The sequence below is a fragment of the Pseudonocardia wallangbongensis genome (assembly GCF_054486945.1).
The window spans coordinates 731,802-775,813 of sequence record NZ_JBRERS010000004.1; the positions used below are offsets into that span (position 1 = coordinate 731,802).

The 44,012-nt window shown below is 73.9% G+C and carries 41 protein-coding genes and 1 pseudogene (1 of these 42 only partly in view); 23 read left to right on the forward strand and 19 right to left on the reverse strand.

Going from position 1 to position 44,012, the window contains the following annotated elements; all coding sequences use genetic code 11:
* Positions 1-986, forward strand: the 3' portion of a protein-coding gene (locus ACU436_RS18745) for a trypsin-like peptidase domain-containing protein (protein ID WP_459026929.1). It extends 196 nt beyond the left edge of the window; only the last 986 of its 1,182 coding nucleotides appear in the window; its start codon lies beyond the left edge, outside the window; its stop codon occupies positions 984-986.
* Positions 987-1,119: 133 nt separating this feature from the next.
* Here ACU436_RS18745 and ACU436_RS18750 read toward each other — a convergent pair whose 3' ends face one another.
* On the reverse strand, positions 1,120-2,505 hold the full coding sequence (locus tag ACU436_RS18750; RefSeq protein ID WP_459026931.1) for an MFS transporter: 1,386 nt from the start codon (positions 2,503-2,505) through the stop codon (positions 1,120-1,122).
* An 89-nt stretch (positions 2,506-2,594) separates the two neighbouring features.
* Here ACU436_RS18750 and ACU436_RS18755 point away from each other — a divergent pair, with 89 nt between their 5' ends.
* Entirely contained in the window at positions 2,595-3,074 is a 480-nt protein-coding gene (locus ACU436_RS18755; RefSeq protein WP_459026933.1) for a MarR family winged helix-turn-helix transcriptional regulator, read from the forward strand.
* A gap of 386 nt (positions 3,075-3,460) precedes the next feature.
* On the opposite strand, the gene ACU436_RS18760 is transcribed toward ACU436_RS18755, so the two are convergent.
* Genes ACU436_RS18760 through ACU436_RS18780 form a run of 5 tightly spaced genes read right to left on the reverse strand, consistent with a single transcriptional unit; the run spans position 3,461 to position 8,706 of the window.
* Entirely contained in the window at positions 3,461-5,212 is a 1,752-nt protein-coding gene (locus tag ACU436_RS18760; protein WP_459026935.1) for a TIM barrel protein, read from the reverse strand.
* A complete protein-coding gene (locus ACU436_RS18765; protein ID WP_459026937.1) occupies positions 5,209-5,853 on the reverse strand; it encodes a nitroreductase family protein in 645 nt (214 codons plus the stop codon). The genes ACU436_RS18760 and ACU436_RS18765 overlap by 4 nt, the downstream gene beginning before the upstream one ends.
* The gene (locus ACU436_RS18770; protein WP_459026939.1) at positions 5,850-7,121 is read right to left on the reverse strand and encodes an MFS transporter; all 1,272 of its coding nucleotides are present in this window, start codon (positions 7,119-7,121) and stop codon (positions 5,850-5,852) included. Before ACU436_RS18770 ends, ACU436_RS18765 begins: the two co-directional genes overlap by 4 nt.
* Positions 7,118-7,930: an alpha/beta fold hydrolase gene (locus ACU436_RS18775; protein WP_459026941.1), complete on the reverse strand. Its 813-nt coding sequence runs from the start codon at positions 7,928-7,930 to the stop codon at positions 7,118-7,120. Before ACU436_RS18775 ends, ACU436_RS18770 begins: the two co-directional genes overlap by 4 nt.
* 11 nt (positions 7,931-7,941) lie before the next feature.
* On the reverse strand, positions 7,942-8,706 hold the full coding sequence (locus ACU436_RS18780) for an SDR family NAD(P)-dependent oxidoreductase (protein ID WP_459026943.1): 765 nt from the start codon (positions 8,704-8,706) through the stop codon (positions 7,942-7,944).
* 84 nt (positions 8,707-8,790) lie between these two features.
* Here ACU436_RS18780 and ACU436_RS18785 point away from each other — a divergent pair, with 84 nt between their 5' ends.
* Positions 8,791-9,723, forward strand: coding sequence for a LysR family transcriptional regulator (locus ACU436_RS18785; RefSeq protein WP_459026945.1), 933 nt, complete (start codon positions 8,791-8,793; stop codon positions 9,721-9,723).
* Positions 9,724-9,750: 27 nt separating this feature from the next.
* On the opposite strand, the gene ACU436_RS18790 is transcribed toward ACU436_RS18785, so the two are convergent.
* Genes ACU436_RS18790 through ACU436_RS18800 form a run of 3 tightly spaced genes read right to left on the reverse strand, consistent with a single transcriptional unit; the run spans position 9,751 to position 11,960 of the window.
* Positions 9,751-9,951, reverse strand: a complete 201-nt coding sequence (locus ACU436_RS18790) for a DUF397 domain-containing protein (protein WP_459026946.1) — start codon at positions 9,949-9,951, stop codon at positions 9,751-9,753.
* 22 nt (positions 9,952-9,973) lie between these two features.
* Positions 9,974-10,795 carry a helix-turn-helix domain-containing protein gene (locus ACU436_RS18795; RefSeq protein ID WP_459026948.1) on the reverse strand — a complete coding sequence of 274 codons (822 nt, stop codon included), beginning with the start codon at positions 10,793-10,795 and terminating at the stop codon, positions 9,974-9,976.
* 43 nt (positions 10,796-10,838) lie between these two features.
* Positions 10,839-11,960 carry a PTS fructose transporter subunit IIC gene (locus tag ACU436_RS18800; protein WP_459026950.1) on the reverse strand — a complete coding sequence of 374 codons (1,122 nt, stop codon included), beginning with the start codon at positions 11,958-11,960 and terminating at the stop codon, positions 10,839-10,841.
* A 255-nt stretch (positions 11,961-12,215) separates the two neighbouring features.
* Between ACU436_RS18800 and ACU436_RS18805 the strand changes: the two genes are divergently transcribed.
* Entirely contained in the window at positions 12,216-13,967 is a 1,752-nt protein-coding gene (locus ACU436_RS18805; RefSeq protein ID WP_459026952.1) for a transposase, read from the forward strand.
* Between the two features lie 149 nt (positions 13,968-14,116).
* Here the strand turns inward: ACU436_RS18805 and ACU436_RS18810 are convergent, their stop codons facing one another.
* The gene (locus tag ACU436_RS18810) at positions 14,117-15,463 is read right to left on the reverse strand and encodes an MFS transporter (protein WP_459026953.1); all 1,347 of its coding nucleotides are present in this window, start codon (positions 15,461-15,463) and stop codon (positions 14,117-14,119) included.
* Between the two features lie 156 nt (positions 15,464-15,619).
* On the opposite strand from ACU436_RS18810, the gene ACU436_RS18815 reads away from it, so the two are divergent.
* Positions 15,620-15,961, forward strand: a complete 342-nt coding sequence (locus ACU436_RS18815) for an MmcQ/YjbR family DNA-binding protein (RefSeq protein WP_459026955.1) — start codon at positions 15,620-15,622, stop codon at positions 15,959-15,961.
* On the opposite strand, the pseudogene ACU436_RS18820 reads toward ACU436_RS18815, so the two are convergent.
* A pseudogene (locus tag ACU436_RS18820) lies at positions 15,946-16,695 on the reverse strand (HAD-IC family P-type ATPase); the annotation flags it as partial. The gene ACU436_RS18815 and the pseudogene ACU436_RS18820 overlap by 16 nt on opposite strands.
* A 172-nt stretch (positions 16,696-16,867) precedes the next feature.
* Between ACU436_RS18820 and ACU436_RS18825 the strand changes: the two are divergent.
* From ACU436_RS18825 to ACU436_RS18860, 8 genes are all read left to right on the forward strand, one after another.
* A complete protein-coding gene (locus tag ACU436_RS18825) occupies positions 16,868-17,734 on the forward strand; it encodes a DUF559 domain-containing protein (RefSeq protein ID WP_459026957.1) in 867 nt (288 codons plus the stop codon).
* Positions 17,735-18,088: 354 nt separating this feature from the next.
* Entirely contained in the window at positions 18,089-18,667 is a 579-nt protein-coding gene (locus ACU436_RS18830) for a PspC domain-containing protein (RefSeq protein WP_459026959.1), read from the forward strand.
* An 81-nt stretch (positions 18,668-18,748) separates the two neighbouring features.
* On the forward strand, positions 18,749-19,303 hold the full coding sequence (locus tag ACU436_RS18835) for an Rv1733c family protein (RefSeq protein ID WP_459026961.1): 555 nt from the start codon (positions 18,749-18,751) through the stop codon (positions 19,301-19,303).
* A 66-nt stretch (positions 19,304-19,369) separates the two neighbouring features.
* Positions 19,370-21,079 carry a sensor histidine kinase gene (locus tag ACU436_RS18840; RefSeq protein WP_459026963.1) on the forward strand — a complete coding sequence of 570 codons (1,710 nt, stop codon included), beginning with the start codon at positions 19,370-19,372 and terminating at the stop codon, positions 21,077-21,079.
* A gap of 107 nt (positions 21,080-21,186) precedes the next feature.
* Entirely contained in the window at positions 21,187-21,939 is a 753-nt protein-coding gene (locus tag ACU436_RS18845; protein WP_459026965.1) for a hypothetical protein, read from the forward strand.
* A gap of 100 nt (positions 21,940-22,039) precedes the next feature.
* Entirely contained in the window at positions 22,040-22,531 is a 492-nt protein-coding gene (locus ACU436_RS18850; protein WP_459026967.1) for a CBS domain-containing protein, read from the forward strand.
* A 46-nt stretch (positions 22,532-22,577) separates the two neighbouring features.
* The gene (locus ACU436_RS18855; protein WP_459026968.1) at positions 22,578-24,290 is read left to right on the forward strand and encodes an MFS transporter; all 1,713 of its coding nucleotides are present in this window, start codon (positions 22,578-22,580) and stop codon (positions 24,288-24,290) included.
* A 78-nt stretch (positions 24,291-24,368) separates the two neighbouring features.
* Positions 24,369-25,424: a methyltransferase gene (locus ACU436_RS18860; RefSeq protein WP_459026969.1), complete on the forward strand. Its 1,056-nt coding sequence runs from the start codon at positions 24,369-24,371 to the stop codon at positions 25,422-25,424.
* A gap of 9 nt (positions 25,425-25,433) precedes the next feature.
* Here the strand turns inward: ACU436_RS18860 and ACU436_RS18865 are convergent, their stop codons facing one another.
* Positions 25,434-25,745, reverse strand: coding sequence for a hypothetical protein (locus ACU436_RS18865; protein ID WP_459026971.1), 312 nt, complete (start codon positions 25,743-25,745; stop codon positions 25,434-25,436).
* Positions 25,746-26,235: 490 nt separating this feature from the next.
* On the opposite strand from ACU436_RS18865, the gene ACU436_RS18870 reads away from it, so the two are divergent.
* Positions 26,236-26,850 (forward strand): MSMEG_1061 family FMN-dependent PPOX-type flavoprotein, encoded by a 615-nt coding sequence (locus ACU436_RS18870; protein WP_459026973.1) that lies wholly within the window; start codon positions 26,236-26,238, stop codon positions 26,848-26,850.
* An 83-nt stretch (positions 26,851-26,933) separates the two neighbouring features.
* Here ACU436_RS18870 and ACU436_RS18875 read toward each other — a convergent pair whose 3' ends face one another.
* Positions 26,934-28,319: an RNA polymerase sigma factor gene (locus ACU436_RS18875; protein ID WP_459026975.1), complete on the reverse strand. Its 1,386-nt coding sequence runs from the start codon at positions 28,317-28,319 to the stop codon at positions 26,934-26,936.
* Positions 28,320-28,556: 237 nt separating this feature from the next.
* Between ACU436_RS18875 and ACU436_RS18880 the strand changes: the two genes are divergently transcribed.
* On the forward strand, positions 28,557-29,456 hold the full coding sequence (locus tag ACU436_RS18880; protein WP_459026976.1) for an inositol monophosphatase family protein: 900 nt from the start codon (positions 28,557-28,559) through the stop codon (positions 29,454-29,456).
* A gap of 381 nt (positions 29,457-29,837) precedes the next feature.
* On the opposite strand, the gene cei is transcribed toward ACU436_RS18880, so the two are convergent.
* A complete protein-coding gene (gene cei / locus ACU436_RS18885; RefSeq protein WP_459026978.1) occupies positions 29,838-30,497 on the reverse strand; it encodes an envelope integrity protein Cei in 660 nt (219 codons plus the stop codon).
* The gene (locus ACU436_RS18890; RefSeq protein WP_459026980.1) at positions 30,494-31,597 is read right to left on the reverse strand and encodes a phosphotransferase family protein; all 1,104 of its coding nucleotides are present in this window, start codon (positions 31,595-31,597) and stop codon (positions 30,494-30,496) included. Before ACU436_RS18890 ends, cei begins: the two co-directional genes overlap by 4 nt.
* Before the next feature lie 246 nt (positions 31,598-31,843).
* Here ACU436_RS18890 and ACU436_RS18895 point away from each other — a divergent pair, with 246 nt between their 5' ends.
* Positions 31,844-32,146 (forward strand): DUF4193 domain-containing protein, encoded by a 303-nt coding sequence (locus ACU436_RS18895; protein WP_075949968.1) that lies wholly within the window; start codon positions 31,844-31,846, stop codon positions 32,144-32,146.
* 68 nt (positions 32,147-32,214) lie between these two features.
* Here the strand turns inward: ACU436_RS18895 and ACU436_RS18900 are convergent, their stop codons facing one another.
* Positions 32,215-32,694, reverse strand: coding sequence for a DUF3093 domain-containing protein (locus tag ACU436_RS18900; protein WP_459026982.1), 480 nt, complete (start codon positions 32,692-32,694; stop codon positions 32,215-32,217).
* Positions 32,695-32,807: 113 nt separating this feature from the next.
* Between ACU436_RS18900 and dut the strand changes: the two genes are divergently transcribed.
* Both dut and ACU436_RS18910 read left to right on the forward strand, forming a co-directional pair.
* A complete protein-coding gene (gene dut, locus ACU436_RS18905; RefSeq protein ID WP_459027041.1) occupies positions 32,808-33,263 on the forward strand; it encodes a dUTP diphosphatase in 456 nt (151 codons plus the stop codon).
* On the forward strand, positions 33,263-35,959 hold the full coding sequence (locus ACU436_RS18910; protein ID WP_459026984.1) for a DUF3710 domain-containing protein: 2,697 nt from the start codon (positions 33,263-33,265) through the stop codon (positions 35,957-35,959). Before dut ends, ACU436_RS18910 begins: the two co-directional genes overlap by 1 nt.
* On the opposite strand, the gene ACU436_RS18915 is transcribed toward ACU436_RS18910, so the two are convergent.
* Positions 35,937-36,644: an alpha/beta hydrolase gene (locus tag ACU436_RS18915; protein WP_459026986.1), complete on the reverse strand. Its 708-nt coding sequence runs from the start codon at positions 36,642-36,644 to the stop codon at positions 35,937-35,939. The genes ACU436_RS18910 and ACU436_RS18915 overlap by 23 nt on opposite strands.
* A 142-nt stretch (positions 36,645-36,786) precedes the next feature.
* On the opposite strand from ACU436_RS18915, the gene ACU436_RS18920 reads away from it, so the two are divergent.
* Together ACU436_RS18920 and ACU436_RS18925 are read left to right on the forward strand one after the other, a co-directional pair.
* Complete coding sequence (locus ACU436_RS18920) at positions 36,787-37,170, forward strand: OB-fold nucleic acid binding domain-containing protein (RefSeq protein WP_459026988.1); 384 nt, start codon at positions 36,787-36,789, stop codon at positions 37,168-37,170.
* 157 nt (positions 37,171-37,327) lie between these two features.
* On the forward strand, positions 37,328-37,951 hold the full coding sequence (locus tag ACU436_RS18925) for a DUF3159 domain-containing protein (RefSeq protein ID WP_459026990.1): 624 nt from the start codon (positions 37,328-37,330) through the stop codon (positions 37,949-37,951).
* Positions 37,952-38,601: 650 nt separating this feature from the next.
* Here ACU436_RS18925 and ACU436_RS18930 read toward each other — a convergent pair.
* Together ACU436_RS18930 and ACU436_RS18935 are read right to left on the reverse strand one after the other, a co-directional pair.
* Positions 38,602-39,258, reverse strand: coding sequence for a potassium channel family protein (locus ACU436_RS18930; protein ID WP_459026992.1), 657 nt, complete (start codon positions 39,256-39,258; stop codon positions 38,602-38,604).
* Between the two features lie 5 nt (positions 39,259-39,263).
* Positions 39,264-39,926, reverse strand: coding sequence for a potassium channel family protein (locus ACU436_RS18935; RefSeq protein WP_459026994.1), 663 nt, complete (start codon positions 39,924-39,926; stop codon positions 39,264-39,266).
* Between the two features lie 111 nt (positions 39,927-40,037).
* Between ACU436_RS18935 and ACU436_RS18940 the strand changes: the two genes are divergently transcribed.
* From ACU436_RS18940 to ACU436_RS18950, 3 genes are all read left to right on the forward strand, one after another.
* Positions 40,038-42,086, forward strand: coding sequence for an APC family permease (locus ACU436_RS18940; RefSeq protein ID WP_459026996.1), 2,049 nt, complete (start codon positions 40,038-40,040; stop codon positions 42,084-42,086).
* Complete coding sequence (locus ACU436_RS18945) at positions 42,083-43,261, forward strand: class I SAM-dependent RNA methyltransferase (protein ID WP_459026998.1); 1,179 nt, start codon at positions 42,083-42,085, stop codon at positions 43,259-43,261. The genes ACU436_RS18940 and ACU436_RS18945 overlap by 4 nt, the downstream gene beginning before the upstream one ends.
* 416 nt (positions 43,262-43,677) lie before the next feature.
* Positions 43,678-43,893 (forward strand): MerR family DNA-binding transcriptional regulator, encoded by a 216-nt coding sequence (locus ACU436_RS18950; protein ID WP_459027000.1) that lies wholly within the window; start codon positions 43,678-43,680, stop codon positions 43,891-43,893.
* Positions 43,894-44,012: the final 119 nt, after the last annotated feature.

The window sequence follows — 44,012 nt, forward strand, 5'->3', positions numbered from 1 at the left end:
GCCTGGTCATCACCTGGGAGGAGCCGCAGGACCCGTTCGCGCTCGCCCCCGCGCCCGCACCGGCGGCGCCCGGTGACGACCTGCCGGTCATGACGATCTGCACCGGCTGGTTCGACTCCCCGACCACGATCGTCACCGCGGGTCACTGCGTCGACCCGGAGGAGGGGCGGCGCGCGCTCGACAACCGCGCCGGGCCGGCGATCGACCCGACCACGGGCCTGCCCCAGCCCAGCCAGCCCTCGTCCCAGGAGCCGAAGCGCACGGTGTGGGCCTTCCAGCCGCGAGAGCTGGAGGGCGCCGTCATCACGGCGCCGGTCATCGTCCGGGTCGACAGCTTCCGCAAGGCGGACGAGGGCGACACCGCCAAGCTCGAGATGTACGGCATGCCGTCGGCGAAGCCGCTGCCGGTCGCCCCGGCGGAGCCGCAGCTCGGGGAGACCGTGACGTCGATCGGCTTCCCGGGGATCAACATCGACGAGACCGACGGCGTCGACATCAACGGGCTGACGAGCGGTGGCAAGACACCCGCCGAGGTGCTGCAGGACTCCCGGCTCCAGCCGGTGAACACCAGCGGCACGATCACGGCCCGGCAGTTCCGCCAGGGCGTCGCCGTCTACCAGATCAACGCCGACCTCGCGGAGGGCATCTCCGGCGGGCCCACGATCAACGCCCGCGGCGAGGTCCTCGGCATCAACAGCCAGATGACCGTGCCGTTCATCGGGCAGAACTTCAACGTCATCACCGACACCGGGATGCTGCGGGACTTCCTGGGGCAGGGCGGTGCCCAACCGGTTGCCGCCCCGCAGGGTGAGCCCAGCCAGGTCGCGATCGAGAACACCGCGGGCGGGAGCGGGCAGGCCGCGCCGTGGACGGTCGCCGTGGCGCTGATCGGCGGGGCGATCGTGGGCGCGATCCTGATGTGGCTCTTCGTCCGCCCGAGGAGCGCGTCGGCGCGATCCGGTCCGGCGGGAGAGCCCGAGGAGTAGTTCCGACCTCGGCGCGCGGCATTTCCCCTTGCAGCAAAGCCACTTTCACGCAACCACGTTGCATGAGAGTGGCTTTGCGGCAATCGGCGCCTTCGTCTTCCCGGCGGCTCCGCGTACCGCGGGGCAGGCTCTGCTACCAGCGGCCGCGCTGGTTCGGTATCCGTGCTGCCAGGGCGCCGGCGCCTCCCATCACCACCGCGAGGGCGAAGAAGGCGACGGTGTTGGCCGCCGCCGGGTCGGCGGCCGCGGAGCTCGCCGCGGTGACCACCGAGACCGCGATGATCGCGCCGGCCTGCCGGAACAGCACCCGCAGGCCCGAGACGGCCGCCGCCTGCTCCGGCACGAGGTGCATGCCGGCGTTGGCGGAGGACGGGGAGGCGAAGCCCATGCCGAGCCCCATCACCCCGGCGCCGAGGGAGAGCCAGAGCGCGGGGCCGCTGTGCAGGGGCGGCAGCGCGATGAGCACCAGCGCGACGGTGATCGCGGCCATCCCGGCGAGCAGGAGCGGCCGGTGCCCGAGCCTGCGGAGCAGGCTGACCGCCACGGCGGACACCACGATCATGAAGACGGCGCGGACCGTCAGCAGGCCGCCGGAGGCGATGGGGGACATGTCGTAGCGGATCTGCGCGTAGTGCGGCAGCAGCGCCGAGAACCCGATCACGGCGGCACCGAACAGGACGTTCATCAGGTTCATGACGCCCAGGGAGTGACCGGTCAGCAGCCGCGGCGGGATGATCGGGTCGGGGTGGCGGTGCAGGTGGCGCAGCAGGAACCGGCCGGCCACGAGCGCGATGGCGCCGGCGACGACGACCGAGGCCGGTCCGGTCCAGCCCTCGCCGAACGACCCGACCCGGGTGATCGCGACCATCCCGGACAGCAGGAGCGCGGTGAGCCATCCGACGCCGACGAGGTCGACGCCGCTCATGGACGTGCGCGGGGTCTCCCGGATCAGGGCGCGCCCGAGGCAGACCAGCAGGATCCCGACCGGCACGTTGAGGAAGAAGATCTCCCGCCAGGACGCGAACGTGAGGATGAGCCCGCCGGCGAGCGGGCCGAGGACCGCGCCGATGGGGAAGGCGGTGCTGAAGAGCGCGATGGCGCGGTCGCGGTCCTTGCCGAACTCGGCCGAGACGATCGAGGTGGCCACCGGGAGCAGGACGCCGCCGGCGAGGCCTTGCAGGAACCGGCCGATGATCAGTTCCACCGTGCCGGACGAGAGCCCGCACAGCACGGACATCACCGTGAAGGCGGCGACGGCCACGAGGTACACGCGCCGGGCGCCGAACCGGTCGCCCAGCGGCCCCGCGAAGGGCAGGATCAGGATCTGGCCGACCGAGTAGATCGTGATCGTCCAGCCCATCCAGGCCAGGCTCGCCCCGAGGTCGCTCTGCATCGCCGAGAGCGCCGTGGCCACCGAGGTCTGGTCGATGGCGTGCATCAGCATGGCGAGCACGACGGTGCCGAACACCAGCCAGCGGACGAGGGGTCTGCGCGGCGCGGCATCGACGGTGGTGGACACCGGGCCCCTTCCCCCTAGTTGCCTATCGGCAAGCAATTTAACCACGGGTGGTGACCACATGGCATCGCCCGTCCTGGTTTCATGGGCGGATGCAGGGCGCAGATGCTGCCGCGGGCTTCGACACCGACGCCGCCACGCGGCTGCGTCGCGTGATCAGCAAGCTGGCCCGTTCGATGAACGAGTCCGCGTCGAGCGAGGAGCTCACCCCCACCCAGGCGTCGGTGCTCGGCGTGGTCGTCGCGCGCGGCCCCATCCGGATCTCCGCGGTGGCCGAGCTGGAGGGCGTCAACCCGACGATGCTCTCCCGCGTGATGGGCGTGCTCGAGCAGAAGGGCCTGATCGAGCGCTCCTCGGCCACGTCGGACCAGCGCGGTGTGGTGGCCGAGGCCACCGTCGAGGGACGCGACAAGAGCAAACGGATCCTCGAACGCCGCACCGCGATCCTGCTCGCGGTCGTCGAGCGGCTCCCCGAGGAGACCGCGGCCGCGCTGCTGGGCGCCCTGCCGGCGCTGGAGGAGCTGACGGCTGCCTTCTCGGAGCTCAGGCCCACCCTCGCCCGGGGCGGCTGACCGGCCGCGTGGTGATCGGTCGGATCAGAACACATGAGCTGCACCCGTGCAGCTCATGTCCCTCATCCGCTGATCAGGGCATGTGGGCGACGGCCGCGTGGCGGCGCTGTCTTGAGGGCCTCCGGTGGCGCCGCGCATCGTGCGGGGCCGCCCCTCGTCCGTCAAGGGCGCTGCGCGTCGCTGCGCGATCGCTTCGCGACCCTTGACAGACGAGCCTCTGCGGCCCCTCCGGGCGGCTTCGCGGGCAGGCCGGGGCCTGCCCGGTGGGCGCGCGGCGCCACCGGAGGCTGGTCTGGCGAGCATGATCGAGGCGCACGCGCGCCGGGGTCGCCGATCAAGGGGAAATGGTGGTCGAAAGATCTTTGGGAGCAACCATGTGCCCTTGATCACCGCTGCGCGGCCGCCGTTCGACCAGGTTCGGTGTCCAGGTCGACCCGGAAGATCTCGAACGTCGCCACCGGGTGCGGGCCGCCCATCTCCGAGAAGTGGGCGTTCAGGGCGTACACGGCGCCGTCGCGCAGCGCCGCCGTCGTCGTGGTCGCCTCCGGCGTGGTGGGGTGGCGCCGGGTCACCCGGGCCGACGCCCAGCCGTCGTCGCTGCGCAGCTCCAGCACGGCGGGGTGGAACGGCGCGGGGGTCACGACGGCGCCGTCGGGGAGGAGCAGGAGCCCATCGGCCGCCAGGGGTTCGGACAGGCGCACCTCCGTCGGCCGCTGCGGCGCGTCGAGCGGCACGCGGTAGAGCGTGCGGGCGCTCGCCATCGAGACGAGCAGGTGGTTGCTCGGCAGGTACTCGATCCCGTTCAGCCCGATCCCCTCGCCGACCAGGCGCGGGTCCTCGACGAAGACGCTCGCCCGCCCCTCCGGCGTGACCTTGTAGATCACCGGGGAGAGGCTGTCGGTGACGTAGGCGTTCCCGGCCGGGTCGACGGCGACGTCGTTCGCGAGGTGCCGGCCCCGCGGGTGCACCGCCGCCAGGTCGACGAGGTGGAGCCGGCGTCCGCCGGCGAGGTCGTGGATCGCCAGCTTCGCCTCGCCCGTCGCCTCCGGGTCCCCGACGGCGGCGAAGTCCGCGCCCGCCACGAGGAGCCGGTCGCGGGCGGTGTCGATGTGGAGGCCGAGGGAGCTGGTGATCCCGTCCGCCGCGGCGAACGGCTCGAGGGAACCGTCGTCGTGCACGGCCGTGACCGTTCCGCGGGTGGCCGAGCTCACGAGGAACCGGCCGCGTGCCGCGTCCCACTCGATGCCCTCCGGGTGGAGGCCGGGATCGTGGACGAGCACCTCCTCGGGCAGGCACTCCGGTGGCTCCCACCCGGGAGCCCCGCAGGCGGCCAGGACGTGCGCGTTGTGGCGCAGGGTCGCCAGCGGGTCCCGTTCGGTGCTGAGGTCCTCCAGCGACACCCAGCCCGCGTAGCCGATCTCCTCCAGGTGCCCGAGGACCCCCGCGACGTCGACCGCGCCGTCGTCGAGCGGGCTCCACCGGGGCCCGCCGCCGGGGGAGACCCGCGCGTTCTTGAGGTGGACGTGGTGCAGGTACGGCCCGAGGAGCTCGGTGGCGATCCGCCGGTCCTCGTAGCCCTCGACGACCAGGTTCCCCACGTCGTAGATCACGCCGACGTGCGCGGGGTCGAAGTGCACGACCGCACGGTGGGCGAGCGACGCGCTGGGGAAGATCGTGTTCTGGTGGAGCTCGACGACGATGCGCACGCCGCGGCGGGCGGCCCGGGCCTGCGCCTCGTCGAGGAAGCCGAGGGCCTGCGCGAACAGCGAGCGATAGCCCGGCCCGCCCGGGCGGAGGCGCGGGCCCTGCAACCGGACCTGCGGTGCCCCGGCGGCCACGGCGACGTCCAGCACCCGGTCGAGCGTCGTGACGTCGCCGGTCTGCACGTAGGGCGTGAGCCCGACGACCGCGAGCCCGGCGTCGGCGCACAGCCGGGCGGCGCGGGCGCCGTCGGCGGGGTCGAGCGCCAGCGTGCAGCGGTTGCCGAGCAGGAACGTCTCGGCCGTGCTTCCCCGGGCGTGCGGCGCCTCACCGACCTTCCATTCCAGCCCCCGGTAGCCGGCGGTCGCGGCGTGCGCGACGGCCTCCTCGGGGGTGAGGGTGGGCAGGGCGACCGTCGCGTACGAGTAGCGGATCACCAGCGCTCCCAGTGCAGGACGTCGGCGACGGGCACGCGGGGGCCGGGCCGGAACCCGGTGCCGACGGTGTGCGCGACGGGGGTGAGCGCCACCTGCATCACGCGCTCGTGGTCGATGCCGAGGAGCTCCGCGGCCTCGCGTTCGTGGTGCAGGTGTGAGGTGGTCCAGCAGGTGCCCAGGCCGTGCAGGCGGGCCGCGAGCATGAAGCTCCACGTCGCCGGGAGGATCGACCCCCACGTCCCAGCCTGCTCGACGACCGGCGTGCCCTCGGTCCGGCCGGAGACGCACGGGACGACGAGCGCCGGCATGCGGTGCAGGTTGCGGTAGAGGTGGTCGACGCCGTCGAAGACCTTGTCCATGGTGCCGGGTTTCGCGTACGCGCGGCGGGCGTCCTCCTCGGGGATCGGGGTGCTGCCGACCCGCGTGCCCCGCCGCCAGATGTCCGCGAGCGCGGCCTTGCGGTCGGGCTCGGTCACCACGACGAAGCTCCAGCGTTGCCGGTTGCGCCCGGTCGGGGCCTGCACGGCGATCTCGACGCAGGCCTCGATGAGAGCGGGGTCGACGGGCCGGTCGAGGTCGAGGCGCCTGCGCACGGCGCGGGTCGTGGTGAGGAGCTCGGGCGCGGTGAGGTCGAGCGTCATCGGGCCACCACCGCGTCGCGCTCGGGGTCGGCGACGGTGCTGAACAGCAGCCCGGCGACGACGAGCAGCCCGCCGCACATGAGGAAGGCGGTCGTGTAGCCGGCGCCGGGCGACGAGGTCGAGTCGAGGATCATGCCGGTGACCAGCGGGCTCACGATGCCGGCGCAGCTGCCGGCCGCGATCAGCGCGGCGAGCGCCCCGGCCCGCTTCGCGGCGGGCGCGATCTCGGCGATCATCGGCAGCGTCACGGTGTTGACGGTGACGGAGAACCCGTAGCCGAGCACCAGCACCGCTATGGCGACCACGGTGGACGATACCCACGGCAGCACGCAGAGCAGCGCGCCGGACGCGGCCAGCACGAGCCCGCCGACCACGCCCCGGACCGTGCGGGAACCGACCCCGCGGCGCAGCATCCGGTCCCCGATCGCCCCCATCCCGAGCAGCGCGACGATCCCCATGGCGCTCGGCAGCGCGTACAGCAGCCCCGACTCGGTGGCCGTGAAGCCGAGGCCGTTCTCGAAGTACGACGGCAGCCAGGTGAACACGACGGCGGCCAGCGCTCCCTGGGCGAAGTAGGCGAACGCGGCGACGAGGAACGTGCGGCTGCGCAGCAGGCGGGTCCAGCGCGTGGGCGCCGGCGCGTCGACGGGCGTGGACCCGGCGGCGAACGGCCCCATCCGGCCCACGGCGTACCAGATCACCGTCCACACCAGCGCGAGCACGCCGACCGTCAGGAACCCGCTGCGCCAGCCGTGGGCGACGACGACCACGGTCAGCACCGGCAGTAGCGCGACCTTCGCGACCGAGGACCCGGCCGTGATCAGCGATGCCGGGAGCCCGCGCCGCTCGTTCGGGAACCACGAGTACGCGACCGTGTGCAGCAGCGGCACGACCGGGCCCTCGGCCGCGCCGACGACGAGCCTGCTCGCGACGAGCGCCACGGCGGTGGTGGCGAGAACGGCGGGCGCCTGGCCTGCGGCCCAGAGCACGCCCGAGACCAGCAGGAGCAGGCGGGGCGAGACGCGGTTGGCGAGCGTCCCGAGCCCGAGGCAGGCGATGAGCTGCAGGACATTCGACGCGCTGCCGAGCGCCCCGAACGCGGTGGACGACAGGCCGAGCTCGTCCCGGACCGGGTTGGCCACGATGCCGATCAGCGCCTTGTCGAGGAAGACCACCACGACGGCGCCGACGACGGCGGCCGTGACCGTCCACGCCCGCGCGCTGCTGTGGACCGGTGGTGCGAGGGTGCGATCACCGTTGACCGTCATTCGGGTCCTCCTTCGAGGTCGGCGAGCCACTGGCCGGCCTCGTCGCCGACCAGCTGCGGGTGTTCCTGGTGGATCCAGTGGCCGGCGCCGGGGACGTCGACCACGCGGGACGCGGGGTGCCGCAGGAGCGACCGTTCGAGCGCGGCGCGCGCCGGGTCGCGGTGGAACGCGAGCACCGGCCGGCGCCTGCGGGCGAGCAGCTCGTCGGCGGCGGGGCGGAACCGGATGGAGCTCGGTGCGGAGAGGTTCGCGCGCATGCTGCGGGCCACGACGAACGGCGGCACCCGCGCGAGCGTCCGCTGGTGCCATTCGCGCAGGTGCGGGGCGGCCGTGCGCGCGTCCGGGCCGGTGGCGACGAGCCGGGCGACGTCGCGGACGACGGCCTCCGGGTCGTCCTGCTCGGCGATCGGGCGCAGCCGTTCCCGTTCCTGCGGGTCGCCGCCGTAGTCGGGGTCGACGAGGACGAGGGCGTGCACGAGGTCCGGGTGCTCGACGGCCAGCCGGGACGCGAGCGACGCGCCCATCGAGTGGGCGACGACGACAGCGGGCCCCAGGTCGAGTGCGGTGATCACCGAGGCGAGGTCGGCGGCGAGCTCCGCCGCGTCGTACCGGGAGTCCGGGGCGGAGCTGTTCCCGTGGCCGCGCAGGTCGGGCGCCACCACGCGGCGGGCCCGGCGCAGGGCGGGGAGCAGGTGGATCCACGTGTCGGAGCTGTCGAGCCAGCCGTGCACGAGCAGCGCCGGCCGGCCGGGTCCGCCCGGTTCGTCGGTGTGGTGGAGCCGCGCGTCGGGCAGCTGCAGGAAGGCCATCGCCGGTTCCCTCAGGGCCTCGGCGCGAGCTGCGCGCCGCCGGACACGTGCAGCACCTCGCCGGTGATGAACCGGGCCTGGTCGGACGCGAGGAACGCCACCGCGTTCGCGACGTCCTCGGGGGTCGCCAGGCGCGGGATCGCGGCCATCGCCCGGTGGCGTTCCACGATCGCGTCGAACTCGGCGTCGCTGCGGCCGCTGCGCGTGAACGGGGTGACGACCATGCTGGGTGCGACCGCGTTCACCGTGATGTCGTGGGGGCCGAGCTCGACGGCGAGCGCCCGGGTGAGCCCCACCAGGCCCGCCTTCGACGCCGCGTACGCCGCGGGGCCGCCGGAGAGCCAGGTCCGGGAGCCGATGTTGACGATCGCGCCGCCGCCCACGGCCAGCAGGTCCGCGCTCGCGTGGCACAGCAGCGCGGGCGCCCAGAGGTTGACGGCGACGACCTGGTCCCAGTCGGCGCGCATCCCGGCGAAACCGCCGCGGGCGTTGCGCCCCGCCGCGTTGACGAGCTGGTCGAGGCGGCCGAACCGGGAGCCGATCTCGTCGACCAGCTGCTCGACGTCGTTCTCGTCGGTGACGTCCACCTCGCGGCCGACGGCGGGACGGCCGGTCCCGGTCCGGATCCGCTCGGCCTGCCGCTCGGCCTCGTCGCCGTCGGTGTCGACCAGGACGACGGTCGCGCCGTCGCGGGCGAGCCGCAGGCCGCACGCGGCGCCGAGCGCACCGGCGCCGCCCGTGACCACGGCGACCCGCTCGTTAGAACAACCAGGCATAGACGAAGTACAGGTCGTGCCGACTGTGCTGTCCAGGTCCTGCTCGCTACCGCAAGTTCTGCCTCAAAGGCATAAGGTGGGCGGGTGGAGCTGCGGCACCTGCGCTACTTCCTCGCGGTCGCGGAGTTCGGCTCGCTCAACCGGGCCGCGACCCACCTGCTGGTGGCCCAGCCGTCGCTGAGCCGCCAGATCAGGTCGCTCGAGCACGAGCTCGGACGGCCGTTGCTGGAACGCAGCGCGCGCGGCGTCGCCCTGACGCCGGCCGGCACCGCGCTCGCCGGCCACGCCCGCCAACTGCTGGCACTCGAAGCGGCGACGGCCGACGTCGTCGCCGGCAGCGACCGGGCGCGGGAGACCGTGTCGGTCGGGGTACCGCCCGGCATCCCGCCGGACTGGCTGGTGGAGACCGTGCGGGCCATCGGCGCGGGCGTGCCGGACTGCACGCTCGCGCTCGTGGAGGCCAACACGTCCGAGCAGCTCCGGTCGCTGCAGAAGGGTGAGCTCGACGTCGGGCTCGTCCACCAGGCGCCGCCGTCGGGGCACATCGGCAAGCTGCTGTGGACCGAGCCCTTCGGCATCGCGCTGCGCCCCGGTCACGAGCTTGCCACCGCCCGGCTGGCCGACCTCGACGGGCTGCGCATCCTGATCCACTCGCGGGGACAGGTGCCCGACCAGCAGGACCGCCTCCTGGCCGCCACCACCACCGCGGGCGTGCACCCGACCTGGCTCTTCGCCCGGTTCGTCGAGCACGCCCTCGCGGCGGCCGAGGCCCACCGGGCCGACGCCGTGGTCGTCGGGGCGCGCACGGCGCGCAGGCAGCTGCCCGGCTGGCGCTGGACGCCGCTGCGCGACCTGCCGCTCTCGTTGACGACGTGGGTGGTGCGCCGCAGCGAGACGAGGCGGGTGGTCAAGTCGGTGGCCGACGAACTGGGCGATCGCCCCGAGCCGGCGGACCACGGCCACTTCACAGACCCAGCCCGGGCTGCACACAGGGCGGACAGGGCGGGCCTTGTGTGAAGGGCCTACTCGGTCTGTGAAGTCGGGTCAGGGACGGTCGAACTCGCCCGATCGCACGGCCGCCAGGAACTCCGTCCAGCTCGACGCCGGGTGGCGGTGTGCGGCCAGCGCCCGGTCCTTCGTGTCCCGCACGGCCACCTCGCGGGGGAGGAACGCCACCTCGACGCAGGAGTCACCATTGCCGCCGCTGAAGGTGCTCGTGAACCAGCGGAGCTCGTCGTCGTGCACGGCCTTTCCCCTTCGGACGGGCTCACCCACCGCCCAGCCGGCGGATCAGCGCCAGCGACTCGGGCGGGTCGAGCGCATCGGACACCACATGCTCGAACGCCAGCCTAGCCCGCGCGACGTCGCCGTCCTTGTCGAGCATCAGCGCACCGACGGTGTGCTCGATGTAGGTCATGTCCGGCTCTTCGAGGTCGCCGAAATGGAGGATGCTGAACCCGGAGGCCAGTGCTGCGTGGGCGCCGACCGCGGTCGGCAGCACCTGCAGGGTGACGGCGTCGAGCCCGGCGAGGGCGACCAGGTGGTCGAGCTGCTCACGAAGCCCGTCCGGCCCGCCCACCGGACGGTGGAGCGCGGCCTCGTCGATCACCGCCACCAGCTCCAGCGGACTCTCCGTGGAGGACAAGCGCTGCTGGCGATGCACGCGAGCGGCGACCTCGTTGTCGAGCTGCTCCTCCGAGCGCCGCACCGGCACCGCGCGCATCAGGGCCCGGGCGTAGTCCGCCGTCTGGAGCAGGCCGGGCACGTACCCGAGGGTGAAGACCTGGACCCGGCTCGCCTCGGTCTCGAAGGCGATGTAGCTGTTGTTGCCCAGCCCGTAGGCCCGCCACCAGCCGGGCTGCTGGGCTTCCCTGGCCAGGTCCAGCAGCTCGTTCCACCGGGCGCCGCCCACGTCGTAGACGTCGAGCATGCTCTTCACCCAGTGCACGTCGATGCCGACCTGGGCGTTCTCGATGCGGCTGAGCTTGCTCACCGAGAAGTCCAGCTTCGGGGCCGCGTGCTCCAGGGTGAGGCCGGACTGCTCGCGCAGGAGCTTCAGCTGTCGGGCCAGCACCCGCCGCCGGATCATCGATCCCTCGTGCCGCGTCACGTGACCCCCCGTTCTGTCCTGCTCACGGATCGTGGCACAGAGGATCCCGGGCGCGGGATTCCCGAATCCGCTGTTCCCGCGCCTTCAGGCCGAGAACGGCGGCGGCCGACACGAGGGTGCCGGCGGTGATCGCGAGGAGGTAGCCGAACGGGTTGCCGACCAGCAGGAGCACGAAGATCCCGCCGTGCGGGGTGGCCGCCGCGGCGCCGAAGGCGGCCGACAACCCGCCGGTCACGGCGGATCCGGCCAGGAGTGACGGCAGCACCCGCAGCGGGTCCGCGGCGGCGAACGGGATGGCGCCCTCCGTGACGTAGACGGCGCCGAGCAGCCAGGCCGCGCGCCCGTTCTCCCGCTCGGCGGGGGTGAACCAGTGGCCGCGCAGCGTGGTGGCGAGCGCCATCGCGAGCGGCGGCGTCATGCCCGCGGCCATGACGGCGGCCATCGTCGTCAGCGCCGCAGGCGCGCCCGTGGCCAGCCCGGCGACGGCGAACGTGTAAGCCGTCTTGTTGATCGGCCCGCCCAGGTCGGCGGCCACCATCAGCCCGAGCAGCGCGCCGGCCAGCGCGAGGCTGCCGGTGGACAGGTCGGCGAGGCCGCTCGTCAGCGCGGCGGTCAGGGCGGCCAGCGGTGCGCCGACGACGAGCCACATCACGGCGCCGGTGACCAGCGTGCCGGCCAGCGGCAGGACCAGCACGGGACGCAGGCCCGCGACGGCGCGGGGTGGGTGCCAGCGCGCGAGCCGGTCGACGAGCACCCCGGCGAGCACCCCGGCGACGAGCCCGCCGAGGAAACCGGCTCCGGTCTGGGCGGCGACGGTGCCGCCGACGAAACCGGGCACGAGCGCCGGGCGGTCGGCGATGGCGTGCGCGATGTACCCGCCGACCACGGGCACGAGCAGCCCGAAGGTGAGGGTGCCGAGCTGGTGCAGCAGCGCGGCCCAGCTCGTGCCGGCGAGCCAGTCGAAGCCGTCGGTCACCGGGGGTGCAGTGCCGATCGCCGCGCCGCCGAGCGCGTAGCCGAGCGCGAGCAGCACGCCACCGGTGACGACGAACGGGATCGCGTAGCTCACGCCCTGCATGAGCTTGCCCTGGACCGCGGCGACGGTCGGGATGGAGGTGGGGTGGGTCAGGGTGGGAGCGTCCATCTCGGGCCTCCTGTCGTCAGGTGGCTAGGAGCGTGCTGAAGGGCTTCGGCCGTAGCGAGCGGCGGCCAGGTGGCCGCATCGCAAGGCGGAGGAGGAAGGCCGATACCGGGTTGTATCTGCGACGACGACAACGCAGCGAGGTGGCCGCCTGGGCGTCGCGCAGTAGGTCGGGGTCCTTCAGCACGCTCCTAGGTGGCTGGTGTCTTTCGCGTGGCGGTCGCCCGGTTGGGTGACCGGCTGGGAGAGGATCTCGGGGTGACGCTGGGGCGTGCCGATCGCCAGGTCGACCTGTTCGACGACGCTGCCGGGTTCTGTGAGCAGTCGTTGCCGGAGAACTCGATTTACCGGTTCCTCGCGCGTGAGCGGGACCGGTTGTTCCCGGACGAGCTGTTCGCGGACCTGTTCACTGATCGGGGTCGGCGGTCGGTGCCGCCGTCGGTGGTGGCCACGGTGATGGTGTTGCAGCGCCTGGATGGGCTGTCGGATCGGGAGGCGGTCGACCGGTACGCCTTCGACGTGCGGTGGCGTTACGCGGCCGGGGCCGGCGGCTACGGCGCCGGTGGGTGGGCTCGGTTCGCGCACACGGTGCTGGTCGACATGCGCGAGCGGCTGCGCGGCTCGCAGCGCCCGAACCGGATCTTCGAGGTGGGTCTGGAAGCGGCGCACGAGGCCGGTTTGGTCGGCCGACGCCGGGTGCTGGACTCCACGCCGCTGTATGACGCGGTGGCCACGATGGACACCGTCACGTTGATCCGCTCGGCGCTGCGTGGGCTGCTCGCAGCCACCGACACCGCGGCCAACACCGACCTGAACGCGGAGCTGCGGGCGGTGCTGAGCAGTGGGGATGACTACGCGTCGGCCGGTAAACCACAGATCGACTGGGATGACCGGGCTGCTCGTGAGGAGTTGATCGACTCCCGGGCGCGGGACGGGTTCGCTGCCTTGGCCGTGCTGGATGGGCGCGTGCTCGACGATGCGGTGGGTCAGGCTGCGACGCTGCTGGCCACGGTGCTGGGCCAGGATCTGGAATCCGGCCCTGACGGGGTGTTGCAGATCGCGCGCCGGGTCGCCAAGGACCGGGTGATCTCCACGGTGGACCCGGACACTCGGCACGGGCACAAGACCTCGGCGCGCGGGTTCGACGGCTACAAGGGCCACGCCGCGGTGGACCCGGACTCGGAGATCATCACCGCCACCAAGGCCACCCCGGGCAACGCCGGTGACGCTAGCGCCGCGCAGGACCTGATCGCCGACCTTCTCCACGACCAGCAGGACGACCAGCAGGACGACCAGCAGGACGACCAGCAGGACGACCAGCCCGGCCCCGCCGGGTCACAACCAGCCGGCCCGGCCACCGAGCCCGAGACCACCGAGCCGCACGCGCACGGCGGCGAGGACGGCGGCGAGGACGGCGGCGAGGCGGCGACGGTCTATGGCGACAACGCCTACGGCACCGGCGAGTTCCACGACCGGCTGCTCGATGCCGGGATCGAGTCGCGCTGCAAGACCCAGACACCCACCGCGGCGGGCGGCCGGTTCAGCAAGGACCGGTTCGACATCAACCTCGGTACCGACCTCGACCCCGGCTTCGGTGCCGGCACGGTCAGCTGCCCGGGCGGGGTCACTGCCTCGATCCGGCCGGCCCGTGCCGGCGGCGGCATGGCCTACTTCGGGACGGCTTGCCAGGCGTGTCCGCTGCGCGCGCAGTGCACCACCGCCGCCGGCGGGCGCACGATCAACATCGGCCTGCACGAGCAGACCCTCACCGACGCCCGGTCACGCCAGACCGACCCCGCCTGGATCGCCGACTACCGTGCCACCCGCCCCAAGGTCGAACGCAAGCTCGCCCACCTGATGCGCCGCCGCCACGGCGGGCGACGCGCCCGGGTCCGCGGCACCCGCCGCGTCGACGCCGACTTCCGGCTACTGGCCGCCGCGGTCAACTACGCCCGGCTAGCCGTGCTCGGCGTCCGCACAACCGCCCAGGGATGGGCAACGGCAGGCTGACCAGCAGCGATACACCAGCACCGAGGCCTGTCCTCGCCAGCCTGTCGGCCAGCACAACCGCGAAGCGCGTTCCGCGGAACACGCGGAACCACCCCGGCAACTCGATCACAGAGAAGCTCGCAGCCCGCATGACCCGCCAGCCAAGCGGGTCACACTCCCGAACACCCCGTTCGACACCAGCCACCTAGGGCTTCGAGCCCGGGGTACGGGCGCCGGTCGGCGGCGGGTCCGGAGAGCTGCGCGTGGAGCACGCCGAGCTCCGAGGTGTGCCGCGCGACGGCGGTGCTGATGGCCTGGAGCACGCGTTCGCCGCCACCCAGCGCGGGCACGGCCAGCGCCGCGGCCACCGCGGCCAGCGCGGCGACGGTCGCGAAGGCGACGGGCAGCCCGACCGCCTCGGCGACGATGCCCAGGAGCGGCGGGCCGCCGAGCAGCCCGGTGTAGCCGACCGTCGAGGCGAGCGCGACCCCGCCGGCGCCGGCGTGGGCGCCGGACCGCGCGATCGCGATCGGGAAGACGTTGGCCAGGCCGAGCCCGATCAGCACGAAGCCGGCGAGCACGATCGCGACGTCCGGCACGGTGGCCACCACCAGCGCCCCCGCGGTCGCTAGCAGCGCCCCGGCGGTCACCACGCGGGTCGGTCCGAGGGCGTGGACGAGGCCGTTCCCGGCCAGCCGGCCGCAGGCCATGGCGAGCGAGAAACCGGAGTAGCCGGCGGCCGCGAGCACCGGCGTCGCGCCGATCTCCTGCAGGTGCAGCGCACCCCAGTCGGTGACGGCGCCCTCGCCGAACGCCGTGCACCCTGCGATGACGCCCAGCACGACGACGATGCCGCGGGTGGTGCCGCGCGGCGCCGGTCGTTCGTCGCCGTCCCGGGCTCGCGCACCGTCGGCGGCGAGCAGGGCGGGCGCCACGACCGCCGTCGCGAGTGCTCCGAGCGCGGCGACGACGAGCAGGTGCACGGCCGGCGAGACGGATGCGGCGACGGCCCCACCGGCGGCAGCCCCGGCGAGCCCGCCGAAGCTGAACCCGGCGTGCAGGGACGGCAGCACCGGCCGGTGCAGCGCGGCTTCGACCTGCACGCCGATGGCGTTGGCGGCCACGTTCAACGTTCCGGTCGCGGCGCCGAACACCAGCAGCGCGGCCGCGAGCCCGGGGACCGAGCCGGTGAGGCCGGGGAGGGCGATCGCGGCGCTGGTGGCGATCGCGGCGGCCACCCCGGCGAGCCCCGGGCCGAACCGGGCGCAGAGCGCGCCGGTGAGCTGCATGCTGGCGAGCGCGCCGAGCGACACGCACAGGAGGGCGAGCCCGAGGGTCGTCGGACCTGCGCCGACGCCCGTCGCGACGTCGGGGATGCGCGCGGCCCAGGAGCCGAAGACGGCGCCGTCCACGGTGAACAGCACGGTCGCGGCGATGCGGTGCCGGCGCACGGAGTGAGGTGTCGGCCTGCGGCGGCGGGCCGTTCGCAGGCGTGCGGGATCGAGCGGGAAAGGCATGGCGGGTCCGTGATCGTCGACTTCTGCGGGCGGGTGGCGCGGCGACGGCGGGCACCGGTCTCCAGCATCCCGGGAGGCGGGCCCGGAATCGATCCAGATCGCGGTGAGACCGCTCACCGGGCCGGAACTGTCGTGCCCCCGGAGGAAGCTGGGCCCATGGTCACGGTCGACTCCGTGCGGCGGCTCGCCCTGTCGCTGCCCCGCACCACCGAGCACCTCATCCGCGACCGCGTGAAGTTCCGCGTCGGCCAGATCGTCTACGTCGCGTTCTCCCGCGACGAGACGGAGATGGGCTTCGCGTTCCCCAAGGAGGAACGCGACGCGCTCATCGCGTCCGACCCCGCGAAGTTCCACCTGCCCGGGCTCTCCGACCAGCGCTTCAACTGGGTGCACACCTGGACGGCCGCTCTCCCCGAGGACGAGATGCGCGAGTTCGTGGTGGACGCCTGGCGCATGGTCGTCCCGAAGAGCGTGGCCGCCGCTCACCTGTCGCGGTAGCGCAACACGCGCGCCCGGCCCGGTGTTCCTGCGCGCCGCCATGCCGCCGCTCGCAGGAGGCGCAGGCCGCCCAGCGCCACCGCGGCCGTGGAACCCTCGTGGCCGGCCACGCCCAGCGGGAGGGGGAGGGTGGCGACGAGGTCCCACGTCACGAGCACGGCGATCACGGTGGCCGCGATCGCGACGTTGGCCCGGACCACCCGGCGAGCGCGGCGGGAGAGGCCGAGCAGGTTCGGCAGGGTGGCGAGGTCGTCGCGGACGATCACGGCGTCCGCCGTCTCCACCGCCAGCGCGACGCCCCGCCCGCCCAGTGCCACCCCGACGTCGGCGGTCGCGAGGGCGGGGGCGTCGTTCACGCCGTCGCCGACGAGCAGCACCCGATGCCCGGCGGCCTGCAGGTCGCGCACCGCCGCGGCCTTGGCGTCCGGGAGGAGACCGGCCCGGACGTCGCCGATCCCGACCGCTGCGGCCACCCGGTGCGCGGCGGCCTCGTTGTCGCCGGTGAGCAGGACGGGCGGGTGGCCGGTCAGCTCCGCGAGCCGCGCCACCGTGTCGGCCGCGCCCGGGCGGATCCGGTCGACCAGCGCGAGCAACCCGGCCGGGCGGCCGTCGGCGGTCACGGCGACCACGGTGGCGCCCACGCCGCGACCGGGCAGGGAGTCGAAGTCGTCGGCGTCGGCGACGGTCAGACCGCGTTCCCGGGCGGCCTGCACGATCGCGGCTGCGAGCGGGTGCTCGCTGGGGGCCTGCTCGTCGCGGCCCTCGGCGCCCGCCCCGCCGCCCGCTGATCAGCGGAATCGGGACCTCCCGCTCACATACGAGCGCCAGGTCCCGCAGTCGGCGATCAACGGGCCCAATTCTCCCGAACGGCCACGGGGCGGACGGGGCTTCGCCGATGCTGGCGCGGTGTCCTTCGAAGCACTGGTGGAGCAGCAGGCCGGGGTCGTGTCCCTCGGGCAGGCCGAGGCTTGCGGGATATCCGGGTCCACGGTCCGGCGATGGGTCGCGGAAGGACGCTGGCAGAGGGTGCGACCCGCCATCTTCCTGGTGGGTGGGCACCGCTACACCGACGAGGCGCGCATCTGGGCGGCCGCGCTCTGGGCTGGACCGCACGGCGTGATCACGGGGCCTGCGGCCGCGTACTGGCACCGGATGCTGGATCGGGCCCCGATTCTCATCGACCTGACCGTGCCGGCGGGCAACAAACCGAAGTCGCAGCCGGGCATCCTGATCCACCGGCGTGACCTCGCTGTCGAGGACGTGCGGCAGCGATCCGGCGTGCGGGTCGCCGCCAAGCCGTTCGCCGCGCTCGAGACGGCGGTGGCCCTGCCGGACGGCTCGGTGTTCCTCGACCGAGCGCTGCAGAAGCACGTCCCGTTCGCCGAGGTCTACCGCGCCTACTGCCGCAACATGGGACGGCCGGGGTCGGCTGCGGCCGGTCAGCTCCTGACAGCCGCGGCCGACCGCGCCGCCTCCGCCGCGGAGCGGGTGCTCGTTCAGTTGCTGCGCGACGCGGGGATCGCCGGTTGGGTGCTGGGTCACCCGCTCGGCCCGTACTTGATCGACCTGGCCTTCCCCGCGCAGCGCGTGGCCGTCGAGGTGGACGGCTGGGCGTATCACGTCGACCCGGAGAGGTTCCGCAACGACCGGCGAAAGGGCAACTTCATCACCCGCAGCGGCTGGGACCTGCTCCGCTTCACCTGGCACGGACTCCACACCCAGCCCTCGGAATCGATCCGAGAGATCACGGAGACCCTTGCCCGCGCGCCGTGATCGTCAGACCCGGGACCTGGCGCCCATATACGGGCGGCAGGTCCCCGTGGTGCCGATCATGGCGGGCGCCCGGCTGGTGGGCCCGCCGTTCTTCCTGCTGGAACGGGCCCTTGGACCCTGTCCGGACACCTCCAGCCGAGCGATGCTCGTGCACGCCGGAGGGACGGACGGCCTGCGGCCGCCGAGGTGCCTGACGGGGCACGTCGGCCGGCGCGGCGTCGGCACCTCCGGCTGGTCCGGGGACCGCCCAACCGTGCTGGGGAGCGACGGCCGAGCGGTCCCCGGACCCCTCCGGGCCGTTGTGGGGCCGTTCGGTCCTATCCTTCCGACCTGCTCGGGGTCGACGGTGGTGGCATGGCGACGAGCGAACCGAACGGCCGGCCGGTGGCCGGGTTGCGCCGGAGTCGGCGGGATCGTGTCCTCGGCGGGGTGTGTGCCGGGATCGCCCGCGCAATCGGGGTGGCCCCCGTCATCGTCCGGATCGCGGCGGTGCTGCTGGTCCTGATCTCCGGCGGGATGGCGGTGGTGGCCTACCTGGTGGCGTGGGTGCTGATCCCGCAGGCCGTCGACGAGCCGGGGGACACCGGCGAAGCCCGCGCGGTCGAGCCTCCGCCGGGCAGCGCCAGGGAGGCGTGGACGGCGGTCGGCGGTGAGTTGAAGGCGTTGGCCGGGCACGTCCGCAGGCCCGCGCGACCGGCGGGGGGTGAGGACGGCGACGCGAATCCGAAGGCGCGCCCGTCCCTCCGGTCCGTGGACGCGGCGATGACGGAGCTGGGCGACCGGCTGCGCACCCCTGAGGTGCGGGAGGGCACGCGGCGCACGCTCGCCGGCCTGTCGACCGCCGTCGAGGCGAGCGTCGGGCAGGCCGGCGACCGGGAGCGGCGGAGCCGGCCTGCGGACGAGCCGCCTCCGGAACCCCGCGACGGCGTGTGACCGGGCATGGCTGCCGGTAGGCCCTACGACCCGGGCCCCACGGCCCTGTCGTGGTGGACGCCGGGGTGGCAGCGTCGCCACATGGCGGACGACCCTGGGACGGGGCGGCTGCCCCGCCGCGTCACCGACCGCATCGAGGACATCGCAGCCTGGGTCCTGACCGCGGGGGCGCTTCTGGTGGTCGTGGGCGCCTGCCTCACCGGCCTCGCCGTGCACGGCGAGGAGGCCGGAGAGAGCGACGGCTCGATGTCCCGGACGCGTGTCGTGCTGCTCGAGGATGCGGTCGTGGCCACCGGCGAGTACGGCTTGCACGAGCTGGTGCCGACCCCCGTCCGCTGGATCGACCGCGCCGGGACGGAGCACACCGGTTCCGTCGTGATGACGAGCCCCGCCGCCGCCGGCACCGAGGTCGTCGTGTGGGTGGACGCGGCCGGGAAGATCACGGGACCGCCGTTGCAGCCGGTGAACAAGGTGTTCGGCGGCATCATCGCGGCGGTGGGCGTGCTGTGTGCGGGCGGTACGGCGCTCGCCGTGACGTGGCTGGGCGTGCGTGAGGTGACCGGCCGCCTCAACTCCCGGCGGTGGGCGCGGGAGTGGGCCCGCGTCGAGCCCCTGTGGCGCCGCACCGTCCTCTGAGTACTTTCATCGGGCTCCAAGTTGGTGTTCACTCGACGTTGGGGGGTCGAGGATCTGGGGTTCGGGATGTCGGACGACTTCGGTGCGGTGCACCCACGGCGGAACGGCCTGGCGGGGCTGCGGTTGGACGAGCTGCTGCACGGCGTGCAGGAGCGGCTCGCCGAGATCGTGCAGCTCCGCGACCAGATGCAGGGCCTGCTCGACGCGGTGATGGCGGTGGCGTCGGGCCTCGAGCTGGACGCCACCCTGCAACGAATCGTGCAGTCGGCCGTCGACCTGGTGGACGCGCGCTACGGGGCGCTCGGCGTGCTGGCACCCGACGGGCGCATCGCCCGGTTCGTCACCGTCGGCATCGACGACGACACCCGCGCCCGGATGGGCCGGCTTCCCGAGGGGAAGGGGCTGCTGGGCCAGCTCGTCCTCGACCCGCGACCGCTGCGCCTCGCGGAGCTCTCGGCGCACGAGTCATCGGTCGGCTTCCCGCCCCACCACCCGCCCATGCGCAGCTTCCTCGGCGTTCCGGTGCGGGTGCGGGACTCGGTGTTCGGCAACCTCTACCTCACGGAGAAGCAGGGTGGTGGCGAGTTCACCGCCGATGACGAGGTGGTGCTCGAGGCGCTGGCCGCGGCCGCGGGGATCGCGGTGCAGAACTCGGACCTGTTCGAGCAGTCCCGATTGCGGCAGGCGTGGCTGCAGGCGTCCGGGGAGATCCGCGGGGAGCTGCTGTCGGGCGCCACGGAGGCGGACGCGCTCGGCCTCGTGGCGCTGCGCGCGCAGGAGCTGACCGGCTCGGACGCGGCGCTCATCGTGCTCGGGCCGGCCACCGCCGACGCGGGCTTCACGGTCGAGGCGCAACGCGGCATGGAGAGCGTCGACCTGGTCGGACGGTCGGTCGACGCGGGGGACCCGCTGCTGCGGGAGGTGGTCGACGCGCGCACCGCGGTGCTCGCCACCACGGTCGGCGGGCTGCGCGAGGCCGGCGACGCGCTCCTCGACTTCGGGCCCACGGTGGCGGTGCCGCTGCACTCGCACGACCGGGTGATGGGGGTGCTGGTCGCACTGCGGAGGCGGGAGACGCAGGTGTTCCAACCGAGCGAGGTGCCGCTGCTGACCTCGTTCGCGGAGCAGGCGGTCCTGGCCCTGGAGATGGGGGAGAAGAACCGGGCGCAGCGGAAGCTCGACGTGTTCGGCGACCGCGATCGGATCGCCCGCGACCTGCACGACCGCGTCATCCAGCGGCTGTTCGCCACCGGGCTGCAGTTGCAGAGCACGCTGCGCCGCAGCCCGGACCCGGCCGTGCAGGCGCGGATCCAGCAGGCGGTCGACGAGCTCGACGTGACGGTGCGGGAGATCCGCACGTCCATCTTCGACCTGCACACCGCCGGCGAGGGCGCCGCGGGCGGGCTCCGTCGCCGGCTCATGGACACGGCCGCGGAGGCGGCGGAGGGGCACGGGCTGTCCAACTCGGTGCGGATCGCCGGGGCGGTCGACACGGTCGTCCCGCCCGAGGTGGGCACGCACGCCGTGGCGGTGGTGCAGGAAGCCGTGAGCAATGCGGCCCGGCACGCGGCGGCGCGGACGGTGACGCTCACGGTGGAGGCCGGTGACGAGCTGCTGATCGAGGTCGCCGACGACGGGTGCGGGATCGATCCGCGCGGCGCCCGCAGCGGTCTGCGGAACCTGGAGAGCCGGGCGCGCGAGTGCGGGGGCTCGTTCCAGGTGCGGCCGGCGTCGCGGGGCGGCACGCTCCTCCGCTGGCGGGTCCCGCTGTGCTGACCGGGGCGTCCGGCCCGTCCGACAGGCACACTTCCGGACCGAAGACCGTGGATTCGCGGGCCCTCCGGCCGTCGTCCGTCGGGTGTCGTGCCCCCACGCTCGTCCAGGTGACCGCAGAGCACCTCGCACGTCAACCGGCGCTGGGATCGAACGATCGCGCCTCGCCGCTCGCGGCGACGCTGGACGCCGCTCTGGCCGAGGTCGACGTCCGGCCCTTCGCCGGTGCCCGCCGGTGGTGGGTCGTCTCGAAGAACGGTGGGATCGAGCTGCACGTCACGTGGACGCCGCACCTCCACACGCCCGCGCTCAGGGCGACTCGCGTCGCCGTCGGGTCCGCGTTGCTCGCCGTCCGGCTCGCGGTGGCGGTGTCCGGGTGCCGGCCGGTCACGGCGCTGCTGCCCGGCGGACGGACCCGCGGTGTGCTCGCGATCGTGCGCTGCGGCGCCCCGGCCCGGCCGACCAGGGTCGAGCGCGTCCTGTTCGACGCGCTGGTGCGGGCCCGGCCGGCCGCCGCGTCCGTGCCGGCCGCCCTCGCGATGCCGCAGCTGCGGTCGTCGGTCGAGACCGAGGGCGCCTGGCTGCGCACCGTCGTCGACCCGGCCGACGGCGAGCGGTTGCGGCGCCTGCTGGGCCTCGTGCCCGGTTCGCTCCTCGCCGTTCTCGGCAGCCATGGCGAGCTGCCCGCGGCCGATCTCGTCGCCGGGCAGGGTCTGCAGCGCCTGCTCTGCACCGCGAACGCGCTCGGCGTCGCGGTCGACGTGGTGGGCGGGCCCGTGGAGCTGGGCGAGCGGCCCCGCACCGGTGGGGGGTTCGGGCTGACGGAGCAGGTGCTGGTGCAGGTCGGGCGGTCCGGCGGGTAGGGGGCGCGGCGACCTGGGTACCCGACCCCGTCCGTCGGACTTCGTCTCGACGAGCATCGGTGCCGTGTTGCTGGGGGTCGTGTTGCTGGGGAAGCGGTTCATGAGGAGACCGCGGTGGCGTCGCCGTACCCGCCGGATGGCCGCCACCGAGCTGTTCGCCGGCGATGTGATGACGCCGCGGCCGTACCTGGCTCCGGGGTGGTGGACGGTGCAGGCGCTGGTGGAGCAGCTGCTCGGGCCCGAGGGGCCCCGGCACCGCGTGTTCCCGGTGGTCGATCTCGACGGGCGGCTGGTCGGGCGCCTGCACCTCGCCGAGCTCTCCGCGATCGAGCCGCAAGCGCGCCTGACGACCACCGTCGCCGACGTGGCCCGCCCGGTGCCGGCCGAGCTCGTGGTCGACCACGACATGCCGCTGGATCGGGTTCTGTGCCGCCCGCACTGCCCCGGCCGCGACCTCGTCGTCCAGCGGGGCGGCCGCGTGGTCGGGCTCATCGCCGTGTCGGATCTGCAGCGTGCGGCCGAGCTGGCGGCGCTGCGGGCCGAGGCGGCGGGCCGTCGGGTTCCGTGGAACGGGTCGATCGGCTGGGAATGACGGATCACACCGCCCGTGGAGGCCCTCGGGCGTAGAATCATTATCAATGCTAACCAATGATGCGGAGGGTTCCCGCTACAAGTGGGTGGCGCTCTCCAACACGACCATCGGCGTGCTGATCGTCACGATCAACATGTCGATCCTGCTGATCGCGCTGCCCGACATCTTCCGGGGCATCGGCATCGACCCGCTCGCGCCGGGCAACATCGGCTACCTGCTCTGGCTGATCATGGGCTACCTCGTGGTGACGGCGGTGCTCGTGGTCAGCTTCGGCCGACTGGGGGACATCTTCGGCCGCACGCGGATGTACAACCTCGGCTTCGCGGTGTTCACCGTGTTCTCGGTGCTGCTCGCCGCCGTGTGGATGCAGGGCGACGCCGCAGCGCTCTGGCTGATCATCATGCGGATCCTGCAGGGCGTCGGCGGGGCGCTGCTCCTCGCCAACTCCACGGCGATCCTCACCGACGCGTTCCCGGCACACCAGCGCGGGCTCGCGCTCGGCATCAACCAGGTCGCCGGCATCGCCGGTTCGTTCATCGGGCTCATCGTGGGCGGGGTGCTGGCCCCGCTGAACTGGCGGCTGATCTTCCTGGTGTCGGTGCCCGTCGGGGTGTTCGGGACGGTCTGGGCGTACCTCAAGCTGCGCGAGAGCGGCATCCGCAAGCAGGCTCGGCTGGACTGGTGGGGCAACATCACGTTCGCCGTCGGGCTCGTCGCGGTGCTCGTCGGCATCACGTACGGCATCCAGCCCTACGGCGACCACGCCATGGGCTGGGGGAACCCGATGGTGCTCACCTGCATCATCGGCGGGGCCGCCGTGCTCGCCGCGTTCGCGTGGATCGAGACCCGGGTTCCGGAGCCGATGTTCCACCTGTCCCTGTTCCGGCTGCGGGCGTTCACCGCGGGCAACATCGCGAGCCTGCTCGCCGCGCTGGGCCGGGGCGGGCTGCAGTTCATCCTGATCATCTGGCTGCAGGGGATCTGGCTGCCCGAACACGGGTACGACTTCGAGCAGACGCCGCTCTGGGCCGGGATCTACATGGTGCCGCTGACGATCGGGTTCCTGATCGCGGGCCCGGTGTCGGGGATGCTCTCCGACCGGTTCGGCGCCCGCCCGTTCTCCACCGGCGGCATGGTGCTCGCCGCCGCCAGCTTCGCCCTGATGGACCTGCTGCCGGTCGACTTCGACTACCGGGCGTTCGCCGCGCTGCTCGTGCTGAACGGCCTGGCGATGGGCCTGTTCAGCTCGCCCAACCGGGCGGCGATCATGAACAGCCTGCCGCCCGGCCAGCGCGGCGTCGGCGCCGGCATGACCTCCACGTTCCAGAACTCCGCGACGGTGCTGTCCATCGGCGTCTTCTTCTCGATGCTCATCCTGGGGCTCGCGAGCACCCTGCCCGGCACGCTCTACCAGGGCCTCGTCGCCAACGGCGTACCCGCCGACGCCGCCACGCGCGTGGCGAACCTGCCGCCGGTCGGGTCGCTGTTCGCCGCGCTCCTCGGCGACAACCCGATCCAGAACCTGCTCGGGCCCGACGTCCTCGCGACGCTGACCCCGCAGCAGGCGCAGTTCCTCACCGGTCGCACGTTCTTCCCCGAGCTGATCTCCGGCCCGTTCGCCTCCGGCCTCACGCTCGCGCTCGGCTTCGCGGCGGGCGCGTGCCTGGTCGCCGCGCTCGCGTCGGCCCTGCGCGGGCGGGCCTACCACCACAGGGAGCCGGACCAGCCCGAGCCGCTGCCGGCCGGCGCTCGGGTCTGACCCCCGCAGGGGGTTGTACCCCGGCCGGTGGCCCGCCCATGATTCGAGGGTCGTCGAACCTTCGTGGGAGGTGGCCTCGTGGCCGAGTCCGGGGACGGTGACGTCCTGGCCCATGCCGCCCGGCTGTTGGAGATGGTCAACAGCAGTTGGATGCCGCAGGCGCTGCGTACGGCCGCGGAGCTGGGCATCGCCGACCTGCTCGCTCCCGGTCCCCGCTCCGCGGCGGACCTGGCCGAGGCCACCAGCACGCACGCGCCGTCGTTGCACCGGCTGTTGCGCGCGCTCGTCGCGATCGACGTCGTCGGTGAGCGCGACGACGGGACGTTCGAGCTCACGCCGTCCGGCCGGCTCCTGCAGGCCGACGTCGAGGGCACGGTCCGCTCGTGGACGATCTACCAGGGCCGGGACGTCTGGGACGAGTGGGGCCTCATGCTGGAGGCCGTCCGGACGGGCCGGAGCGGGCGGGAGATCGCCACCGGCAAGCGCGGCGACTGGAAGCCGGGCTTCGAGCCGCTGCGCGACGACCCGGAGCGGGCCGCGATCTTCAACAAGGCGATGGCCGAGCTCACCCGCCTCAACACCCGCACGCTCGTGGCCGGGTACGACTTCGGCCGCTACGCGTGCATCGCCGACGTCGGCGGCGGCTACGGCGAGCTGGTCGCCGCGATCCTGGCCGCCAACCCGGGCTCCCGGGGCATCCTCTTCGACCTCCCGCACGCGATCGAGAACGCGCGCCCGCACCTGGAGAAGAACGGGGTCCTCGACCGCTGCGACGTGGTGAGCGGGAGCTTCTTCGACGGGGTCCCCGGTGACGCCGACCTGTACGTCATGAAGAGCGTGATCCACGACTGGGACGACGAGCGCGCCGCGGAGATCCTCGCCAACGTCCGGCGGGCCATGGGCGCGTCGTCGACCCTCGTGCTGATCGAGCGCCTGATGCCCGAACGGATGCAGCCCGGCAAGGAGTTCCACGCCCTCGCCCGCGCCGACATGAACATGCTGGTCGCCCACGCGGCCCCCGAGCGCACCGAGGCCCACTGGCGGCGGCTCCTCGGGTCGGCGGGCTTCTCGGTGGCCGGCATGTCGCCCATCACCGCGACGTCGACCGCGATCGAGGCCGTTCCGGCGGGGTGAGCGAGCGCGTCAGACGGACCGCGGCATCGTCACCGCCGCCACGACCGTCGCGCCGAGCAGGCAGGCGGCGCAGCCCACGAACGCCGCGGCGTAGCCGTGGGCGAGGGCCGTGCGCGGGACCGCGGCGAGTGCGGCGAGGCCGACGGCCCCGCTCGTCCGGCGGACGGTGTTCAGCACTCCCGCGGCGAGCCCGGCTCGGCCGCGGGGAACGCCGGTGGTGGCGGCGGTGGTGAGCGGGGTGAACGCGGCCGCGGTGCCGAACCCGAACACCATCCCGGGGCCGGCGATCAGCGCGAGCGTTCCGCCGTGGTCGAGCGCCATGGCCGACGCCGTCAGTTCCGACGACGCCGATCACCATGAAGGACACGGCCGCACGGCGCGGTCCGAGCCGGACCGTGAGGGGCCCTGCGGCCTGCGCTCCGGCGAACATCGCGACACCGACGGGCAGGTAGCCCGACCCGGCGAGGAGCGGCGAGTAGCCGAGCACGTCGCGCAGGTAGAGCGAGAGCAGGACGGGGGTGGCGAAGGAGCCCGGCCCCAGCAGGAACATCACCATGTTCCCGCTGCGCACCGAGCGGACCGCGAACAGCTCCAGCGGCATCAGCGGCTCGCGGGCCCACCGCCCCTGGTGCAGGAGGAACACCGCGAGCAGGGCGTCACCGGAGAGCAGCAACGCCCACACCTCGGCAGCGGCCCAGCCCAGCGCGGACGACCGCATCACGCCGGTCCGTCACCCTTCCGCCGGGCGTGGATGGACAGTGCTGACGACCCGCGCTTTCGCCTGAACGATAAGTAAGGCTAACCTCATCGAATGGGCCAGATCCGGAACGAGCGTGAGCTCAGGGAGATCGTGCGGGAGCCGTCCGCCGCGGTCGCAGACAAGGCGATCGACCACGTCGACGAGGTCTCGGCGGGGTTCATCGCGGCGAGCCCGTTCTTCCTGCTGGCCAGCACCGCCGCCGACGGAACGTGTGACGTCTCACCGCGCGGGGATCCGCCGGGGAGCGTGCTGCTGCTCGACGAGCGCACCCTCGCCTTCGGCGACCGCAAGGGCAACCGGCGCCTGGACAGCCTCCGCAACATCCTGGCCCACCCCGACGTCGGGATGTTGTTCCTCGTCCCGGGGGTCGGCGACACGCTGCGCGTGAACGGCACCGCCCGGATCGTCACCGACGTCCCGTACCTGCCCCGGCTCGCGGTTGCCGGCGTGACCCCCGACCTCGCGATCGAGGTCACCGTCCAGGAGATGTTCCTGCACTGCAGCAAGGCGTTCGTCCGATCCGCGCTCTGGGACCCGTCCACGTGGCCGGAGAAGAAGCAGGTGCCGACGGCCGGGCAGATGGTCCGCAGCCAGCACGGCGTGCCCGTCCCGGCCCGCCTCATCGACGCCGCCCTGCGCCGCGACGCACGCGTGAACCGGTACTGATCGGCGCCCGCGCCGGAGACGAACCGGACGCACAAGAAGGCCCTCCGAGCCGTACAGCTCGGAGGGCCCTTCCGGAGCCGTTCTCAGTCCAGGTAGTCGCGCAGAACCTGCGACCGCGACGGGTGGCGCAGCTTTGACATCGTCTTGGACTCGATCTGCCGGATCCGCTCCCGGGTGACCCCGTAGACCTGGCCGATCTCGTCGAGGGTGCGCGGCTGGCCGTCGGTGAGGCCGAACCGCAGCCGGACGACCCCCGCCTCCCGCTCGGACAGCGTGGCGAGCACCGACTGCAGCTGGTCCTGCAGCAGCGTGAAGCTGACGGCGTCGACCGCGACGACCGCCTCGGAGTCCTCGATGAAGTCGCCGAGCTGCGAGTCGCCCTCGTCGCCGATGGTCTGGTCCAGCGAGATGGGTTCCCGGGCGTACTGCTGGATCTCCAGCACCTTCTCCGGGGTGATGTCCATCTCCTTGGCGAGCTCCTCGGGAGTGGGCTCGCGCCCGAGATCCTGGAGCAGCTCACGCTGTATGCGGCCGAGCTTGTTGATGACCTCGACCATGTGCACCGGGATGCGGATGGTGCGGGCCTGGTCGGCCATGGCGCGCGTGATGGCCTGGCGGATCCACCACGTGGCGTACGTGGAGAACTTGTAGCCCTTGGTGTAGTCGAACTTCTCGACCGCGCGGATCAGGCCCAGGTTGCCCTCCTGGATGAGGTCCAGGAACGCCATCCCGCGGCCCGTGTAGCGCTTGGCCAGCGACACGACCAGGCGAAGGTTGGCCTCGAGCAGGTGGTTCTTGGCGCGCTCGCCGTCGCGGACGATCCAGCGCAGGTCGCGACGCATCTGCGGCGACACCTTCTCGCCCGCGTCGATCGTGCGGCGCATGCGCTCCGCGGCGTAGAGGCCGGCCTCGATCCGCTTGGCGAGCTCGACCTCCTCCTCCGCGTTGAGCAGCGCGACCTTGCCGATCTGCTTCAGGTACGCGCGGACCGAGTCGGCCGAGGCGGTGAGCTCGGCGTCCTTGCGGGCCTGCCGCAGCGCCTCGGACTCCTCCTCGTCCCAGACGAAGTCGGCCGACTGCTTCTGCTGCGAGCTGCGGGTGGTGGGGGCGCGACGGTTGGCCCCGGTGTTGGCGGGCTCCTCGTCATCGTCGTCGTCATCGTCGTCATCCACGACCTCGACGGCGTCGTCCCCGATCTCGGCATCGAGCTCGACGTCGACTTCCTCCAGCTCCCCGGCCTCGGGGGCGCCGTCCAGCTCCACCTCGCCGTCGAGCTCGGTGGGCTCGCCCTCGGCGCTGGGGTCGGCCTTCTTGCTGGGCTTGCCCGCCGTCTTGGCGCCCGAGCGTGACCGGGTGGTGCCGGTCTTCGCGGTTGCGCCCGACCGCTTGCCGGGTCGGCGAGCGGGAGCGGGACCTGCCGCCTGGTCGACGGTCGGGTCGATACGGGTTGCGGAGTCTGCGGCTGCCACTAGGCCCTCTCGCTGCGTGCGCTCTATGGTGCGCCGGGAGACGTCGAGCTCCGGCTGCTGGACGAGAATGTTGTGCTGGCACCTCGACGGACGGTGCTCGATCTCTGGTGTTGAGGACCATCCCGCGTCGGGGTACTGCGCCATTGTAACTGCGTGTGCTCCAACGGGCCGAAGCTGAGCCCGGTGGCCGCCCCGTGCAGGCCTGGCGCGCGCATCCGCGCGTCGCGGTGTGGTCGGATGGTCACCGTGAACGAGGCCCGTCCCACCGCTCCGACCACCCCCGCTCAGCCGGCCACGATCGCCGGCGACGAGCCCGCCGACCTGCGCCGCATCGCGGAGGACATCGTCACGGAGGCCGCCGAGCACCTCGCGGGGCTGCCCCGCCCGTGGGACGAGCGTGGCGGGGGCGCGGCGGGCGTGGCCACGAAGAGCACCCCGACGGACGTCGTCACCGCGTCCGACCACGCGCTGGAGGCCCTCATCCGCGAGCGGCTCGGCGCCCTGCGGCCCGGCGACGTCGTCGTGGGGGAGGAGCACGGGAGCACGGCGGGGGAGTCGCGCACCGTCTGGCTGGTCGACCCGATCGACGGCACCGTGAACTTCCTCTACGGCATGCCGTGGTACGCGATCTCGGTGGCCGCCGTCCGGGACGGCGTGTCGGTGGCGGGCGCGGTGATCGAGCCGGCCACCGGGCGGCTCTGGAGCGCCGTCGCCGGCGGCGGCGCCACCTGCGACGGGCGGCCGCTGCGCGTGTCGGGTGCCACCGACGTGTCGCTGTCGCTGCTCGGCACCGGCTTCTCCTACCGGCCGGAGCGCCGGGTGCGGCAGGCGCGCATGATCGGCGGGATGCTGCCGCGCGTGCGCGACGTGCGGCGGGCCGGGTCCGCCTCGCTCGACCTGTGCGCCGTCGCCGCGGGCTGGGCCGACGCCTACCTGGAGCACGGCTGCAACTGGTGGGACTGGGCGGCCGCCGCACTCATCGCGCAGGAGGCGGGCGCGCTCGTGCGGACACCCGGCCCGACCGGCAGCGTGCCCCCCGACGACGGGCTCGGCGCCGACGCGCTCTTCGCCGCCACCCCCGCGATCGCCGAAGAGCTCGCCGCGCTGGCCCGCGAGCACGGCGCCGCCGACGTCTGACGGTCCCTCGCACACCAACCGTGGCGCTCCCACACCAACTGCAGTTGGTGTGCCGGCACCACTGTTGGTGTGTGACGATCCGTCGACGGGCGCAGGCTCGAGCGTCGGGGGCCGGCTTCGCGGGCATGATCAAGGCTTCGGCGCGAAAGCGGGCGAAATCGACACGAGAATGCGCCCAATCGCCGATCGTGGGCCTGGGACACCCTGGTGTTCGCCGCTCCAGTGCTCCGTGCCGCAGTGAGCGCACCACATCGGCGATCACCCCACCCCGTGTCGGCTCACACACCAACATCCGTGCTCACACACCAACTGCAGTTGGTGTGTGAGCATCACAGTTGGTGTGCGACGCCCTGGGCCCGCCGGCGCTCGGCGCACCCCGGGTCAGCAGCTGGCGCTGCGCGCCTCCTCGACGAGCTCCGGGTCCACGGTGGTCGGGGCGGGGGCGGCCGCGGCGGCGTTCGGGTCGGCGTTGGCCGCGCCGTCGGTCCCGCCACCCGGGTCAGTGAGCTGGTCGATCGCGTCGCGCGCGGCGCGGCCCGGGTTGAAGTCGCCGAAGCCGGTACCCACCGACACGTCCACGCCGGCGTCCGGGCGGCCGTCGCGCACGAGCTCGGCGCACGGCATCACGAGCGTGAGGGTGCCGGCCGCCGCCTCACCGGCCGGGCCGAAACGCAGCTGGCCGTAGCACTTCATGTCCTCGTCCGGGAAGAGCGGGTCGTTGTCGGTGCCCTTGACCGAGAAACCGAGGTCGCCCAGCTGAGCGGCCACCAGGCTGGCCTGCCCGCGCTGCCCGCCCGCGTTGAGCACCTGCACCTGCACGGTGCTGGGCAGGGCCGGCGGCACCTCCGCCAGGGCGTCGCTGGACAGCACCTCACCGGCCGGCGGGTCGGGCACCGGGCAGGACGACGCGCTCGCCGCGCCGCCCGCGGTCACGAACACGACGCTCCACGTGGCGATCGCCACCACGGCCAGCACGCTGACCACGACGAGCACCGGCCCTTGCCGGCGACGCTGGTAGGGGCGGCTACGGGCAGCGGTCATCGGTCCAGTCCCTCCGCGAGCACGTGGTGGCCCAGCGCGACGAGCGGGGCGAGGCTGCCGTCGAGCCCGGCGGCCATGGATGCCGGCACCATCCCCGCATGCACGCGGGCGAGGATGCCGGCGAGCACCACGCCCAGCTTGAACGCGCCGAAGGCGACGTACCACGGCAGCGGGGCGAGGTCGATGCCCGAACCGGCGGCGTAGGCGTCCGCCACCTCGTCGCGGCGCAGGAAGCCCGGCAGCCGGGTGGGGCTCGACAGGTGCTGGGCGGCCCGCCACGTCGGGTGCTCGTCGGCCTGGTGCCAGTAGACGAGCAGCAGCCCGAGGTCGGCGAGGGGGTCGCCGAGCGTGGAGAGCTCCCAGTCGAGCACGGCCCGGATGCGTCCCGGGTCGGCGGCGTCGAACAGGCAGTTGTCGATGCGGTAGTCGCCGTGCACGATCGTGTGCCGCTGGGTGGCCGGCACGGTGGCCGCGAGCCGCTCGGCGAGCCGGGACAGCTCGGCGGCCGTCGCCGCGTCCGCCGGCACGCCGTCGCGGGCCTGCTCCCACTGCGCCACCCAGCGTCGCACCTGTCTGGTGAGGAAGCCCTCGGGGCGGCCGAAGTCGCCGAGCCCGGCGGCCTGCGGGTCGACGGCGTGCAGCGCCACGAGCACGTCGACGAGGGCCGTGCTCGCCCGGCGCCGCTCGTCCGCGGTGTTCGCCCATCCGGGTGGTAGTTCGCCGAGCGGTACGACGCCCTCGACGAGCTCCATGACGTAGCACGGCGCGTCCACCGGGGGCCCGTCCGTCGCGGCCGCCAACACCCGCGGCACCGGGACGGCGGTGCCGGCCAGCGCCGCGATCACGCGCCGCTCGCGGCCCATGTCGTGCGCCGTGGCCGCGACCCGGCCCACCGGCGGGCGGCGCAGCACGACGGCCCCCGCCGGGCTGTCCACCCGGTACGTCAGGTTCGACCGGCCCGCCCCGAGCGGCCCCAGCACACAGCCCCGCCAGCGCTCGTCGCCGAGCTCCTCGGCGAGCCATGCTCCGACGGCGACCGGGTCGGCCCCCGGCACGGGGCCGCTGTGCACGCGATCCCCGCGTTCGGGAGAGACAGCCACCCACGAACCCTAACCGCGCATGTGGACGCCACCTCCGGGCGACACGGGCAGGAGTGTGGACGGGCGCGCCCTGGGTTACCCTTCGGCGCCCCGAGGGGGAGCTCCACCACCGCGGGCGCGTTAGCGCATCACAGCCGCGAGTGGGGCTGGGTTGAGACGCGCGTCACAGAATCGCCGGGCACAAACCCCGGCCCTAGGGCGTTGTCCAGCCGCACGACGACGACAGTGTGTAAGAGGGTGGGAACGATGGCGACCGACTACGACGCGCCGCGGCGCAACGAGACCGACGACATGGCCGAGGACTCGCTCGACGAGCTGAAGGCCCGTCGCAACGAGGCCCAGTCGTCGGTCGTGGACGTCGACGAGTCGGACACGGCGGAGAGCTTCGAGCTGCCCGGCGCCGACCTGTCCGGCGAGGAGCTCACGGTCAAGGTGCTGCCCAAGCAGGCCGACGAGTTCACCTGCGCGAGCTGCTTCCTCGTCCATCACCGCAGCCGGCTCGCGTCGAGCAGCGGTGGACAGTTCATCTGCCGCGACTGCGCGGCCTGAGCCCCCGCAAGGGGAACCGAACAGCCCCGAACCGCACTCCGGTTCGGGGCCGCGTCGTGTTCTGGGCGTCAGCGGCCCAGGGCGGCCACCAGTGCGTCGGGGTCGCGGGTGCTGACGATCCAGTACGGCGTGTCGTCGTCCGGATCGGTCACCTCGATCCGGACGACCGGGCCGACCCACGCCCGGTGCACCAGATTGGCCGCCGGGTCGAGCTCCGGGCCCAGCGCCGCCTGCTTGTCCTTGCGCTGCACCACGTCGACCCGCCCGACGTGGCGCAGCGCGAGGCGGGCGTCGCCGGCCCGGAGCTCGCCGTCGGTGACCCGCACCCGCAGGTGGCCGAGCCACACCAGCGCCACGAGGCAGATCGGGATCGTGATCGCGTAGCCGATCCACGACCGGATGCCCGGATAGCCCATGTGCACCTCGGCGCCGAGCAGCACCGCCAGGCCGAGGGCCGGCAGGTACCACCACAGCGGTACGGACAACCGCTCGTCGAATCGAGGGGTGCCGGACGTCGCAGGCGGGGTGGCGGCCGGGTGCTCGTTCACACTTCCCGAGGGTAGCCTCGCCCGTCGTGCCCGGCCCCGTCGATGCTCCCCACCGCGAGCCGCTCACCGCACCGCTCGTCCCGGCGCCAGAACGTTCGGCGCCCACCGTCGAGGTGCTCCTGACCCGGCTCGACCCCGAGCTGCCCGCGCCGTCCTACGCACGGCCCGGGGACGCGGGCGCCGACCTGTACTGCGCGGCCGACGTCGTCCTGGCCCCGGGGGAGCGCGCGGTGGTCGGCACCGGGGTGGCCATCGCACTGCCGTGGGGGTACGCGGGCTTCGTGCACCCCCGGTCCGGGCTGGCCGCCCGCGCCGGGCTGTCGATCGTCAACGCCCCCGGCACCGTCGACGCCGGCTACCGCGGCGAGATCCTCGTCTGCCTGATCAACCTCGACCCCCGGCACGAGGTGCGGCTGCGCCGCGGCGACCGGATCGCCCAGCTGGTCGTGCAGAGGGTGGAGCACGCCCGGTTCGTCGAGGTCGGGGAGCTGCCCGCCTCCGAACGCGGTGCGGGCGGCCACGGCTCCACCGGCGGGCACGACCGGCTGCACACCGGGGACGGGCCGTAGTGGCGCGGCGCGGCAGAGGTGGCTCCGGCGTACGGCTGGACGGGGAGGCCGACCGGGGCGGGCTGGCCCTCGACACCGAGAGCCCGATCCCGCCCACCGGCCCGCACGACGGTGGTGACCTCGATCCCGAGCTCACCGACGCGGCCGGTCTCGTCGACTTCGGGTCGATCCGCGTGCCGCTGCCCCCGGAGGGCACCGTCACCGTCGAGCCCACGGCGAACGGCCGCATGCAGGCCGTGCACATCGCGCTGCCGGGGGGCCGGCTGTCGGTGAGCGCGCTCGCCGCCCCGAAGACGTCCAAGCTGTGGCCCGATCTGGCCGGCGAGATCGACGCATCGCTGCGCGAGGGCGGGGCGCGGGTGCGGTCGTACCGCGGCGAGTGGGGGCGCGAGCTCCACGCGACGTCCGGGGGCGCCACGTCCGTCTTCGTCGGGGTGGACGGTGCGCGCTGGATGCTCTACGGCGTCGCCACGGGCCCCAGCGCGCAGGCCGGCCCGCTCGACGCCGAGCTGCGCCGCATGCTGCGGGGCAGCGTCGTGGTGCGCGGGACGCAGCCCTACCCGGTGCGCACGATCCTGCCGCTCGCCGTGCCCGACCACCTCGCGGCCGAGGTCGCGGCCACCCCCGCGGCCACGGGAACCAAGAAGCGGTCGGCCGCGAAGGCGGGCGCCGGGAAGTCGGCGCCGGGCAAGGCGGCACCCGGGAAGACGGCGCCCCCGAACTCGGACGCGGCCACCGCGGCCGCCAAGAAGGCCGCCGCGCGGCGGGCGGCGGCGCGGAAGGCCGCCGCGGCCGCCGCGGTGAAGGCGGCGGCCGAGGCGCTGGCCGAGCAGGCGGCGGAGGACCGGGCCGCGGCCGCCGACCGGCCGGACGCCGGGAGCGCCGCCCGGGACCTCCCCGCTGCCGGGACGATCCCCTCCGGGCCGGGCCCGGACGCGCCGCTGCGCGAGCAGGCGCCGTCCGCGCGCCGGGCGGCCGCCGCGGCCTGGCGCACCCGGCCGGCGGTGCGCCGCGACGAGCGGCCCCCGCCCGCGGAGGCGCAGCCCCCCGCCCGTCCGGTCGCCGAGCCGGCCCCCACCGAGGCGCTGCCGGTCACGCCCGCGGCGCGGGCCGACCTAGTGGTCCCCGCCGGAGGTTCGCCAAGGGTCTCGGCGGCCCAGCTCCCCGCTGGACGCACCGGCGAACAGCCCGAGTACAACCCGGTACGAGGGCTGCCCGCCGGCACCCCCAGCGAGAAGCTGGATCCACCGATACCCCCGACGAACCTCCGGCGGGAACCACTAGCTCCCGCCGAGGCGCTGCTCCCGACCGAAGCACTGCGTCGTGTCGAGCCGGGTTCGGGTGGCCGGCGGCGGCTGGGAGAGCCCGGTCCGCCCCCACCGCCCCCGCCCGGTCGGCGGCGCCTGCCGGAACCCCCGGTCGAGGAGCCTCGGGCCGGCGGGCGGCGCCGGCTGCGCGAGCCCGCGGCGGACCTGCCCCCGCCCGACCGCGGGTACCCGGCCGACCCGCCGCCTCCGGAGGTCGGTCGGCGCCGCCTCCAGGAGCCGGGCGGCGTGCCCGGCGCCACGGCAGCGTGGGAGATCGACGCGCCCGGTGGGCGGCGCAGGCTGCGCGATCCGGTCGCCGAAACGGGTGTGTCCGCTTCGGGTCGGCGTCGCCTGCAGGAGCCGCGGGATTCGGGCCCCGAGCGGCCGGCCGTGGCCGACGCGGGTGTCTCCGCCACGGGTCGGCGCAGGTTGCGCGAGTCGTGGGAACCGGGCGAGCCGGTGGCGGACACGGGTGTCTCGGCGACCGGTCGGCGGCGCCTGCGGGAGCCGTCAGACGATGCGGCCCCGCCGTGGGAGACGGCGCGCGGTGGCCCGAACGGCGGGCCGGGCGGCCGGCGCCGGCTGGGCGAGGCGCCCGGGCTCACCGCCGCGGCCGCGGCGGACACCGGCGTGTCCGCGTCCGGTCGGCGGCGGCTGCGGGAGCCGTGGGACGAGGCCGGACCGCTCGACGGGGATCCGGGAGCGTCGGGTCGGCGCCGCTTGCGAGAGCCGTGGGACGACGCGCCGCGTGCGTCCGCGGCGGACGCGGGTGTGTCGGCGACGGGCCGGCGGCACCTGCGGGAGCCGGATCCCTCCGGCCCGGCCGCGGCGGACAGCGGCGTCTCGGCGACCGGTCGGCGCCGGTTGCGGGAGTCGTGGGACGAGGCAGGCGCGGGGGAGCCGGCTCGCATGAACGGGCCGGTCGACCAGGCGTCCGGTCGACGGCGCCTGCAGGAGCCGTGGGAAGGAACCGAGGCGGGCGGCACGGCGCCGGGCCGGCGGCGGTTGCGGGACCCGCAGGACGACGTCGACCAGGAACCGAGCGGTCGGCGGTACCACGATCCGGGTGAGGACCTGCTCTCCGGCACCGGGCGGCGTCGGCTGCGCGAATCGGCGCCGCCCCCCGCCCGGGACCGGACGCAGCCGGAGCCCTGGGCGGACGGCCCCGGCGGCCCGCCGCACCGGAGCACCCGCCGCGGCCCTGCCGACTACCTGGCCGAGACCGGGGAGCAGGACGCGGGCTGGGCCACCGCGCTCGACGACTACGCCGACCGGCATGACAGCGGCCGGCACTCCGGGGTGGGCGACGGGTCGCCCCCCACGGTTCGGCTGGAGACGCTGCTGAGCGAGCTGGACCCGAACCGTCCTAGGCGCCGCCACCGCCGCTGATCCGCTCGGCCGCCAGCCGCCATGCCGGCACGGCGGCCCGCCCGAGGACGGCGGGGTCGGCGCCGAGCGCGCCGAGGGTGGTCGTGCGGAGCGCGGCGCAGGGCAGCGCCCGGGCCCAGGTACGGGCCGTGGCAAGCGGGTGCACCGGGTCGTCGACGAGGGCGACGATTCCCACCGGCACGGTGAGCGAGCGGAGCGCGGCCGGGTCGGGAGCGGGCTCGGCCGCGGCGGCGTCGAGCGCGTCGGCGAGCCCCGGCCCGTACCCGGCCCAGGCGCGCGCGAGCTCGTCGGCCAGCCACCGGGGCGCGCCCGCCCGGGCCGCCGCCACCGCGGCCGCCAGTCCGCCCGCCCGCACCTGCGCCGCCGTGGCCCGGGCCGCCGCGGCGGCCGGTGCGCCGTCGGGGGCTCCGGTCCACGCCGGCATCGCGGCCAGCACGCCGGTGAGCCCCGCGGGTGCCCGCTCGGCCGCCCAGGCCGTCGCGACGTGCGCGCCGAGGGAGATCCCACCGACGAGGAACGGCCCGGGCCGCTCGGCCGCGGCGTCCAGCGCCGCCCGGTACCCGGCGACGACGTCCCCGCCGGGCCGCGGCGCCATGGCCTCGAGCGTGATTCCCCACACGCGCAGCGCGGGCCCGAACGCCGACCGGACGAAGCGGGCATCCGAGCCGGATCCGGGCAGTACCACGGCCCGGACGGCGCGACCGGGCGACCGCTCGTCGTGGCCTGCGGAAAAGGGCGCCGGTGAGGTCAGCGGAGTGGGTTTCCTGCGGGTTACATTGGGAACATATCCGGCCTCGCGTGGAGGCGCCGAGCGAGCTGGGGGAGAAATGACCAGCAGCGATGGCGGTGCGTTCCGCCGCATGCTCCGCCGCCTGACCAGTGACGTCGATGAGCTGGATGCCGACGACCTCGAGGCCGGCGCGCAGAAGTCCGGGGCGCAGCGCGCGTCCGACTGCGCATGCGGCCAGGAGGTCACGATGCTCGGCCGGTTGCGCAGCGTGGAGTTCCGACCGCAGGACGCCGAGGCCTCGCTGGAGGCCGAGCTGTTCGACGGCACCGACGGCGTCACGCTGATCTGGCTCGGCAGGCGCCGCATCCCGGGCATCGAGCCGGGGCGCACCATGCGCGTGCGCGGCCGGCTCGCCCTCCGGGACGGGCACAAGGTGCTCTACAACCCGTTCTACGAGATCTGCCCCGCCAACACGGTGTGACGGGCTGCAACATTCCCCCGAACGGGCCCGTGGGCCGGCCCGGTACCCTCGGCCACGCCGGTTCGCCGGCATGCTCAGCAGCACGGCGACCACGAGGAGCACCGTGACGCACGGCCCGACCCCAGGCCACACTTCTGAGTCCCAGGCCGACGGCCAGGTGACCGACGAGCCGCGGGAGGAGCGCGAGACGCCCAGCCTCCTGGAGCAGATGGGCGGCGTGCAGGGCCTCGTCGCCTCCACCATCCCGGTCGTCGTCTTCGTCGTGGCCAACGTCGCGTTCGGGCTGCAGGTGGCCGTGATCTCCGCGCTGGTGGCGGGTGTCGCCACCGCGGTGTGGCGGATCGCCCGCAAGCAGGCGCTGCAGCCGGCCGTGTCCGGCCTCTTCGGCGTGGGGATCGCGGCGTTCATCGCCTACCGCACCGGCGAGGCCCGCGGCTTCTACCTGCCCGGCCTGCTCTTCAGCGCGACGTGCGGCCTCGCCTTCCTGGTGTCGATGGCGGTCCGGTGGCCGCTCGCCGGGGTCGTCTGGCACGCGGTGAACGGCGACGGCCAGTCCTGGCGTGCCGACCCCCGCCTGCTGCGCGCCTACACGTTCGCCACGGCGCTCTGGACCCTCGTGTTCGCCTCCCGCGTGGTGGTGCAGGGCTGGCTCTACAACGCCGACGAGGAGACGTGGCTCGGCATCGCGCGGCTGGCCATGGGCTACCCGCTCGTCGGGCTGGCGCTGCTCGGCACCGTCTGGGCCGTCCGCCGGGCGGGCCGCGACGCCGCCCCGGCCTAGCTTGCTCGGGCCGAAGAGGTCGGTGTGATCGAGGCAAGTTTGGTGCTCGCGGTGCGGATTCCGAGGGCGTAGCGCGCAGCGTCGCTGGTGGGGTGGGGTCCGCAGGCTGCCGCCAGCAGCCGGCGCCGGACACCCACCCACGGTCCTCGCCTCCCGCCGGTCGACGCCGTGCGGGGTCGCGTTCCGGGTGTCGGGCCAGCCGGTGACGTCCCGGTGCTGTCGGTGGATGTCCAGGTCCCACACCGGTTCGAGCCGCGTCGTGCGTTCCGCAGAAGCAGTCATCGCCTCGGCCTGACCAGGGGATTCGCTGCCGGTGGGCGCGCCCACCGGCAGCCGATCCCGTGACGAGACAGACCCGACCGCCGGGCGCCGGTCACGTTCTCGATACCTGCGATCTTCTCCGTCAAGATCCGAAGTATCGGGCGTCCATGGTCGTGGTGACAGCCATGGGCAACCGAAACTTCGGATCATGCCCGCGGATCGACGGGCATCGACCCCACGCCGCCGCGTGCGCAGACCCCGACCAGCCGCTCAGGGCCGCTCGGATGAGCTGCCGCCCAGTTGGGCCGGCGACCCGACACCGACACAGCGGCCGAACCAGCCACTGCCGCCGCCGACCCGAGACATGATCACGATCTACCGCTGCGGTACTAGACCCCCAGCGTGCCCCGGATGTCTTCCTCCACGGCGGAGGTGGCGACGAACAGCAGCTCGTCGCCCGGTTCGAGGGCGTCGTCGGCCTGCGGCACGATCACGCGGCCGCCGCGCAGGATCACCACGAGCGCCGAGTCGACGGGCAGCTGCAGCGATCGCACGGGCTTCCCGGCGAGCGGGGTGTCCGCGGGCAGCGTGACCTCAACGAGGTTGGCCTGGCCCTGCCGCAGCGTCAGCAGCCGCACCAGGTCGCCGACGGCCACCGCCTCCTCCACGAGCGCCGCGAGCAACCGGGGGGTGGACACGGCGACGTCGACGCCCCAGTTCTCGCTGAACAGCCACTCGTTGCGCGGGTCGTTGACCCGCGCCACGACGCGGCGCACCGCAAACTCGGTCTTGGCGAGCAGGGACACGACGAGGTTGACCTTGTCGTCGCCGGTGGCGGCGATGACGACGTCGCAGCTCTCCATCCCGGCCTCCTCGAGCGAGGCCAGCTCGCAGGCGTCGGCGTGCACCCACTCGGCGCGCTCGACCGCCTCCGGGTCGATGTTGGCGAGCTCACGCTCGATGAGCATCACCTGGTGCTTGCTCTCCACCAGCTCCAGCGCGATGGAGCGGCCGACGGCCCCGGCTCCCGCGATCGCGATGCGCATCCGACTCAGCCTTCCTGGGGCGGCGCGGCGGCCGCTGCGGTGACGTCGCTGACCGTGCCGGACACCGCCGCGACGTAGATGGTGTCCTCGGCCTGCACCGCGGTCTCCGGGCCGGGGAGCACGCCCGTGCCGAACCGGACGATGAACGCCACGCGACAGCCCGCGGCGGCCTCGAGTTCGTGGATGGGATGGCCGACCCACTCCTCGTGCACGGGCAGCGGCAGGATCGCGACGGTGCCGGTGGGCTCGCGCCACGCCGAGGCGACCCCGTCGGGGAGCAGCATCCGCATCAGGCGGTCGGTGCTCCACGGGACGGTGGCGACGGTCGGGATCCCGAGCCGCTCGTAGACCGCGGCGCGCTTGGCGTCGTAGATGCGGGCGACGACGCGCTCGACGCCGAACGTCTCCCGGGCCACCCGGGCGGAGATGATGTTCGAGTTGTCGCCGCTGGAGACCGCGGCGAACGCCTGGGCCCGCTCGACGCCGGCCTCCACGAGCACCTCGCGGTGGTAGCCCTCGCCGACCACCTGCTTGCCCCGGAACTCGGGGGAGAGCCTGCGGAACGCCTGCCGGTTGCGGTCGATCACCGCGACCTCGTGGCCGAGGCGGTCCAGCCCTGCGCACAGGGCCGCTCCGACCCGCCCGCAGCCCATGATCACGACGTACACCGCACTGCCCTCCCCGCTCGCGGGAACGCTATCGCGTAGCGGGCCACCACACCGTGTTCACCCACCCCGCAGGCTCCGCCGGCTCACCATCCCCCTGTATAGGCTTCCCCGGTGCCCAAGCTCGGCATCGCGCTCAAGCGCGTACTCGTCGGGCGGCCGCAGCGCAGCGACCGTCTCTCCCACACGTTGCTCCCCAAGCGGGTCGCGCTGCCCGTCTTCGCGTCCGACGCGATGTCCTCGGTCGCCTACGCGCCCGAGGAGATCTTCCTGACGCTCTCGGTCGCGGGGCTCTCGGCGTACGCGTTCTCGCCGTGGGTGGGCCTCGCGGTCGTGGTGGTCCTGCTCACCGTCGTCACGAGCTACCGGCAGAACGTGCACGCGTACCCGTCCGGCGGCGGCGACTACGAGGTGGCCACGGTCAACCTCGGGCGCCGGGCCGGGCTCACGGTCGCGAGCGCGCTGCTCGTCGACTACACGCTCACGGTGGCCGTCTCGATCTCCTCGGCCGCGGCGAACGTCGGTGCGCTGATCCCGGTCGTCGGTGACAACAGGGTGGCGTTCTCGGTCGGCGCGATCCTGCTGCTCACCGCCATGAACCTGCGCGGGGTGCGGGAGTCGGGCGTCGCGTTCTCGGTCCCGACCTACGCCTTCATCTTCGGCATCGGGTCGATGCTCGTCTGGGGGTTCACCCGCATCCTCGTGTTCGGCGAGGACGTGCGGGCGCCGAGTGCCGACGTCCAGCTCCTGGCACAGGGTGACGCGCTCACCGGGCTCGCCCTGGCGATGCTCGTGCTGCGGTCGTTCACCCAGGGCTGCGCCGCGCTGACCGGCGTCGAGGCGATCAGCAACGGGGTGCCGGCGTTCCGCAAGCCGAAGTCCCGCAACGCCGCCACCACCCTGCTGCTGCTGGGCACCGTCTCGGTGGTGATGTTCTCCGGGCTCATCGCGCTGGCGCAGCTCACGGGCGCGAAGATCGCCGAGCGGCCGGCCGAGCAGATCGTCAACGCCCCGCCGGGCTACGTGCAGGAGACGCTGGTCGCCCAGCTGGCCGAGGCGGTGTTCGACGACTTCCCGGCCGGGTTCTTCTTCGTGGTGGTCTTCACGGCGCTGATCCTCGTGCTGGCCGCCAACACCGCCTACAACGGCTTCCCGGTGCTCGGGTCGATCCTGTCCCAGGACCGCTACCTGCCCCGGCAGCTGCACACCCGCGGCGACCGCCTCGCGTTCTCCAACGGCATCCTCGTGCTCGCGGCCGTGGCGATCGTGCTGGTCGTCGGGTTCCAGGCCGAGGTCACCCGGCTGATCGCGCTCTACACGGTGGGCGTCTTCACGTCCTTCACGCTCAGCCAGGCCGGCATGCTGCGCCACTGGAACCGGCTGCTCGCCTCCGAGACCGACGCCGCCGCCCGGCGCCGGATGAAGCGCTCGCGGGTGATCAACGGGTTCGGCGCGGCGATGACGGGGGCGGTGCTGGTCGTCGTGCTCATCACCAAGTTCACCCGGGGCGCCTGGATCGCGATCGCCGCGATGGTCGTGTTCTACGTGCTGATGGAGGCGATCCGGCGCCACTACGACCGCGTGGCCGTCGAGCTGGTGGCGGGGGAGACCGACGCCGTGCTGCCCTCGCGCAACCACGCGATCGTGCTGGTCTCCACGCTGCACAAGCCCACGCTGCGCGCCCTGGCGTACGCCAGGGCGACCCGTCCGGACCGGCTGGAGGCGGTCACCGTCAACGTGGACGACGCCGACACCAAGCGCCTGATGCGCGAATGGGACCAGCGCAAGCTGCCGGTGCCGCTCAAGGTCGTGGAGTCGCCCTACCGGGAGATCACCAAGCCGGTGCTCGACTACGTCAAGCGGATCCGCGGCGACAACCCGCGCGACGTGGTCACCGTGTTCATCCCGGAGTACGTCGTGGGCCACTGGTGGGAGCAGATCCTGCACAACCAGAGCGCGTTGCGGCTGAAGGGCAGGCTGCTGTTCCAGCCGGGGGTGATGGTCACGAGTGTGCCGTGGCAGCTGCGCTCGTCCGAGCGGATCGTCACGCGGCGGCGGCCGGAGACCCCGCCGGGCTCGTCCCGGCGCGGGTACGAGCCGGTGGCCCGCGACGGCGGCTCCGGGGCGGCGCCCAAGGCGGGCGCAGGGCGGCGGCGGCCATGAGCTCCACGGCCTCGAGGCCGGCGCTCGACTGGACGGACCGGGTTCTGGAGCTCGACGTCGGTCCGGTCGCGCACGGCGGGCACTGTGTCGCCCGCCACGAGGGTCGCGTGGTGTTCGTCCGGCACGCCCTGCCCGGGGAGCGGGTGGTCGCCGTGGTCGTCGAGGACGGTGGCGGCGGGTTCTGCCGGGCCGACGCCGTGGCGGTGCGCGAGGCGGCAGCGGGCCGCGTGCCGGCGCCGTGCGTGTGGGCGCGGGCAGGCGGCTGCGGCGGCTGCGACTTCCAGCACGCCGACCCGGCCGTGGCGCGCGAGCTCAAGGCGGCGGTGCTCGCCGAGCAGCTGCGCAGGCTCGCCGGGATCGAGCGGGCGGTGGAGGTCGAGGAGCTGCCCGGCGGCGCGCTCGGCTGGCGGCACCGGGTGCGGCTGGCCGTCGACGAGCACGGCAGGCCCGGTCTGCGGGCGCATCGCAGCCACGACGTCCTGCCGATCGCCGACTGCCCGATCGCCCCGGCCGGAACCCTCCCACCGGTGCTCGAACGCCGCTTCGCGCCGGGGGACGAGGTCGAGGTCGCCGTGGACGCCGAGGGCGTCGTGCACACCGGAACCGGCCCGGCCGTGCAGCGCGCCGCGGGGCGCGAATGGCTGCTCTCGCCGGGCGTCTTCTGGCAGGTCCACCCGGCGCTGCCGGACGCGCTCGCGTCGGTGGTCGCGGAGTGGGCGGCCGCGCCCGCGGGCGGCACGGCGTGGGACCTCTACGGCGGGGTGGGCCTCTTCGCGGCGGTGCTCGCGGGGCAGGTGGGGCCGGACGGGGAGGTCGTCGTCGTCGAGTCGTCGGCCGCGGCCGTCGCGGACGGGCGGGCGGCGCTCGCCGACCTGCCGCAGATCGGCTGGCGCACCGGGCGCGTCGAGCGCGTGCTGCCCACCCTCGCCGGCCGGCCGGACGTGGTGGTGGCCGACCCGCCGCGGCGCGGGCTGGGCCGCGAGCTCGTCGACGCGCTGTGCGCGCGGGCCCCCGACCGCGTGGTGCACGTGGCCTGCGACCCGGCGGCGCTCGCCCGGGACCTCGCCCTGTTCGACGCGCGCGGCTACCGCCTGGCCGAGCTGCGGGCCTTCGACGCGTTCCCGATGACCCACCACTTCGAGAGCGTCGCCCTGCTGGTCGCCCGGCCCACCTGATCGACGTGGACGCGCGCCCGATCGATCGGCGACAGCCGGGTACCTGACCCCGCGACGCATCGGGTCAGGCTCGACAGGCCCGCCTGCGCACCCGGTTCAATGATCACCTGGGTCTGGCCGGGCTGCCATGTGCGAGGAGCGCCGCGATCGAGCACGGCCACCGGACATGTGGCGCTCCGCCGCCAGGCCTGGTGCAGCCCCGACACCATCGGCCGTCGGCGGTTGGTCGGTGGACCGCGGACAGTCGCTCGACCACGTCGGGCATGGTCCCGAGCAGCGCGGCGAACTCGCTCCACATCCGAGTGCTACTCATGGCCGAAGGGTCGCACAAATCGCCCAAAATGACCAGCTCGCTCAGATCGCTAGTATCGATCAGGAGGCTCAGGTCGCCCTTCTCGCCGCTTACGGTGGCTGCTGTGACGGAGAGCGACGCCGATGAGGAGGAGCTGACCACCGCGGTCGCGGCCAAGCGGGTCGGCGTCTCCCGGATGACGCTGATTCGCTACGCCGAGCAGGGTTATGTGAGCCCCACTCGCGTGCTGCCGTCCGGACACCGCAGGTGGAAGCTCTCCGAGCTGCAGCGACAGCTCCGCGAACTGCCGCCGCGCAGCGAGCGCAAGACTCAGAGCTAGTGTCCCGAGTCGTTAATCCGCGCCTTAATTGCTGGTAGTCTGGCTCGATGGCGCGGACGGGTCGGCCAGTCGCGGAGCTGGTGCTCACTGAGGATGAGCGGGAGACGCTGAGCCGGTGG

Excerpts from the sequence above, each read along its gene's own strand:
- ACU436_RS18830 (WP_459026959.1), top strand. The coding sequence starts at position 18,089 with ATGGCGACGAGCGAACCGAACGGCCGGCCGGTGGCCGGGTTGCGCCGG.
- ACU436_RS18780 (WP_459026943.1), bottom strand. The coding sequence starts at position 8,706 with ATGCCTGGTTGTTCTAACGAGCGGGTCGCCGTGGTCACGGGCGGCGCC.
- ACU436_RS18850 (WP_459026967.1), top strand. The coding sequence starts at position 22,040 with ATGAGGAGACCGCGGTGGCGTCGCCGTACCCGCCGGATGGCCGCCACC.
- ACU436_RS18880 (WP_459026976.1), top strand. The coding sequence starts at position 28,557 with ATGGTCACCGTGAACGAGGCCCGTCCCACCGCTCCGACCACCCCCGCT.
- ACU436_RS18865 (WP_459026971.1), bottom strand. The coding sequence starts at position 25,745 with ATGGCGCTCGACCACGGCGGAACGCTCGCGCTGATCGCCGGCCCCGGG.
- ACU436_RS18765 (WP_459026937.1), bottom strand. The coding sequence starts at position 5,853 with ATGACGCTCGACCTCACCGCGCCCGAGCTCCTCACCACGACCCGCGCC.
- ACU436_RS18855 (WP_459026968.1), top strand. The coding sequence starts at position 22,578 with ATGCTAACCAATGATGCGGAGGGTTCCCGCTACAAGTGGGTGGCGCTC.
- ACU436_RS18800 (WP_459026950.1), bottom strand. The coding sequence starts at position 11,960 with ATGGACGCTCCCACCCTGACCCACCCCACCTCCATCCCGACCGTCGCC.
- ACU436_RS18755 (WP_459026933.1), top strand. The coding sequence starts at position 2,595 with ATGCAGGGCGCAGATGCTGCCGCGGGCTTCGACACCGACGCCGCCACG.
- ACU436_RS18795 (WP_459026948.1), bottom strand. The coding sequence starts at position 10,795 with ATGATCCGGCGGCGGGTGCTGGCCCGACAGCTGAAGCTCCTGCGCGAG.
- ACU436_RS18945 (WP_459026998.1), top strand. The coding sequence starts at position 42,083 with ATGAGCTCCACGGCCTCGAGGCCGGCGCTCGACTGGACGGACCGGGTT.
- ACU436_RS18775 (WP_459026941.1), bottom strand. The coding sequence starts at position 7,930 with ATGGCCTTCCTGCAGCTGCCCGACGCGCGGCTCCACCACACCGACGAA.
- ACU436_RS18815 (WP_459026955.1), top strand. The coding sequence starts at position 15,620 with ATGGTCACGGTCGACTCCGTGCGGCGGCTCGCCCTGTCGCTGCCCCGC.
- ACU436_RS18895 (WP_075949968.1), top strand. The coding sequence starts at position 31,844 with ATGGCGACCGACTACGACGCGCCGCGGCGCAACGAGACCGACGACATG.
- ACU436_RS18870 (WP_459026973.1), top strand. The coding sequence starts at position 26,236 with ATGGGCCAGATCCGGAACGAGCGTGAGCTCAGGGAGATCGTGCGGGAG.
- ACU436_RS18835 (WP_459026961.1), top strand. The coding sequence starts at position 18,749 with ATGGCGGACGACCCTGGGACGGGGCGGCTGCCCCGCCGCGTCACCGAC.
- ACU436_RS18840 (WP_459026963.1), top strand. The coding sequence starts at position 19,370 with ATGTCGGACGACTTCGGTGCGGTGCACCCACGGCGGAACGGCCTGGCG.
- ACU436_RS18920 (WP_459026988.1), top strand. The coding sequence starts at position 36,787 with ATGACCAGCAGCGATGGCGGTGCGTTCCGCCGCATGCTCCGCCGCCTG.
- ACU436_RS18810 (WP_459026953.1), bottom strand. The coding sequence starts at position 15,463 with ATGCCTTTCCCGCTCGATCCCGCACGCCTGCGAACGGCCCGCCGCCGC.
- cei (WP_459026978.1), bottom strand. The coding sequence starts at position 30,497 with ATGACCGCTGCCCGTAGCCGCCCCTACCAGCGTCGCCGGCAAGGGCCG.
- ACU436_RS18930 (WP_459026992.1), bottom strand. The coding sequence starts at position 39,258 with ATGCGCATCGCGATCGCGGGAGCCGGGGCCGTCGGCCGCTCCATCGCG.
- ACU436_RS18770 (WP_459026939.1), bottom strand. The coding sequence starts at position 7,121 with ATGACGGTCAACGGTGATCGCACCCTCGCACCACCGGTCCACAGCAGC.